Origin of the sequence: Rhizobium sp. SJZ105, assembly GCF_007828365.1 — a bacterium.
GTDB classification, from domain to species: domain Bacteria; phylum Pseudomonadota; class Alphaproteobacteria; order Rhizobiales; family Rhizobiaceae; genus Agrobacterium; species Agrobacterium tumefaciens.
This window is the reverse complement of the sequence record NZ_VIUP01000008.1, coordinates 114,646-172,316: the sequence shown is the minus strand read 5'-3', so window position 1 is coordinate 172,316 and position 57,671 is coordinate 114,646. Positions and strand designations below refer to the sequence as shown.

General features: G+C 55.2%; 46 protein-coding genes (2 of these 46 only partly in view). 24 read left to right on the top strand and 22 right to left on the bottom strand.

Annotation, left to right across the window (positions count from 1 at the left end):
- The 4 genes from FB593_RS21055 to FB593_RS21040 form a co-directional block, all read right to left on the bottom strand.
- Positions 1 to 972, bottom strand: partial view of an ABC transporter substrate-binding protein gene (locus tag FB593_RS21055; RefSeq protein ID WP_145166891.1) — the 5' portion only. The gene continues 300 nt to the left of window position 1, outside the view; only the first 972 of its 1,272 coding nucleotides appear in the window; its start codon is at positions 970 to 972; its stop codon lies beyond the left edge, outside the window.
- Positions 973 to 1,021: 49 nt separating this feature from the next.
- A complete protein-coding gene (locus tag FB593_RS21050) occupies positions 1,022 to 2,623 on the bottom strand; it encodes an FAD-dependent oxidoreductase (protein WP_145166911.1) in 1,602 nt (533 codons plus the stop codon).
- Positions 2,624 to 2,628: 5 nt separating this feature from the next.
- The gene (locus FB593_RS21045) at positions 2,629 to 3,699 is read right to left on the bottom strand and encodes a LacI family DNA-binding transcriptional regulator (protein ID WP_145166890.1); all 1,071 of its coding nucleotides are present in this window, start codon (positions 3,697 to 3,699) and stop codon (positions 2,629 to 2,631) included.
- Positions 3,700 to 3,909: 210 nt separating this feature from the next.
- Positions 3,910 to 4,647, bottom strand: a complete 738-nt coding sequence (locus tag FB593_RS21040) for a prolyl oligopeptidase family serine peptidase (RefSeq protein ID WP_013761149.1) — start codon at positions 4,645 to 4,647, stop codon at positions 3,910 to 3,912.
- A 287-nt stretch (positions 4,648 to 4,934) separates the two neighbouring features.
- Between FB593_RS21040 and FB593_RS21035 the strand changes: the two genes are divergently transcribed.
- Positions 4,935 to 7,001 carry an ATP-dependent helicase gene (locus FB593_RS21035; RefSeq protein WP_145166889.1) on the top strand — a complete coding sequence of 689 codons (2,067 nt, stop codon included), beginning with the start codon at positions 4,935 to 4,937 and terminating at the stop codon, positions 6,999 to 7,001.
- 23 nt (positions 7,002 to 7,024) lie between these two features.
- Positions 7,025 to 8,104, top strand: coding sequence for a DNA polymerase IV (gene dinB, locus FB593_RS21030; protein ID WP_145166910.1), 1,080 nt, complete (start codon positions 7,025 to 7,027; stop codon positions 8,102 to 8,104).
- A gap of 298 nt (positions 8,105 to 8,402) precedes the next feature.
- Here dinB and FB593_RS21025 read toward each other — a convergent pair whose 3' ends face one another.
- Positions 8,403 to 10,574, bottom strand: coding sequence for a TonB-dependent siderophore receptor (locus tag FB593_RS21025; RefSeq protein ID WP_111809816.1), 2,172 nt, complete (start codon positions 10,572 to 10,574; stop codon positions 8,403 to 8,405).
- 272 nt (positions 10,575 to 10,846) lie between these two features.
- Here FB593_RS21025 and FB593_RS21020 point away from each other — a divergent pair, with 272 nt between their 5' ends.
- From FB593_RS21020 to FB593_RS20965, 12 genes are all read left to right on the top strand, one after another.
- Entirely contained in the window at positions 10,847 to 11,671 is an 825-nt protein-coding gene (locus FB593_RS21020) for an ABC transporter ATP-binding protein (RefSeq protein ID WP_111809815.1), read from the top strand.
- Positions 11,668 to 12,711: a FecCD family ABC transporter permease gene (locus tag FB593_RS21015; RefSeq protein WP_112291545.1), complete on the top strand. Its 1,044-nt coding sequence runs from the start codon at positions 11,668 to 11,670 to the stop codon at positions 12,709 to 12,711. The genes FB593_RS21020 and FB593_RS21015 overlap by 4 nt, the downstream gene beginning before the upstream one ends.
- The gene (locus tag FB593_RS21010; RefSeq protein ID WP_004431133.1) at positions 12,708 to 13,748 is read left to right on the top strand and encodes a FecCD family ABC transporter permease; all 1,041 of its coding nucleotides are present in this window, start codon (positions 12,708 to 12,710) and stop codon (positions 13,746 to 13,748) included. Before FB593_RS21015 ends, FB593_RS21010 begins: the two co-directional genes overlap by 4 nt.
- 7 nt (positions 13,749 to 13,755) lie before the next feature.
- Positions 13,756 to 14,715, top strand: a complete 960-nt coding sequence (locus FB593_RS21005) for an ABC transporter substrate-binding protein (protein ID WP_004431130.1) — start codon at positions 13,756 to 13,758, stop codon at positions 14,713 to 14,715.
- A 96-nt stretch (positions 14,716 to 14,811) separates the two neighbouring features.
- Entirely contained in the window at positions 14,812 to 15,708 is an 897-nt protein-coding gene (locus FB593_RS21000) for a MurR/RpiR family transcriptional regulator (RefSeq protein ID WP_004431128.1), read from the top strand.
- Between the two features lie 152 nt (positions 15,709 to 15,860).
- A complete protein-coding gene (gene rfbC, locus FB593_RS20995; RefSeq protein WP_111809813.1) occupies positions 15,861 to 16,430 on the top strand; it encodes a dTDP-4-dehydrorhamnose 3,5-epimerase in 570 nt (189 codons plus the stop codon).
- Between the two features lie 2 nt (positions 16,431 to 16,432).
- Entirely contained in the window at positions 16,433 to 17,488 is a 1,056-nt protein-coding gene (gene rfbB, locus FB593_RS20990; protein WP_004431123.1) for a dTDP-glucose 4,6-dehydratase, read from the top strand.
- Positions 17,489 to 17,493: 5 nt separating this feature from the next.
- Complete coding sequence (gene rfbD, locus FB593_RS20985) at positions 17,494 to 18,387, top strand: dTDP-4-dehydrorhamnose reductase (RefSeq protein WP_145166888.1); 894 nt, start codon at positions 17,494 to 17,496, stop codon at positions 18,385 to 18,387.
- Entirely contained in the window at positions 18,384 to 19,250 is an 867-nt protein-coding gene (gene rfbA, locus FB593_RS20980) for a glucose-1-phosphate thymidylyltransferase RfbA (RefSeq protein WP_004431119.1), read from the top strand. The genes rfbD and rfbA overlap by 4 nt, the downstream gene beginning before the upstream one ends.
- 177 nt (positions 19,251 to 19,427) lie before the next feature.
- Positions 19,428 to 20,693: a rhamnan synthesis F family protein gene (locus FB593_RS20975; protein WP_145166887.1), complete on the top strand. Its 1,266-nt coding sequence runs from the start codon at positions 19,428 to 19,430 to the stop codon at positions 20,691 to 20,693.
- 2 nt (positions 20,694 to 20,695) lie between these two features.
- Positions 20,696 to 21,541 carry a glycosyltransferase family 2 protein gene (locus tag FB593_RS20970; RefSeq protein WP_004431115.1) on the top strand — a complete coding sequence of 282 codons (846 nt, stop codon included), beginning with the start codon at positions 20,696 to 20,698 and terminating at the stop codon, positions 21,539 to 21,541.
- 74 nt (positions 21,542 to 21,615) lie between these two features.
- Positions 21,616 to 23,394 carry a rhamnan synthesis F family protein gene (locus tag FB593_RS20965; RefSeq protein ID WP_145166886.1) on the top strand — a complete coding sequence of 593 codons (1,779 nt, stop codon included), beginning with the start codon at positions 21,616 to 21,618 and terminating at the stop codon, positions 23,392 to 23,394.
- A 104-nt stretch (positions 23,395 to 23,498) separates the two neighbouring features.
- Here the strand turns inward: FB593_RS20965 and FB593_RS20960 are convergent, their stop codons facing one another.
- Positions 23,499 to 24,395, bottom strand: coding sequence for an FkbM family methyltransferase (locus tag FB593_RS20960; RefSeq protein ID WP_112494586.1), 897 nt, complete (start codon positions 24,393 to 24,395; stop codon positions 23,499 to 23,501).
- A gap of 323 nt (positions 24,396 to 24,718) precedes the next feature.
- On the opposite strand from FB593_RS20960, the gene FB593_RS20955 reads away from it, so the two are divergent.
- Complete coding sequence (locus FB593_RS20955; RefSeq protein WP_004431111.1) at positions 24,719 to 25,663, top strand: FkbM family methyltransferase; 945 nt, start codon at positions 24,719 to 24,721, stop codon at positions 25,661 to 25,663.
- A 55-nt stretch (positions 25,664 to 25,718) separates the two neighbouring features.
- Here FB593_RS20955 and FB593_RS20950 read toward each other — a convergent pair whose 3' ends face one another.
- On the bottom strand, positions 25,719 to 26,849 hold the full coding sequence (locus tag FB593_RS20950) for a hypothetical protein (RefSeq protein ID WP_004431110.1): 1,131 nt from the start codon (positions 26,847 to 26,849) through the stop codon (positions 25,719 to 25,721).
- 187 nt (positions 26,850 to 27,036) lie between these two features.
- Between FB593_RS20950 and FB593_RS20945 the strand changes: the two genes are divergently transcribed.
- From FB593_RS20945 to FB593_RS20935, 3 genes are all read left to right on the top strand, one after another.
- A complete protein-coding gene (locus FB593_RS20945) occupies positions 27,037 to 28,473 on the top strand; it encodes a hypothetical protein (RefSeq protein WP_145166885.1) in 1,437 nt (478 codons plus the stop codon).
- 9 nt (positions 28,474 to 28,482) lie between these two features.
- Positions 28,483 to 29,598, top strand: a complete 1,116-nt coding sequence (locus FB593_RS20940; RefSeq protein WP_321186292.1) for a Gfo/Idh/MocA family oxidoreductase — start codon at positions 28,483 to 28,485, stop codon at positions 29,596 to 29,598.
- Positions 29,599 to 29,660: 62 nt separating this feature from the next.
- Complete coding sequence (locus FB593_RS20935; RefSeq protein ID WP_004431105.1) at positions 29,661 to 30,806, top strand: DegT/DnrJ/EryC1/StrS family aminotransferase; 1,146 nt, start codon at positions 29,661 to 29,663, stop codon at positions 30,804 to 30,806.
- 366 nt (positions 30,807 to 31,172) lie between these two features.
- Here the strand turns inward: FB593_RS20935 and FB593_RS20930 are convergent, their stop codons facing one another.
- Entirely contained in the window at positions 31,173 to 32,294 is a 1,122-nt protein-coding gene (locus FB593_RS20930) for an FkbM family methyltransferase (protein ID WP_004431103.1), read from the bottom strand.
- A gap of 502 nt (positions 32,295 to 32,796) precedes the next feature.
- On the opposite strand from FB593_RS20930, the gene FB593_RS20925 reads away from it, so the two are divergent.
- Positions 32,797 to 34,560 (top strand): ABC transporter ATP-binding protein, encoded by a 1,764-nt coding sequence (locus FB593_RS20925; protein WP_004431101.1) that lies wholly within the window; start codon positions 32,797 to 32,799, stop codon positions 34,558 to 34,560.
- Positions 34,561 to 34,634: 74 nt separating this feature from the next.
- Positions 34,635 to 35,414: a 2-keto-4-pentenoate hydratase gene (locus FB593_RS20920; protein ID WP_145166884.1), complete on the top strand. Its 780-nt coding sequence runs from the start codon at positions 34,635 to 34,637 to the stop codon at positions 35,412 to 35,414.
- Between the two features lie 145 nt (positions 35,415 to 35,559).
- Here the strand turns inward: FB593_RS20920 and FB593_RS20915 are convergent, their stop codons facing one another.
- Together FB593_RS20915 and FB593_RS20910 are read right to left on the bottom strand one after the other, a co-directional pair.
- A complete protein-coding gene (locus FB593_RS20915; RefSeq protein ID WP_111799944.1) occupies positions 35,560 to 36,510 on the bottom strand; it encodes a bile acid:sodium symporter family protein in 951 nt (316 codons plus the stop codon).
- 208 nt (positions 36,511 to 36,718) lie between these two features.
- Positions 36,719 to 37,519, bottom strand: a complete 801-nt coding sequence (locus tag FB593_RS20910) for a hypothetical protein (RefSeq protein WP_004431094.1) — start codon at positions 37,517 to 37,519, stop codon at positions 36,719 to 36,721.
- A 138-nt stretch (positions 37,520 to 37,657) separates the two neighbouring features.
- Between FB593_RS20910 and FB593_RS20905 the strand changes: the two genes are divergently transcribed.
- Complete coding sequence (locus FB593_RS20905) at positions 37,658 to 38,725, top strand: linear amide C-N hydrolase (protein ID WP_004431093.1); 1,068 nt, start codon at positions 37,658 to 37,660, stop codon at positions 38,723 to 38,725.
- 32 nt (positions 38,726 to 38,757) lie between these two features.
- Here FB593_RS20905 and FB593_RS20900 read toward each other — a convergent pair whose 3' ends face one another.
- The 4 genes from FB593_RS20900 to FB593_RS20885 form a co-directional block, all read right to left on the bottom strand.
- Positions 38,758 to 39,714: a hypothetical protein gene (locus FB593_RS20900; RefSeq protein WP_145166883.1), complete on the bottom strand. Its 957-nt coding sequence runs from the start codon at positions 39,712 to 39,714 to the stop codon at positions 38,758 to 38,760.
- Positions 39,715 to 39,813: 99 nt separating this feature from the next.
- Positions 39,814 to 41,499 (bottom strand): ABC transporter permease, encoded by a 1,686-nt coding sequence (locus FB593_RS20895; RefSeq protein ID WP_145166882.1) that lies wholly within the window; start codon positions 41,497 to 41,499, stop codon positions 39,814 to 39,816.
- Positions 41,496 to 42,581 carry an ABC transporter ATP-binding protein gene (locus FB593_RS20890; RefSeq protein ID WP_112154292.1) on the bottom strand — a complete coding sequence of 362 codons (1,086 nt, stop codon included), beginning with the start codon at positions 42,579 to 42,581 and terminating at the stop codon, positions 41,496 to 41,498. The genes FB593_RS20895 and FB593_RS20890 overlap by 4 nt, the downstream gene beginning before the upstream one ends.
- Before the next feature lie 117 nt (positions 42,582 to 42,698).
- Positions 42,699 to 43,691, bottom strand: a complete 993-nt coding sequence (locus FB593_RS20885; protein WP_112154184.1) for an ABC transporter substrate-binding protein — start codon at positions 43,689 to 43,691, stop codon at positions 42,699 to 42,701.
- A 294-nt stretch (positions 43,692 to 43,985) separates the two neighbouring features.
- Between FB593_RS20885 and FB593_RS20880 the strand changes: the two genes are divergently transcribed.
- Positions 43,986 to 45,119: an ROK family transcriptional regulator gene (locus FB593_RS20880; RefSeq protein ID WP_004431088.1), complete on the top strand. Its 1,134-nt coding sequence runs from the start codon at positions 43,986 to 43,988 to the stop codon at positions 45,117 to 45,119.
- A 91-nt stretch (positions 45,120 to 45,210) separates the two neighbouring features.
- Here FB593_RS20880 and FB593_RS20875 read toward each other — a convergent pair whose 3' ends face one another.
- From FB593_RS20875 to FB593_RS20850, 6 genes are all read right to left on the bottom strand, one after another.
- Positions 45,211 to 46,005, bottom strand: a complete 795-nt coding sequence (locus FB593_RS20875) for an inositol monophosphatase family protein (protein WP_186447944.1) — start codon at positions 46,003 to 46,005, stop codon at positions 45,211 to 45,213.
- Entirely contained in the window at positions 45,993 to 46,889 is an 897-nt protein-coding gene (locus tag FB593_RS20870) for a glycerophosphodiester phosphodiesterase family protein (RefSeq protein WP_111801957.1), read from the bottom strand. The genes FB593_RS20875 and FB593_RS20870 overlap by 13 nt, the downstream gene beginning before the upstream one ends.
- Positions 46,890 to 46,936: 47 nt before the next feature.
- Positions 46,937 to 47,800 carry an ABC transporter permease gene (locus tag FB593_RS20865; RefSeq protein ID WP_013762394.1) on the bottom strand — a complete coding sequence of 288 codons (864 nt, stop codon included), beginning with the start codon at positions 47,798 to 47,800 and terminating at the stop codon, positions 46,937 to 46,939.
- Entirely contained in the window at positions 47,800 to 48,654 is an 855-nt protein-coding gene (locus FB593_RS20860; RefSeq protein ID WP_060642645.1) for an ABC transporter permease, read from the bottom strand. The genes FB593_RS20865 and FB593_RS20860 overlap by 1 nt, the downstream gene beginning before the upstream one ends.
- On the bottom strand, positions 48,654 to 49,694 hold the full coding sequence (locus tag FB593_RS20855; RefSeq protein WP_111784047.1) for an ABC transporter ATP-binding protein: 1,041 nt from the start codon (positions 49,692 to 49,694) through the stop codon (positions 48,654 to 48,656). Before FB593_RS20855 ends, FB593_RS20860 begins: the two co-directional genes overlap by 1 nt.
- 85 nt (positions 49,695 to 49,779) lie before the next feature.
- Complete coding sequence (locus FB593_RS20850; protein ID WP_145166881.1) at positions 49,780 to 51,009, bottom strand: extracellular solute-binding protein; 1,230 nt, start codon at positions 51,007 to 51,009, stop codon at positions 49,780 to 49,782.
- A 145-nt stretch (positions 51,010 to 51,154) separates the two neighbouring features.
- Here FB593_RS20850 and FB593_RS20845 point away from each other — a divergent pair, with 145 nt between their 5' ends.
- The gene (locus FB593_RS20845; RefSeq protein ID WP_065688625.1) at positions 51,155 to 52,303 is read left to right on the top strand and encodes an ROK family transcriptional regulator; all 1,149 of its coding nucleotides are present in this window, start codon (positions 51,155 to 51,157) and stop codon (positions 52,301 to 52,303) included.
- A gap of 57 nt (positions 52,304 to 52,360) precedes the next feature.
- Here the strand turns inward: FB593_RS20845 and FB593_RS20840 are convergent, their stop codons facing one another.
- Both FB593_RS20840 and FB593_RS20835 read right to left on the bottom strand, forming a co-directional pair.
- Positions 52,361 to 54,343, bottom strand: coding sequence for an acid phosphatase (locus tag FB593_RS20840; RefSeq protein ID WP_145166880.1), 1,983 nt, complete (start codon positions 54,341 to 54,343; stop codon positions 52,361 to 52,363).
- Between the two features lie 231 nt (positions 54,344 to 54,574).
- A complete protein-coding gene (locus tag FB593_RS20835; RefSeq protein WP_004431072.1) occupies positions 54,575 to 55,855 on the bottom strand; it encodes an ABC transporter substrate-binding protein in 1,281 nt (426 codons plus the stop codon).
- Between the two features lie 194 nt (positions 55,856 to 56,049).
- On the opposite strand from FB593_RS20835, the gene FB593_RS20830 reads away from it, so the two are divergent.
- On the top strand, positions 56,050 to 57,671 hold the 5' portion of the coding sequence (locus FB593_RS20830; RefSeq protein ID WP_145166879.1) for a hypothetical protein. 904 nt of this gene lie beyond the right edge of the window; only the first 1,622 of its 2,526 coding nucleotides appear in the window; its start codon is at positions 56,050 to 56,052; its stop codon lies beyond the right edge, outside the window.

Below are 57,671 nucleotides of genomic sequence, written 5' to 3'. Positions count from 1 at the left end.
AACGAATTCGGCCGCCGTCTGCGCATTCTTGCCGGACTGCATGACGCCGATGCCGGCCTGCCCGATCAGCGCGTATTCACCGGCCGGTCCTTTCGGCAGCGGCACGAGGTCCCAGCCGAAAGGCTTGTCCTTCGGCAAAAGCGAGGCCCGGCTGATCTGGGTAATGGTCATCGCGGCATTACCGGCAAAGAAATCGACCGTCTCGCCGGGGCCGGGCATGGCCCTCTTGCTGAAGATGGCGTCATGGATGAACGACACCGCATCCGCCATCGGCTTTTCTGCCATGGTGCACGTTGCGCCATCCGCGCTCCAGGGCGATGCGCCCCAGCCGTTCCACACGGAGGTCAGATATTGCCAGCTCTGGTAATTGAAGTCGCGGACGACAATCCCGCCCTTGCCGGATTTCGAGACCGCCGAGGCGGTCGCGATGGCGTTTTCCCAGGTCCATTCGCCGGCAGCGATCATCTCCGCCGGCGTCTTTGCACCTGCGGCCTTGATGAGATCATTGTTGACGAAGACCGCAAAGGGCGAGGTCGAGAACGGATAGGCGAAGAGCTTTCCGTCCTGCGACCAGCGTTCCGTGGCCCCGGCGCTGACTTCGTCGAGATTGTAACCCTGTGCGGCCTTCAGCGTGTCGGTGAGCGGATAGAGCGCGCCTGATTTGACGAAATCATAGGCCGAGGTCTCGAAAATCCAGGCCATATCAGGCGCATTGCCGCCCGCAATCTGGGTCGTGAGCGCAGTGGTATAGGTGTCGAAAGGCAGGGACTCATAGGTCACGCTGACATTCGGATGGTCCTTTTTGAAGCCGGCTGCGATGTCGTTGAACAGCTTTAGATGCGCCTCGTTGGCACTCCAGATCGTCATGCGCAGCTTGACCGCATCCTGTGCCGCCGCTGCCCCTGCCAGCGCAAACGAGCCGATAAGGGCCAGCGCGCAGGCCGTGGTTTGCATTTTCCAATGACTATTCATTCCCAGTCCTCCTCCAAAGATGGGTTCGATCGAACGACAGTCCGCCGTCCTAATAGGCCGCGATATCCGGCCAGCGTATTTCAATACCTTCGCGGGTTAGCGCCGTCTGGAAGGCATGAAGATGGTCATCGTCTTCCTGCACCTGATGCGGTGTGAGACCTTTTTCCAGGCAATAGGCCGCCAGCATTCCAGCCACTTCGCCGATATTCCATTCGACTGGATGCAGGCGGTAGCAGCCATTGGTGATATGCGTCGTGCCGATGTTCTTGCCCGCCGGAATAATGTTCTTCACGCGCTCGGGTATGAGTGCGCCAAGCGGAATCTCGAACGGGCAGGAAGGCACATCGATATAGTTGTCGCCACCGGTCGATGGGTGCAGATCGATGCGGTACATGCCGATGCCGATGCTGTCGCGATAGCGGACAGCCCCCCTGTCACTGCGAACCGTGTAGGAAAGATCCTGTTCGACGATGCGCGTGACCGGCTTGATGCGGCGGCTTTCCCGGATATAGGGCGCCATGGCAAGGCCGTGTTCGGTGCCGGTAATATCGCCTCTGAGGCGCAGGCCGCGAAAACCCTGTCCGCCATCAAGGCGCGGCGCTTCTGTCTGCAACCAATAAAACACCGAATAGGAAAGATCGGCCGCCGCCTTCAGATGCCGCGCCTTTTCTTCTTCCGACACATCGATGATGGTGCCGTCCATATAGTCGATCATCGGCCAGTTCACGAGGCAGATGTCGGATTTATAAAAACCTGGCGCAAAGTTCTTGCGTGCCGCGATGCGACGGAAAATCCAGAGGTTTTCATCGCCACCGCCCTTGCGCTGGTCGGCATCGACCAGCAGCGGATCGTCGTCCGGATTGGGCGTGAAGGAGCGGGTCGTGTGTTCCAGCGTGCGCGGATGCGGCGCGGTGAAACCGAGCATCGGCCCACCCCAGAAATGCGGCTGGTACTTGCGCCAGTAGTCGTAATTATCAGGCTTGTCGATCGTCTGATCGCCGTCGACATGATCGATTGCAAAGCAGATCGACACGGCCTGCACATTGTCAGGCTGGGCGCTGGCCGGCGCGCTGGGCTCCCCCGTGTCCGATTGCGCCTCGAACCCCTTGGCATATTCCGTGCCCGTCATCGGCAACAGATCGCCAAGCTCGGTGGCATCAAGAATGTAGTCGGCGGAAATGACGATCTCCGCTCCGCTGTCGCGATGGCGCACGGTGACCGCGCGGACCCTATCGCCGTCCACATCGGCAGCAACCGGCCGATAGGGCTTGAGCACCGTCAGCCGGTCGGCGCCGATATAGGGCATAAGCATGCTTTCCATCACCGCAAGGCTGACGCGCGGCTCGGCGCAGATGCGGCTGACCCAGCCGCCACCGGGATTGAGGTCACTCCAGGAGCGGGCGCCTTCCGTCAACGGATAATGGTCGCGGTAATATTGGCGCACGCCGTTGCGCAGCGCGCGATAAGAGCGGGTGATGCCAAACTGCTCGACCCAGCTATGTTCGTCCGATGGAACGGCCTGGCTGGTCAACTGACCGCCGATCCAGTCATATTCCTCGGTCATGATCACGCGCTTTCCGGCGCGTGCGGCACCGAGCGCCGCCGCCACGCCGCCAAGGCCACCACCGACCACAAGAATGTCTGCTTGCATCTCTTTCACGTCGTCTCATCCGTTTTGTTGACTGGGGACTTATCTGGGGAGGCCACTGGAGCCGGCCCCAATGTTTCACCCTTGACGGGTTGGCACTTGAGTAGAATTTGACTTCCCGGGCTGCCGGTCTCGATGCGGTTCACCAGCATTGCAGTCGCCTGCCGGCCCATCTCTTCACGGGGAATTTCATAGGATGTGAAACGCACCGGGCTGCGGCCGGCACGAATATGGCTGCCGATCACGACCATCGAAAACACGTCGGGCACCCCAATTCCGCGCTCCCGTGCCAAAGTCTCGACGCGCACCGCATCCGCCAGTTCTATGAAAAATGCCACCGTCGCGCCGCTTTCGATGATCGCGTCGAGGATCTTTTCGGCAGGCCGGTTTACCGCCTTTATGTGCAAGGCAAGCGTCGCCGCCGTACCGAGCGCATCACTGAAACCTCGCCAGCGGTCGGCAATCGATTCCGCCGGACCCGCAGGGCCGATATAGGCGAGTTTGGAATGCCCGAGCATCATGGCATCTTCAACAAGCTGCCGTGTGCCCGCGCCATAGTCGCCGCCAACATAGGGCACGGGCCCGCCAGCATCGTCGCGTCGGCCGATCGCCACGAATGGATAATCTTCCGAGACCAGCCGGGTAAGCTCCTTGCGGTCGAATTCACGGCCCAGGACCAAGCAGCCATCGGCGATCCGGAGCCTGTTGCCCTCGGAAAAAATCTTGCGGTTGTTGCCGACGCCGGCACTGGTCAGCAGCAGAAGATCGTACGCCTGCTGTTGCGCCTCTTCCTCGATGCCCAACAGGAACGGCGTGAAGAAGTCCGCCTGTGCGCTTGGAAAAGCAGGCTCGTAGGTGAAGACGCCGAGGATGCGGTTAAGCCCCTTGGCCATGCGGCGCGCGATCGGGTCCGCGACATAACCCGTCTTGCGAATGACCGCCTGTACGCGTTCGCGTGTTTCTGCCGGGATACGGGCGATCGCGGTCGGCGCGCCGTTCAGAACAAGCGATACTGTTGCCTGACTGACGCCGGCAAGCTTCGCAATATCGTTCTGAGTAAGGCGTTTATGGCTGGTCACGCAATGCCCTCCCCGACACTCGTTGGCTGCTAATACGTATTAGCAGTTAATGCGTATTAGCACGACTTCCCTACTCTGTGTCAAGAGGCGAAAGACACGCTTGCGGAGAGATGTTTTGACGAAGGCTTATCAGGCGGCCAGCCCGGCCTTATGACGGCCGAGCTGGGTTATGGGCTTCCATACCAGCGGTAAACGGTACCCGCTGCGGGTTCAGGGTGCCGAAGGCGTCTTTGCGTCTGCAAGCTTTTGCTGGAGAAGCCAGGTCCACATCGCCTCATCGCCGAGCACTTTTGCCTCCACCTCTTCATGGTTCGTATCTTCAAAAACCGTCAGCCGCACGTTGCGTTTCAGTTCCTGGAGACGCTGGACGAGGACAACAGTATCGGACAAAGGAATCACCTCGTCCCTTGAGCCGTGAAAGGCCCAGAAGGCTGTCTTTTCATTGGTGCGGTTGAGGTAATGGCGGATGCCGCCACCGGCAATTGGGACGACCGCAGCAAAAGTTTGTGGAAACTGCTCGGCCATTGACCAGGCGCCGAACCCTCCCCGGCTATATCCGATCAGATAGATACGGCTGCGGTCCACCCGATGATCCGCCACAACGGAAGCCAGCACGCTTGCGACACGTTCGATCGGATAAAGTAGTTCCTCGCTCGGATTTTGCGGCGAAAACACCATGAAAGGAAAATCACGGCCCCCTTCGATCAATTTTGGCAGGCCGCTGCGGCGCAGCTTTTCGACGTCGCTCCCGCCCTGATCGCCGCCATGCAGCCATACCACGAGAGGATAGGTTTTGTCCGAACCGGCATAGTCTTTGGGCGTATAAAGCAGATAATTGATATCCGACGCGATCGTGGCGTCAGACCTCATGGCCTTCTGCTCGGCAAAGGCAAATGTCGATGTGGCCAGTGCCGCAACAGCGATCAGGCATAGTTTCAGATGCTTCATGCTTTTGTCCTCCCAACAAACACGTCTTCCAAGACGCGACTGGTGAACTCATCAGCCGCCGGGTTGGTTCAGTGGTTTGAAAAGCATGCCGGTCAACACGCCATGCGGAACCCGATTGAGGCTGCGAATATCGATCAGCCAGGTTTGTCCACCGCAGTCTGGAGGGCAGAGACATGCGTTCATTATTTGTTCTGGCCTGCTGTTTGAGTTTTTGCTAATCATTGCAACAAGAGTGCTTTTGAAAAATGCCGTCGTCGTGCGGATAGGCAAATATCAGGGATGCAGGCATGGCGGTTGCCTATCTGGACAAACTGAACGAGCAGCAACGCAAGGCCGTAGAACATGGCGTTGGGCCTTCAGGCGGACACACGGCTGGACCGTTGCTGATCATCGCCGGTGCCGGTTCCGGCAAGACCAATACGCTGGCGCACCGGGTGGCGCATCTGATCGTCAATGGCGCCGATCCTCGCCGCATCCTGCTGATGACGTTTTCACGGCGTGCCGCTTCCGAAATGTCGCGTCGTGTCGAGCGTATCTGCAAGCAGGTCATCGGCGCTAACGCCGGAGCCCTCACGGATGCGATGGCCTGGTCCGGCACGTTTCACGGGATCGGCGCGCGCCTCTTGCGAATCTATGCGGAACAGATTGGACTGGACGTGGATTTCACGATCCACGACCGTGAAGACAGCGCTGATCTGATGAACCTTGCCCGACACGAGCTGGGTTTCTCCAAGACCGAGAGCCGTTTTCCGACAAAGGGCACCTGCCTTGCGATCTATTCGCGCGCCGTCAATTCACAAACGCCACTGAAAGAAATCCTGCGCCAGCACTATCCATGGGTGTCCAGCTGGGAAGAAGAGCTCAAGCAATTATTCGCCGCCTATGTGGAGGCCAAGCAGGCCCAGAACGTTCTCGATTACGACGATCTTCTGCTCTACTGGGCCCAGATGGTCAGCGATCCCGACCTTGCAGGCGATATCGGCAATCGTTTCGACCACGTGATGGTCGACGAATATCAGGATACCAACCGGCTGCAGGCCGCGGTGCTGATGGCACTGAAACCGGGCGGTCGCGGATTGACCGTCGTGGGTGACGATGCCCAGTCGATCTATTCCTTCCGGGCAGCAACGGTGCGCAATATCCTTGATTTTCCGGCATCTTTCAGCCCGGCCGCCGATATTATCACCCTTGATCGCAACTATCGCTCGACACAGCCGATACTGGCTGCCGCCAATGGTGTCATCGACCTTGCCCGTGAGCGATTCACCAAAAACCTCTGGACCGAACGACAGTCACTCGAGCGGCCGAAGCTCGTGACAGTAAAAAGCGAAACCGAGCAGGCGAACTTCATTATCGACCAGGTGCTGGCCAATCGTGAGACCGGCATGACGCTGAAGCAACAGGCCGTGCTGTTTCGCACCTCCAGTCATAGCGGGCCGCTTGAAGTTGAACTTACACGCCGCAACATTCCCTTCGTCAAATTTGGCGGCCTGAAGTTTCTCGACAGTGCCCATGTAAAGGACATGCTGGCGGTATTGCGTTTCGCGCAAAACCCGCGCGACCGCGTCGCCGGTTTCAGGCTACTTCAGATGCTGCCGGGTATCGGGCCGAAGAAAGCCGGCAATATTCTCGATACGATTGCGGCAGATCCCGAACCTTTGCTCGCCCTTGCCGAAATTCCGCCGCCACCCAAAACCGGTGAGGACTGGGTATCCTTCGTGCAGTTGCTGGCGAACATGCGAAAATCGCACGGCGGCTGGCCATCAGATATCGAGCAGGCGCGGCTCTGGTACGAGCCCCACCTCGAACGCATCCATGAGGATGCCGCGACGCGGAAGGCCGATTTGCTGCAACTCGAGCAGATTGCCGGCGGCTATCCTTCCCGCGAACGCTTCCTCACCGAACTGACGCTCGATCCGCCGGATGCCACCAGCGATCAGGCAGGCGTGCCGCTGCTCGATGAGGATTACCTGACGCTTTCAACCATTCATTCGGCAAAAGGCCAGGAATGGCGCTCCGTCTTTATCCTGAACGTTGTCGATGGCTGCATACCCTCCGATCTGGGCGTCGGCTCCACGCATGAAGTAGAGGAGGAACGCCGGCTGCTCTATGTCGCCATGACTCGCGCCAAGGACAGTCTGTCACTGATAACCCCGCAACGGTTCTTCACCCATGGCCAGAACGCGCAGGGCGACCGGCATGTCTATGCCGCTAGAACCCGCTTCATACCGGCAACTTTGCTGCAGTTCTTTGAAACAGCCACCTGGCCGCTGGTTTCGGCCGCGGCCTCCGAGCGCAGCGCGCAGCAGATCCGCATCGATGTAGGCGCGCGGATGCGGGCGATGTGGAAATAGGGAAGATCGTACAGGCTGGAACGATGGATAACACGGCTGTTCGAAAGATCATCCATATCGACATGGATGCCTTTTATGCATCGGTGGAGCAACGCGACAATCCCGCACTTCGCGGCCTGCCCGTCGCCGTCGGCGGATCGGCTGCACGAGGCGTGGTGGCTGCGGCAAGTTACGAGGCGAGAACCTTCGGCGTCCATTCCGCCATGCCGTCCGTCACTGCCAAACGGAAATGCCCGGATCTGATCTTCGTACCGCCACGCTTCGAGGTATACCGGCAGGTGTCGCAACAGATACGCGAGATATTTGCCGAATATACCCCTCTGATCGAGCCGCTATCGCTCGACGAAGCCTATCTCGATGTGACCGAAAACCTGAAAGGCATGGAGATCGCCACCGAAATTGCGCTGGAGATCCGCGCAAAGATCAAGGCTGTCACCAGCCTCAATGCATCTGCCGGCATCTCCTACAACAAGTTTCTGGCGAAGATGGCAAGCGACCTGAACAAACCGAATGGCCAAGCCGTCATCACGCCGAAGAATGGGCCTGGCTTTGTTGAAGCCCTGGCCGTCAAGAAATTTCATGGCGTAGGACCCGCCACGGCCGAGCGGATGAAACGGCACGGCATCGAAACAGGGCTCGATCTCAAGTCGAAATCACTCGGTTTTCTGCAACAGCATTTCGGGAAGTCTGGCCCTTATTTCTACAACATCGCCCGCGGCATCGATGAACGGCAGGTCAAGCCCGATCGCATCCGCAAATCTGTCGGCGCCGAGGACACATTCGTCGAGGATATCGACGATCTCGACTTAGCGAAGGCGGAGCTTGGCCCTTTGGCTCAGAAAGTCTGGCGTTATTGCGAGGCCCACGACATCGCGGGAAAAACTGTGACCGTGAAAATCAAATATTCGGATTTCAGCCAGGCAACACGCAGCAAAACAGTGTCGGGAGCCGTGTCTGACCTCGCAACGATCCAGGAGATGTCAGAGACCCTGCTTGCCTCCGTCTTTCCATTCAAACGTCCGGTAAGGCTGTTGGGGATTACCCTTTCCTCGCTGAGCACCGAAGAGAGTGAAGAGGAAGCGCAGCTCGCGCTTGGCCTGTGATGACCCTGTCCCGAAAACGAAAAAGCCCGCCGCGGGAGGAGGTGCGGCAGGCTTTCCGAAATTTCGAACAACGGCTGGGAGGAGGAGTGCCATTGTTCACAAGACAACCCTTGGGAGGAGGATAGGGTCATCTCAATCCGAAGCTTTGCGGGAGGAGGTGCATCGCTTCGATGAAAACAAGATACCCGGTTTTGCCGCATATTAAATAGGCTTTAATGCAGCGCAGCCATGCAAGAAACGCACGAGTCTGCTTTCATCAGCAGCGGCAAGACCCAGATGGATTGCGCCGCCTGTACCCTTAGAATTTCACGCTGGCCGTGAGGCTGACGTTGAAGGGCTCGCCGACGGCATTGGCGTAGCTGGTGGAGCCAATGGATGAGGTATAATAGCTTTTGTCGAAGATGTTCTTCAGATTGAGCTGTAGGGTCACCGGTTTCTCCAGCTGAAGCGTATAGGTCGCAAAGGCGTCGAAGACGGCATAACCCGGCAGGTCATAGGAATTGTCGTTGATGCCGGCACGCTGGCCGACGGTCCGCACTCCTCCGCCGATCCGCAGCGTGTTGCCGTTCGGCCCGACCTCACCGACATCATAGGCAAGAAACAGCGAGCCGGTGTGACGCGCGACATTCGGCAAGCGCTTGCCGGCATAGGTGGAATCTTCGAGAACGAGAGCGTCCGTATAGGCATAACTTGCGATTAGATCGAGACTATCGGTAAGGTTGCCGGCAATATCCACCTCCACCCCACGCGAGCGAACGAGACCGGCGGCCTTCACCGTCGACACACCGCCTACATCCTCCGAATAGGCGACATTGCGCTTGCGGGCATTAAACAAGGCAATATTGGCATTCAAGCCGGTGAACAGGTCGAACTTGGCGCCCACCTCATAGGAAATGCCCTCCTCCGGATCGAGCCCGCCATAATAGGCTCCGATCGAGGATTGCGGGCGGAAGGTTTTCGCCACGTTGGCATAAAGGGATGCATCCGGCGTGATCTTGTAGACGAGACCGGCATTGGGGATGAGTTCGCCGCCATTGTTCTGGGTGTTTACGACGAAGGGGCGGCCTTTGCCGGCATAGATGTCGTAATACTGGTAGCGCAAACCGCCGACAGCGATCCATTGATCGCCCAGATGCACGGCGTCCTGCATATAGATCGAAGCAGTGGAAAGCTCCTCCGTCTGGTCGCTGTCGACGTCCCTGACCGTCGTGCACGCCGGCAACCTGCCGTAAACGGGATTGTTAATGTTGAAATTCGAGGAATTTGCGCATCGCAACATGTTGGTGCGCAGCGTGTCGCTGTAATCGTAGGACATGCCGAACAGCAGATCGTTGCGCAGGCCACCAATATCAGCCTCACCGGTCAGGTCAGCGCGGGCCGCGTGGTTGTAGATGGTGGAATATTGCGTGGCGTCAGCGCGCCGCGTCACCTGCCCCGTGCGGGAATTGTAACCCATCACGCGGGCCTGGTTGTCGGAATATTCGTTTTGGCTATAGGCGTAGTTCAGCGACAGTTTCCAGTCTTCGGACAATTGGCGGTCTATCGAGATACTCGCCAGATCGGATTTGCCATCGGTGATGTTATAGGCCTCGTCCAGCCTGAGACGTCGGCTGACATTGATTGCCTTTCCTGTCGCCGGATCGAAGATCGTGCCGCGATCGAAGGGCACGCTGTAATCCTCATGCATATAGGAAACCGTAATGTCGGTATCCTCGCCGCTCCATTTTAGCGAGGGTGCGATCAGCCAGTTCTTTTTCTCACCAAAATTGCGCCAGTAGTCGCTGTTCTCCCCCTGACCGATCAGGCGATAGGAAAAATCCGTTCCCGCAATAGGTCCGGTCACATCGAAACCGCCGGATGTACCATACTTGCCCGCCCCAAAGGCTGAGAAGCGCGAATAGGCTTCGGCGGAGAAAGTATCTTCAGGCCCCTTCGTCACGACATTCACCATGCCGCCCGGATCGAGAATGCCGTAGAGCGTGGAGGCTGGCCCTTTCAGCACTTCCACTCGCTCCGCCGTATCGTTGAAGGAATGCGGCAATGCGGTCTTCAGCCCGTTGATGAGGATCGAGCCGTCGCGATTGTCACCAAAACCACGGCGGATAACGGCATCCTGCGTGCCTCCCAGCGTGTTTGACTGGGTAACACCGCTGACATTGGCGAGCGCATCATCAAGCGAGCGCGCCTGTTGGTCACGCAGCACTTTGTTTGTCACGACGTTGACCGATTGTGGAATATCGAGGATCGGCGTCTCGGTGCGCGTCGCAGTGCCCGTGGTTATCGGCTGATAACCGCGTGCGCCTTTTTTGACGTCGGCATTGACGGTTATCGTCTCAAGCACGGTCGTCCCGTCGGCATTTTTCTTCGGTGCCGTGTTCTCCTGCGCAAAAGCAGGCAGGGCAACTCCGGCCAGAAGCAACGCCAACAGCGCTCGCGAGCCTGCCTGAATGATCATCGAACCGTCATGCATCTGTCTTGTCCCCGGCTGCCCCTTACGTCATCGCGACGATGATGCACCGCTCTTTCAATTGATGAATGTAGTAGTCAACTTTAATTCGGCTTGTCACCGGTGAAACATCTGGCGAATGCGCGCTCCCTCACGCCTCCACAGTTCTGATTCGAGGCCAAGATCGTCGCTTTTTGTGCAAATCACCGCGTAAAAACCGGCTTTTCGAAAGCTGTATACTTGACTACTACAGTCATCAATAATTCTGGTGGCGGCTCATTCAAACGGGGAAGATCTTGGACGACGGTGGCAACAATAGACGCGCGGACATACGTCTTGCGGCAAAGGCAATTGAGTTTGCCTATGGCGACACGCCCGTGCTTGCCGACGTGTCCATAGACGTTGCCCCGAACCGATTCACCGTTCTGCTCGGTCCGAACGGGTCGGGAAAGTCGACGCTTCTCTCCGCACTTGCCCGCCTGCACCGCCCGGCAAGCGGCTATATCCTTCTCGACGGCCGCGACATATTTCATCATCCCACACGGGAGGTGGCAAAGCGGCTGGGCATGCTGGCACAGCAGAACCACACGCCGGAAGGGCTTTCGGTCTTCGATCTCGTCTCCCGTGGCCGCTACCCGCATCAGGGATTTTTGAAGCAGTGGAGCGAGGAAGACGCGGACGCAGTGGACGAGGCACTTTCTGTGACCGGAATGTCAGGCCTTGCTGAAAGAGCAATCGACAGCCTCTCCGGCGGCCAGCGCCAGCGCGCGTGGATCGCCATGGCGCTCGCGCAGCAGACAGATATCATCCTGCTGGACGAACCGACGACATTTCTGGATCTGCATCACCAGATAGAGGTGCTGGATATGCTGGCTGGCCTCGTCACCCACCACAACCGCACGATCGTTGCCGTGTTGCATGATATTAATCTCGCCCTGCAATATGCCGATCACCTAATTTTTCTGAAGGATGGACGGCTGCGGCACCGGCTGGAAACAGCGACGCTGTGCGATGCCCAAATCATCTCGGACGTTTTCGACATGCCTGTCGCCCAGCTCAAGCATCCGGTCACGGCGAGGCCGGTATTTCTTCCACTGCCCGGACGGACTGGCGCGGCATGATGTTCGCCAGGATGAGCTACAGCAAGCCCGCCATGCAGGAAAAGGCCTACGGCCGCGCGCTTGCGGCAACACTGCTTATGCTTCTGGCCATGCTGCTTCTGATTCTGGCACATATTGGCTCTGGCCCGCGCGCCATTGCCCCACATGTTCTGAACGACCTGATATTTTCCTACGACGCCCGCAATTTCGACCAGCAGGTTTTGCTGCGTCTGCGGCTTCCGCGTCTGCTTGCGGCGCTGCAAGCCGGCGCCTGCCTTGGAGTGGCAGGGCTTCTGTTGCAGACCCTGCTTCGAAACCCGCTGGGCGAGCCGCATATTCTGGGGTTAAATGCGGGCGCGAGCCTCGCCGTCGTCGCGGCGACCGTGACGCCGCTGGGGTTAATCGCAACGCCGGCCTTGCGCCCTGTGCTGGCGGCCACCGGCGCAGGCATCAGCTTCTGGCTCGTCTTTCTGCTCGCGTCCGCCGGACGGCAGGGTCTGACGCCAGCAAAACTCGTCTTTTGCGGTATCGCGCTGTCGACGCTTGCCGGAACCCTTACCTCCGCCATCCTCATTCTCAACGAGGAAACATTACAGCAGATGCGCTTCTGGCTGGTTGGCGATACGGCAGGCATTTCGATGGCAGCCGTCGCCGCCGCCCTGCCCGCTGCCATTATCGCACTTCTCCTTGCATTTGTCGTCGCGCCGCGGCTCGATCTGCTCGCTTTGGGTGACACCACCGCCACAACGCTTGGCGTACCTGTCCGCTCGACCCGAATCTTGGCGCTTGCCGCAATATCGCTGTTCTGTGGCGCGGCCATAGCCGTCACCGGGCCTATCGGTTTCGTCGGTCTGGTGGTGCCACCACTCGTGTCGCGGCTAAGAACGGGGCGACTTCTGCTTGCCATTCCCATAGCCGCGCTCGGGGGCGCGGTTTTACTGATCGCCGCCGATCTCGCCGCCCGCCTGATCCTTGCGCCAAAGGAACTGCCGACTGGGGCAATGACCGGCCTTGTCGGGGCGCCGGTCTTTCTCTGGTTGGTGCGCAGGGTGCTTAAATGAACCGTTACAGGGTCATCAGACTGGCGCATTTTTCAATTCGCCTCTTGCCGCAGCGGCTGGTTTTTCTGGTGACGCTTACCCTTTGCCTTACGCTTGTCGCCGTATGGTCGCTCACCGCCGGCAGCCAATATATTGCGGCCTCCTCCTTGTGGTCGTTATTGACCGCTGGAAATAATGATCCCGCCTCGAATGACGCCGTGATGGTTCTCGACTTTCGCTTTTCGCGCATGGCGCTTGCCATGGTCTCCGGCGCCATGCTGGGCGTTGCCGGAGCCATCATGCAAGCGACTACCCGCAACAGCCTTGCCGACCCGGGCCTGCTCGGCGTGCGCGAAGGCGCGTTGCTCGCGGTGCTGGGCTGCCTGTTTTTGGTGCCATCCCTGCCGGCGATATTCCGCCCCCTGGCCGGTATCTCCGGTGGGATGGCGAGTGCTGCAATCGTCTTTTCGCTTTCCGGTGTCACCTCACGGCTGCGCTTCGTTCTGACGGGCATCGGCTTCTCATGGTTTTTATCAGCTTTGCTGCTTATCCTTATGGCATCGCTTGATATCCGCAATTTGCAGACGGCGATGATCTGGATGGTAGGAAACCTGCAAGGCGCGTCCTGGAGCGCCGTCTCCATCCTTTCAGCCATCCTGGCCATCACCCTTTGTCTTGTTCTCCTCACCGCCCGTGCCGCCGATGTTCAGGCGCTCGGCGACAATAATGCAGCGGCACTCGGCGTTCACACCCGCTGGCTATCAGCGCTGCATGTCATCCTTGCGGTCGTTCTCACCGCGTCCTGTATCTCCTTTATCGGCAGCATCGGTTTTGTCGGCCTGATCGGCCCGCATATCGCCCGACTTTTGCTGCCGGGCAGCTCCCATGCCGGGCTTGCTATGGGCGCGGGTCTGGCAGGAGCGACGCTGGTTGCAATTGCCGATACGATTGCCCGAACCGCTTTTTCACCGCTGGAATTGCCGACCGGGCTCGTTCTTTCGGCCGTGGGCGCCCCCACGCTTCTTACCCTTCTTTGGTTTCACCGGCACCGACTATAGGTCTTTCATGCGCAAAACCATTCTCGCTTTCGTTTCAACCGCCGGACTTCTTCTGGGGGTATGCGTTGCTCACGCGGAGGACAGCCGTACCTTCACCGACGACCTCGGCCGCACCGTGTCCGTCCCCTTACAGCCGAAACGTATCGTCGCCCTGCACGACATCGATCTCACCATCCCGCTGATAGAATTGGGTGTGATGCCGGTGGGTAGCCATGGCCGCATGGGTGGAGACGGCAAACCCTACCTCCGCTCCAGCGCCATTCTGACCGGTATCGATTTCGACAATAGCGACATTGCCTATATCGGCTCCATCAACGCCGATCTGGAAGCGATAGTCGCCCTCAAGCCCGATCTCATCCTGACCGAACCGGACCGCCCCACCCCTATCGAAAAACTGGAACAGATTGCCCCGACCGTCGCCATCGACAATACGAAGGACGGCGCGCCGCATATCTACAGGGTGCTGGCTGAACTGACCGGCACGCAGGCGCGACTTGCCGTTCTGGACCGACGCTACCGGGCGCAGATCGAAGCGCTGAAGGCCTCGGTCGATACCGGCGCGAGCACTGTCTCGGTGTTCCAGCCACTAAATGGCAAGATCAGCGTCTACCATACTTATCGTGCGCTCGGCCGGGTGCTGCGAGATGCCGGTTTTCGTTTCCCAGCCATCATCGACGATATTCCAGACGGCGAGCGCATCGAGATCAGCGCCGAGCGCTTGCCGGAACTCGACGCCGACTTTATTTTCGATCCGTATCGTTCCGATACCGGCGCTTCTCCGCAGGCCGAAATCGACATGATGGAAGCTGTAATGCCGGGTTTTTGCAATTTTCTGCAGGCCTGCCGCAACGGTCGCTACATCCTTCTGCCGCGGGAAGAGGCAATCTCCAACTCCTACGCCGCTCTCAGCCTCATGGTCTCCGCCATCCAGTCGCATCTCACGGTAAGGCCCACGGCTGAAGAGTAGGGGGAACGATTGCCGCGACAAAAGCGCTTGCCTGGGAGCTTGGCGCACTGCTAATCCGTGAAGAAGAGTAAGAAACTCACCTTCACGGAAAGTCCCATGACGACTGGCGAAACCCGTACATCAAGGCCTAGACATACAGACCGTTTCGGTGAGCAACTGCGCAAGCGCCGCGACCGTCTTTCGCCAGGGCTGCTTGCCGTTGCCGAATATATTGACGGCCACCGCCATGCCGTTCTCGGTAAATCGGCGCTGGAGATCGGCTTTGAGACCAATACCTCCGATGCGACGGTCATTCGCGCCATTCAGGCACTTGGGTTTCAGGGGCTAGTCGACCTCAAGGAAACTCTGGAGGCCTATCTCGGCGTGACGGATTCGCCGGTTGAAAAATTGGCCGCTACCACGAAATCCATTTCGGGCAACTGCGACGCGGCAATCGACTTCGTTCTCGAGAACCAGAAAAACGCGCTGGAAATGCTGGCCACGGTGGAAAACCGCGACGCCATGGCCGCCGCCGTGCGTCTTCTGGCGGAAGCACGCGGCATCGGCGTCCTCGGCATCGGAGCCTCCGGCATCATCGCCACCTATGCCGCCCGGCTGTTCCAGCGCTCAGGCGTTCGCTCCTATGCGCTGAACGCCACCGGCATTACGCTTGCCGAACAATTGCTCGACCTTGAAAACGGCCACGTCCTCATCATGCTCCTGCACGGCCGCGCCCACCGCGAAGCCCAAACCGCAATCGCTGAGGCTGGTCGCCTCGACATCCCGATTATCATGCTGCTCGGCCAGGAAGACAGCGTGCTCAAAAAACACGCCAACGCTTATCTCCTACTGCCCCGTGCAAAGAACGAAGGGGTAGCGCTACACGCCCCATCCTTCATTGCCATGGAAACCATGGCGCTCGCCCTCTCCGCTGCCCGCCCCGACCGAAGCCTTGAGACACTGGAAAGGCTGGTGGAACTGAGAACGTCGATCAGGCCGCACAAGCGGACATAGTGTCGAGGCGAGGTTCGGACCGGCAAGCTATCCGTTATACTCCCTGTCAGAGACGAGATACTCTTGTGTGGTAGACTGATAAAGCGTTATTGACTGTCCGAAGCGTTGAAGTCATATCACCGTAAGCAGGCAGACCAGACAGGATCCGCGACGTGCAGGTAGAAGCATTCTCGATATCAGGCTTAAAAAAGATAACTCCGGCTCGGTTTGGAGACAACAGGGGTTACTTCAGCGAAGTTTTCAAACGGGAATGGTTTCGCGAGAATGTCTCGGATGTCGAATTCGTGCAGGACAATGAATCTCTGTCCGCACAGGCCGGAACTGTTCGTGGCCTTCACTTCCAGACGCAACCCTTTGCACAGGGCAAACTCGTCCGCTGCCTTCGTGGACGACTATTGGACGTTGCGGTCGATATCAGAACCGGATCACCCACTTTTGGACAATGGGCAGCCGTTGAGCTCTCCGCGGAAAACGGCGAACAGCTGTGGATCCCGGCAGGCTTTGCCCATGGTTTCATGACGCTGGTTGACGACACCGTTATCTCATACAAGGTGACAGCTCCCTACAGCGCCGCGCATGATCGCGGTGTCAAATGGGATGATCCCGCCATCGGCATCAACTGGCCAAAAATGGACAGTTGCGTGCTTTCCGACAAGGATGCCAAGCAGCCGTCTTTGTCTGAATTGCCTGAATATTTCACCTACGAAAAAACTGGAAATTGATGATGCGCGTTCTAGTCACCGGCGGCGCCGGATTTATCGGGTCTGCCCTTGTGCGTTATCTCGTAAGCGAAGTGGGCGCGGATGTTCTCACAGTCGACAAGCTTACCTACGCGGGAAATCTGGCTTCACTTAAGCCAATCGAAAACGCGCCAAACCACCGCTTTCTTCAGGCTGATATATGCGACCGAACCGCAATGAATGACGCTTTCGCGACATTTCAGCCGGACTATGTGATGCATCTGGCGGCCGAAAGCCATGTCGATCGCTCCATCACCGGCGCGGCTGATTTTATTCAGACCAATATCAATGGCACTTTCACGATGCTGGAAGCAGCGCGGCAATATTGGAACGGTCTTGCCGAAGACGCAAAATCAGCCTTCCGCATGCTTCACGTCTCGACCGACGAGGTCTACGGTTCGCTCGGAGAGCATGGCCTCTTCGAAGAAACAACGCCCTACGATCCCTCGTCGCCCTATTCCGCTTCAAAAGCCGCAAGCGACCATCTCGCCACGGCATGGCAGCGGACCTATGGCCTTCCGGTCGTGATTTCCAACTGCTCCAACAATTACGGGCCATTCCACTTCCCGGAAAAACTCATTCCGCTGATCATCCTAAACGCCTTGGAAGGCAAGCCGCTTCCGGTCTATGGAAACGGCGCCAACATCCGCGACTGGCTCTATGTGGAAGACCACGCCCGCGCTCTGTGGCTCATTGTCCAGACGGGGCTCGCCGGCGAAAAGTACAATGTCGGCGGTAGAAACGAGCAGAAGAACATCGATGTTGTGAATTGCATCTGCTCCATTCTGGACGAACTGCGCCCGCAGTCAAAGCCTTATGCCGAGCTTATCAAATACGTCACGGATCGCCCTGGTCACGATGCCCGCTACGCTATCGACGCAACAAAGCTCGAAACGGAACTGGGTTGGAAAGCACAGGAAAATTTTGCGACTGGAATTCGCAAGACCGTTGAATGGTACCTCGACAATGAATGGTGGTGGGAGCCGCTGCGTCAAGGCGTCTACTCAGGTGAGCGCCTCGGCGTTCTGACGAAGGACTGAACCGGATGCGGCTGGCAGTCACCGGGAAAAATGGACAGGTCGTTAGTGCCCTTCAGGCACTGGCCGGACCTGATCTGGAGATTGTTGCTCTCGGCCGGCCGGAGCTTGACCTTGCGCGACCTGACACTGTTTTCAAAGCGCTGCGGGACGCGAAACCCGATGTCGTGGTATCGGCCGCTGCCTACACCGCCGTGGATAAAGCGGAAAGCGAACCAGACATCGCTTTTGCCGTCAATCGGGACGGAGCAAAAGCCGTCGCGCGAGCCGCAAATGAAATCGGCGTTCCCGTCATTCATATTTCCACGGATTATGTGTTCGACGGCACCAAGACCACTGCTTACGTCGAGAATGATCCCACTGGACCGGCCTCCGTTTACGGCCGCTCAAAGCTCGAAGGCGAACAGGCTGTCTCTGAAAGCACCGACAACTACGCTGTTCTGCGAACCGCATGGGTCTATTCGGAATATGGCAGCAATTTCGTAAAAACCATGCTGCGGCTAAGCGAAAGCCGCGACGAGATCAATGTGGTTGCGGACCAGTTTGGTTGCCCCACCTCGGCAAATGACATCGCCATCGCAATTGTGTCGATCGCGAAAAGACTTGCGACGGATCCTTCTGCGCATCTTCGCGGCGTTTTTCACATGTCAGGCACAGGTGAAACGAACTGGGCAGGTTTTGCCAAGCAGATATTCGCATTTTCTGCGGAAAATGGCGGAAAGTCGATTGTTGTCAACGACATCACGACCGCACAATATCCGACGCCGGCCCAACGCCCGACAAACTCCCGGCTCGATTGCTGTAAGCTGGAAGAAGTTTATGGAATAAGATTGCCGGAATGGCAGACATCAACGCGCGCGGTCATGGCCGCCCTAGCGCAGAACAAAAAGGAAATGCCATGAAGGGCATCATTCTTGCCGGAGGCAGCGGAACCCGTCTCCATCCTATGACATTGGCGGTGTCAAAGCAGATCCTGCCCGTCTACGACAAGCCGATGATCTATTATCCGCTGACGACGTTGATGCTGGCTGGCATTCGCGAGATCCTCATCATCTCGACGCCACATGACATGCCGCTTTTCCAGAACCTTCTGAAAGACGGTTCCCAGTGGGGTCTCTCGATCGAATACGCCGTTCAGCCAAGCCCGGACGGGCTTGCCCAAGCCTACATGATAGGCGCCGACTTCATTGGTGGCTCCCCGTCCTGCCTGATCCTCGGCGACAATATCTATTACGGGCACGGACTTCCGGAGCTCTTGCAAAGCGGTACCGGCGTCAATGACGGAGCCACCGTTTTCGCCTACCACGTCAACGATCCTGAACGTTATGGCGTCGTTGAATTCGATAGCGAGATGCGCGCGCTGTCCATTGAAGAAAAGCCGTTAAAGCCCAAATCCAACTGGGCCGTTACCGGTCTGTATTTTTATGATGCCGATGTCGTGGACATCGCCGCCAATCTCAAGCCTTCCGCACGCGGCGAGTATGAGATAACGGATGTGAACCGCATTTATCTCGAACGCGGCAAGCTGAAAGTCTCCATCATGGGCCGCGGTTACGCCTGGCTCGACACGGGAACGCCTGACAGCCTGCTGGAAGCTGGGGAATTTGTGCGCACCCTGGAAAAGCGTCAGGGTTTCAAGATAGCTTGCCCTGAAGAGATTGCTTTGAGTAAGGGATTCATAAGCAAAGCACAATTTTCCGAAATCGCGGAGAGTGCCGGCAAGGGAGATTATGGCATTTACTTGCGTAAACTTGCGAATATGTGATCCATTCGCTTCGTTTGTGCATCGAGCCGCAGGATATGCTGGCGTGATGCGCAGCTATAAGTCAGTCGCGATGAAGGCATAACTGTGTACGGTCAAATGGTCGCGAAAGTGTTCGGGCTTCTTCGGTTTCTTCCGTTTATGCTTGACTAGATGGCACTTTAGAATATGGACTGACAGATGCATCAAGTGAAGACAGTTTCTCTTCAATCTGGATATTACAACCTCTTGCTTCGGAACACTGATCCGAAAGTGAAAGCCATCGAATTCGTAGATATGAATGATGTCGAGCGAGGCTGCAGATTGGATCTGGCGGGCGGACAATTGCGCTACGCTCTACATTTACGAAAGCCGGTAAAGTCCGCCAGTATTCGTTTCTTATCTAGCAGACTTGCCCAAGAAGACAAAATTCTTGACTTAGTACCTGTTTCGAAGAAATTTTTTTTATTGCACAAAGTGCTTTCTGCTGTTCGCCGTCATAGGCTTCAAAACTTCGGCCCTGGCGAGAAGCTCCTTTGTCTCGGCGGTAGCCAAGAGGTAGTGGAAAATGCAGCTTTTGCAAACGTTGAATATCGCGCTTTGCGCTTGTATGGACTGGATGATCTATCAAAAGAAAAAAATGCATGGCATTGGCTTGATCTAGGTTGGCCGACAGCAACCATTTCCAAAAGTCAATCTGTGCCTCTGCCTGTTCGCGCCTGCATTTATCTTCATCTGCATTACCTCGAAACATGGCCTGAGATTAAATCTGTTCTTCTTGATAATTGTAAAGGGATGGACATCATTATCACCGTTACAAAGCGGGATGACGATTTTCGGCGTGAGACTCTAGCAACGTTCCCTAACGCCCGGATTTTCAGCTTCGAGAATCGAGGGCGTGATGTCGGGCCTTTCATGGAACTTTTGAAGCAAGGATTTTTTGAAAATTACGATGCTGTTTGTAAAATTCACGGCAAATTGTCTCGAAAGAATGGCAGCGACACAATCTCGGGTCACAGAATCCGCCGTTACACTCTTGCATGCCTTTTAGTTAATGGTCTCTGTAGTCATGTATTGAAATCGTTTGCCGAAAACCCCAACCTCGGCCTTCTTGGCCCGGGAAACTTGAGCTTGCCTATGGCAGGCAAGCCAATATCTCAGTACATTAAGAATGAGTTGGGGCAGATGAAAGAAGTATTCAAGCGCACCGGAACGACATTCACACCTGAGGAAACGCAATTCTTTGTGGGAACGATGTTCTGGTTTCGTCCGTCAGCATTTAAGCTCCTTCAACGTACAAAGATAGGGCTAGCAGATTTCGCTGTAGAAAACGGAGCCAAAAAGGCCACGCTTCAACACGGCCTCGAACGAGCTTTTTCCACCCTCGTTAGACAAGCAGGCTACCAAATAGCGGCACAGCAGCCAGCCCGTCATAATGAAACGATACCGACGATGGAGTTCATCTAAGATTGCAAAGATTATCTCCGACAGACGTAACTGTTATTTCGGTATGCTACAAAAGCGATGCTGTAATTAATGATATGATTTCTTCAATTCCTGAAGAAACACCTATTGTACTCGTGAATAACGGAGGAACCAATCGGTTTCAAAATATTCCAACCAATCACAACGTACGTGTCATTAATCTCAAAAAAAACGAAGGATTCGGTCGGGGATGTAATGCAGGCGCACGTGCAGCCAAGACGCCTTGGCTACTATTTCTCAACCCAGATGCGAGACTTACTGATGGGGCTATCCAAGCTTTGTTACTCGCAGCGGAACGTTATCCGACAGCCTCAGCTTTCAATCCACGGATCGCAAATACAGACGCCACAGCCTACTTCAAAAGGCGCTCTTGGCTTCTACCACGCAACAAATACATGCCTCGGGGCTGGCCCACGCAAGACACTCCTATTTCCGTATTGAGTGGGGCCGCGATATTCGTTTCAGCAAAACTATTTTTTGCGTCTGAGGGATTTGATCCGAATATATTCCTATACCATGAAGACGACGATATATCTGTTAGGTTAGCGAAATGTGGTCCATTAATGTTTGTTCGAGATGCACTCATAGTACATGCGAGCGGGCATTCATCGGGCCGCTCTCCGGACATAGCTCGCTTTAAAGCCTTCCATATGGCACAATCGCGCATTTATACTGGAAAAAAGCATAACAGGCCCTTTCCGCTATTGTCGGCACTATTTCAGGCCTTATTTCTGTTTGCATCTCCTGGATTGATTTTTTCAGCCAGACGTCGAGCCAAAGCGTTAGGATTCTTGCATGGCATCATAAGCAAATGCCGAGAGACGAAATAAATCAAAACTTACATCCATATCAATGCCCGATAAAGCATCATAAACGGTACGAATATAGCGATCGAGAAGCTTAGATGTTCCAAACTAAAATTTCAGTTTCCACAATAAACAAACACTATGTTGTTGTAAGAACACAGAATCCGGGCCTGTGTTCTGTGGAAATTGACGCAATTGGGAAGAAAGAAAAATATTTACTGAATCTACAAAAAAAAGAATCTTATTTTTTGCTGAGAACCATACAAGGCATCAATACGATTAAATTTTCGTCCAGTACACCTATTGACGCTTCGCTTGTTCACAGAAATGGGAAGCGTCGTCCAGTTTTCGTTAAATTACAGGAAATACTCGACGATGCGAGACGCAAGCGTCGAACGTATTGGCCCGACATCAGAACCTCCACAGGTGTTCAACTAAGAGAAATAACGTTTGGGCGGTTTATGAAAAATGCCGCATCCGACATAGAACGACTAGCGTTTCATAATTTTCGTATACCCGAGACGTTTGAATACGATCTACCCTTAGCTCAAACGGATAGCAATTTTTTTTCGTCCAACGTGCTAAAGACTCTCCTCGATGAACTTAGTAGCGACGACGGCAAAGAGTTTATATTTCTGGCAAACGAGCAAAAATTTTCTGAAGACAGTCGGCCGGCAATTCAGTATTTGCTCCGACAGCGCTTTGGTAAATTCCCTTCCAACTCAGGGCCGGCATGGAGCTTGATGCAGTCCAATCCCGGAATCGGGCTCTTAGGCTGGGACACCTGCTGCAATTGGGAAGAAACAAGAAATAATGATAAAGAATTCAGGCGGCTAACCCAGCTGATGAATGTTGATCCTGTTGAAGTGCAGAGATCACCATCCTTCCCTGCCGTATGCATAATAAGGAAATCCGCGCTTGCTTGGATTTCGGCGATGAATATTGACCCAGCTGAGATCGATCGTATTTACAACGCAAACATCATGCTAGGGCTTATACCTGCTGTTATTCAAAAGGCGGGATTTGCAGTAAGCCCTATGCCCTTTACAGGCGGTGACCAGATCATTGGTCATTCAGTAACAAAGGCTAAATGGGTGGAGTATCGGACACCTCCAGATCCGACCGGAAAAAACTGCTGCCTGTTCGTAGGATTGCTAGGCAGTGATGGGAGCTTTGCTCCTCACGCACTGGCCTACATGCAAGCACTTAAGGAAGAGGGTTTATACGTTTATGGTCTTGGTGTGAGTCTTGCCTCTCCTGAGGACGCTCAAGACCCCGGAAAACAGTTCTGTGATGGTTTCGCTGCACGCGCGAATGATGGCCACGATTTCGGCATCTGGGCGGCCGCCCTGCGGAGGCATCCTGAAATATGGCAAGCAGAAACTCTGCTTTTCGCCAATGACAGCATGATACCCAAAACACCATCGCTTAGCAGTCTATTCAGAAAATTGTCTGAATCACCTTACGATGTAACCGGATTAACTGATAGCACGATAGGTAGACGCCACTTGCAGAGCTATTTTATTCATCTGAATAGAAAAGCGTTGGAGTGCCTTACAGTTCGGAGATTCTGGGATTCTGTTCTAGCTTGGCAAGATAAAAACCGCATCATCAATCTTTATGAGATTGGGATGACCGGTAAATTAATCCAAGCAGGGCTGACCTGCGGCCCCCTTTATGAAACTGACGTAACCCGCGGCAACTGGCACCACAACCCGTCCATTCATTGCTGGAAAGAACTGATCAAAAGAGATTTTCCTTTTGTAAAAACCCAAATCATCAAGGAAGCAACTGCTGAGGGAAGCATCCCGGAGGTAATGGACTTTTTGCTCGAGCAGGGATTTCAGAAAAACCTTATCCCTGCGGTAAAAATCTAGAGATACTATAGCTGGAACAAATTACCCCTGCTATCAGTAATTAACGGTACAATGCGGCGTGAAGCGCAAACGAAATCTACCGACGGCTAGGCTCATTTTCAGATTCAGACGAACAGCAAGTCTGTAAACGAGTCGTGATGCTCTCCAATTCTATCGTAAAGAGAATCAAGCGCTTGAGCATTAAGCGATATGAAACGCTTGTCATTATCGGAAAGAACCGCAAATTCACTATAGATGCCAGAGCATACTACATCCCGAAATATCGTGTAGGTTTCAAGTCGCTTCATTGCATAAGGCCAAAATTCAGCGACTAAAGGCGGAGATTTTGATAGAATTTTCTCAGCGCCCCTAAGAATTAACCCTTCATAACCTTGAACATCCATAAATATGAACGTCGAGTTTTCATCAAAACTCTTTTCGAAATCATCCAGAGGCCTAATTTCCACCGACTGCTTTATTCTAGAGGCTTCACCCATCGCGTCATCCTCTAACAGAAGACCAGCAATGCGGTAATCTCCGGTGTTGCCCTGAGGCATGGTCAAATCTACCGAGCCCCGAGAATTGCCGAGCGCAGTGTTGTGGCATTGAATACGTTCATCAACTCCATTCAAAATAGTATTGGCTCGAAGAAGCTTGAAAAGTTGACTTGCTGGCTCGAATGCTACCGCGCTTTTGACTAGATTACGCGCGACGGCAGGAATGCATATCGACCCGATATTGGCTCCGATATCCCACAAGACATCACAGTTCTTACCTTTCGAATCCCGGAGAAGAGAAACGGCATCTACAAACTTCGAAAAGTCGCTTTCCCCCTGCATGAACAGCGGATAACCGACAGCCATGTCACCCGAAACAACAACATAGGTCTCTTTACCTTGAGCAATCATGAACTCCTGATTTTCAAAATAAAAAAAACCGGCTTTTGTCGCTTCGTTCGATTGCCTTTTATCGAACAGATTTCTTAGATTGAAGCGATCTGCCTTATCTTCTTCGGTTAACATTGCCACTCCCCGAATCTTGAACACTGGAATGCTTGGCCACAACACTGGGCGCACCCAAAAAAAGCTCTATAGCTAAAACTTCGTTGCCTTCGCTCTCTGGCTAAATGACATTCTTCAACAATGAAGGCAAGTTGCGTTCCCAGTGTTTAGCATCACCAACTCTTTTTCGATGACATGATCAGGAGATATCTGATTGATAATTTTCTGTATCGTGGCTCGACGCGTGAGAGTTTTCTAAAATTCTTATTGTATGATAAACGGAGAGTGACGGTCTGGGCCGGCGTTGGGATAAACGTACATTATGAAAAGGATGCTTGAGGAATATGCCAAGGGAATTTAGTGACCTAATCGAAGAGGTCGGGCGCCTTGATCGTCTGGTTTTGGAACTTGGATGTGATGCCGAGACGACATCAACCCTACGCAGCAAATTCGATGAAATACGATCTACAGTTTCGGAGTTTGTATCTAAAACGAGCGTCCAGAATGTCAGCGATGTGGATAAGATTAAAGTTGAACTTGAGGGGCACGCTTTTTCGGTTCGCCAGTTAATAATGCAGCGCAAGAGGTTATTTAAGATTTTTGAACTTGTAGGCCGATCACTCGATTACGCAAGCGCTAGTTTCGTCGCAAATTTGGTATCTTCAGTTGAAAAGACGGAAACCCAATTTTATCAGGATATTTTCTGTCTTGCGCTCAGCGGCGGGAAGAGAGACGGCTACTTTGTCGAATTCGGTGCCTGCGATGGTCTAGCTATAAGCAATACGTTGCTATTGGAGCGGCAATTCGGGTGGAAAGGCATTCTAGCTGAACCTGCTATTACCTGGCATGGAGCGCTGTTTCAAAATCGTAAATCAATAATAGATACGCGTTGTGTCTGGAGCAAAAGTAACGAGATTTTGAGCTTTACAGAAACGGAGGATGCGCTTGAGTCCTCAGCGGTCTTAGAAGAGGGCAACCAGCAAGCGCGCTCGTCGTATGATGTAAAGACTGTTTCTCTTGAAGATTTGCTGCAAGAACACAAGGCGCCGACCACAATTGATTATCTGTCGATGGACGTCGAAGGCTCCGAGGCGCTCATTCTTGAAAATTTTCCGTTCTCAAAATACCGCTTTGAATTCGTTAGCCTTGAGCATCGACGAGACTGGGAAGAGGCCCATTTGGTCGAGTTAATGGGCCGTAATGGCTACCGCCAAATTCTACGGGAATTTTCCGGTGTCGATGGATTTTACGTTCCTGAAGATAAGGCCAACAAGCTGAACCTGCTTTAGGCGGATACTAGTTAGCCTCGCCGTATGCGCAGCGAGGCTAACTTCACTCGACAATTCAGCGATGAATCAGACGCCCTTCATAAGCAGTTTTTAAATCGTTGCTGCTTGGATAGTCCATAAATACTAAAGCCGTGCGTTCTGTCGCAAGAGGATTCATATCCTCTCCAAGTCGGCGAACAGGAACAATTCTAAAAATATTTTCGAGACCTGAGAACTCCAGTCCCTCGAATCTAGAGGCGCCCGCTTGCTTGACTGTGTGGCGCAAAACATGTCGCCTCACTGGCGGACATTTTTCAGCTTTTTCGCCAACGAATGCCGCAGCGTAGTTCGCAGCAAACTGGAAGCCCGTGCTATACTCTATAAGCATCGAATACAGATCGCCCGGGCACCGGCGTGTCGCTTCCACGATAGCTATTTTGGATTCGCCGCGTATATATTGAACATGGAGTAATCCATCGCATAGATCCAAATGACGAGCGAGTTTTTCAACTGATTTTTGAAGTGTTGCTCGTTCAGGAGCATCGCTTTCATCCATGAGATAACTCGTGTCAACAGCGAAAGGATCATGACGAGATCCTTCTCTCACTGAGAAAGCGATATCGACTTCGCCCGCTTTTAAAAATGCACTATAGCTGCGCAACTCTCCTTCTACGAACTCTTCACAAATAATGTTGCCGATAGGACTGTGTTTACGCGCGTTTTCAATTGCTACCGCGCTAGCAGCCACGTCATTTGCCGCAAAAACGCTAACGCCCCTACCGCTAAAACTATCCACAGGTTTGCAAATAATTTTCCCAGACAGCGGTAGTGAATCCTGTGAAAAAACGCGAGGGGCCGGTAGTTCAAGCTGCTCACAGATTTTTCTGAATAATTGCTTATTATTCAGTGTCTGGTCTGCTTCATGCGATAATTTGTAGAAATCGTGAAAATTCAGTCGTACGAATGTGTCCATCGATACGTCTGTGCATCCGGGAACGACAGCTTCGAATGAATTCAACGAGAGAACCGAAGCCACAAAATTTGCGTCCCCATAATTGCCGTCAATCCAACGTTGTGGAGCTGTGAGCACCAGAGGGTCATGCGCCCTGTTTCCCATGGTCCACACTTCCATTCCCTTGGCCACAAGCCAGTTGTGGATTGGGACAGCTGCAAAAGCTGTATCAAGCAACAGAACTTTTTTGCTCACATTTTATCTCCGGAAGAATGTCACACGCACAACGAAGGGATGACATATGTTTATTGACAGGCGGCTAATGCCACAAATATATCAAACACGGAAGAACCAGTGCAGGTTGATATTGAGGAAATGTAATGGTATCTCCCGGTAGAAATACTGAAGTCGGCCGGCACCTGATTGTAAAGGATGGTATATCTTGAAGATTCGTCTAATTAAGCAGCTGTCTAAGCGCTTTCGAATGGCAAGGGATGCCAATTTTATTCGCCGTGCTTTTGATACTGGTTACTATCTAAATGCGAATCAAGATGTACGGAACCGAAGTATCGACCCCGTAATGCACTACATAAAGTATGGGTGGAAAGAGGGGCGCGATCCGACTCCAGACTTCAGCACGAGTGGTTACCTTGTGCAAAATCCTGATGTGCTCAAGTCGGGTATTAACCCTTTCGTGCACTACTTAAAATATGGAAAAAACGAAGGTAGACAACTTAGAGCATCATCTGGCGTCGCAGATTTAACTTATCCTGGGAACAATTTTGTTGCTAGTGCGGCTCATTATGTCCAAGACCAGAACTTTCCTTTGGAGGCAGAGCGGGCAGAAAATATTCTGATCATACTTGTCCCTGAGCACAACGAAATGAGCGGAGGAATATATTCCTTTTTCTCAATCGCAAAATGTGCATATAATCTCCGCCATAAGCATGACTATTTTGTGCTGGTTATGACCAGACCAAATTCCATGGATTTGACCTACAATAGACAGCGCAATTTTCGTAACAGCGAAGACGTTTTTCGTTTTAATCAAATCGTGAGATGCAAGGCTGCGAAAACCGTTTATTTGTTGATTCCTGAATATGCCTCCGTTGATTTCGTAAAAAACCTAGGGCACGAGCAGCTGTCCTATTTGAAGTCGAGACAAAAATTCTTCGTCAATATACTTAACCAAAAAACAGATATAATGCCGGAGAAAGAGGAGTTCGAGGACCTTCGCGCAATCTCTACTGAGATTACGCAATCTGTCGCCCATCATGCATATTTTGGTCAGCAATTTGCCGAACGATATAATTTGCCGACTCTCCTTCTTCCGGCTTATACCGATCTCAGCAACTACGAACCCATTGAATATGCAGAAAAAGAAAAACTTATCATATATTCGCCTGATGATGCCCCGTATAAAGCGGCCGTACTAGAGAAGCTCAAACAGGATCTTCCTGACTACCGCCTGCAGGAAATTCGCGGGATCACGTTTGACCGGTTTATGGACCTTGCGACCCGATGCAGGTTTTCAATAACTTTTGGTGAGGGATTTGACGGCTATCTCGCGCAGCCTATCCACCAAGGTGGCGTAGGGTTTGCCGTTTATAACGATGAGTTTTTCCCTACGAAGGAACTTTTACAGTTCGACAACATTTTTCCTTCTGCCGATGAAATGATAAACGGCATAAGTCAACGTATACGTGCTTTGGAGAGCGATGATAAATTTTATCAACGCACGAACGCACGTATGATCAAGCTGTATGATCAATTGTATTCTCGATCAGACTATATTCGCAGGATAGAAATGTTGATCAACAGAGACTTTGAACTGCGTCCGCTATCGGCGTTCACAGAAAATGCCTCCGTCAGGCTCTAAATCGTAATTTTGATCGCTAACGCAGGATTTTGGGGAATTATATTGAGTGCAGGAAAACGAAACAGGATCCTTCTGTCCGGACCCGGCTTGATCGGCAAACGACATGTGGAACTCTTGGAACAATCGGAACGTAGTGATCTTGTCGCGATTGTGGCCCCAAACCATGATCATAACACAGTATTCTGTAACGATCACCGCGTACCCATGTTCAACAGTATGCAAGAGGCTCTTGATGCAACAGAGATCGATGGCGCAATAATCGCCTCCCCTAACGCAGTTCACACAGAGCAGGCACTATTTTGCATTGAGAGAGGGATTCCGGTTTTTGTTGAAAAACCGCTCGCGGTCACGCTCCAGGAAGGAGCTATGATTTGCGCAGCTGCAAAAAAATATAAGGTACCTGTTTTGGTGGGGCATCACCGGACCTACAGCAGCTACCTCTCTTCTGCTAAAGAGTTCATAGAGTCAGATATTTTCGGCGACCTAGTTGCTGTGAGGGGCTCAGCGCTCTTCAGGAAGCCTGAGCATTATTTTGAGGAAGGCCTATGGCGCTCTCAGCCCGGTGGAGGACCGATTCTTATAAACCTCATTCATGACATCGGAATTTTACGATATCTCTGTGGAGAAATCGCCGCAGTTTCGGCCTATTCCAGCAGCGAACGTCGGAAGTTTGCAGTTGAAGACACTGTAGCTGTTACGATTATTTTTGAAAATGGCGCGCTGGGTACTTTCATATTATCCGATATCGCCGCGAGCAATAGAAGTTGGGAAATGACAAGCGGCGAGAACAAGGCTTATCCTCGTTTTAGCGACGCGGATTGTTATCATTTCGCGGGCACGAGGGGATCCTTGGATTTCCCCACAATGCGGGCTCGATATTATAAGCCGGAAGATGCTCCCTCTTGGTGGACGCCCTTTGATATGGAAGTATTAGAAACTTCTGGCTCCGATCCCCTTGCAAAGCAGCTTGCACATTTTGAAGATGTAATTGCGGGCAAATCCGAGCCCTTGGTGTCGGCAGAAGACGGGCTGGCAAACATGCGGGTTTTGGAAGCGGTTATATTAGCTAGCAAATCCGGTTCAGTCGTAAATATCGACAGCATACCAATCGACATCGAAAATTAGTATCGAGAAGATACTTACGTGGAATAGGCAGCCGTAAATTCTAAATGCGCAGGACAAAAGTCATGAATTCCATCACTTCTATAGACCAACAGAGCACTTTGGAACCGCTCTTCGTCAGCAAACCGCTTTTGCCTGACCTTAAGGATGTCAATGAATACATGGCCCGAATTTGGGACTCTGGACATGTGACGAACCACGGCCCTCTAAGTTTGCAACTCGAGGCACGTTTGGCAGAGTTTCTTGAAGCGCCAACCGCTATGCTCTTCAACAATGGGACGGCCGGCATATTGGTTGCGCTCAAGCATTTCAATTTGCCGGCAGGCAGTGAGGTAATTACGACCCCAATGACCTTTGCCGCCACTGCGCATTCAATCGCCTGGAACAATTTGCGTCCAGTCTTTGCTGATATCAGAGAGTCCGATCTCACCATCGATCCAGACGCTGTTGCGGCCGCTGTGACCCCTAATACGTCAGCAATTCTTGCAGTACATTCGTACGGATGTATCTGTGACAATAAAGCTTTGGACGCTATCGCAAAAAAACACGGCCTTAAACTGATCTACGACGCTGCGCATGCTTTTGGGTCAAGACTTGATGGTAAATCCGTTGCAACTCTGGGCGATGCCTCCATCTTCTCATTCCACGCCACTAAGCTCTACAACACTATTGAAGGTGGTCTGGTAACGACTCCGGATTCAGCGGATAAGGAAAGTATCTATTTGCTGAGAAACTTTGGAATAAAAAGCGAAGAAGATGTCGTCTCCATCGGCCTCAATGGAAAAATGAATGAGATGCAAGCCGCGATAGGTCTTCTCAACCTAGATATTTTTGAACGCGAAAGAATGGCAAGATCAGTTTTGAGAGGCAAGTATAGAAGCCTATTGTCGGGCTTAGACGGCGTAATGGTTCAAGATGTTGGTGCGAACGCAACGCAATCAGAGCAATACTTCCTGGTCAGAATTGATGCGGAGAAATTTGGGCGGCATAGAGACGACATAAAGAGAGAACTCGATTCTTATAAAATACATTGCCGTAAATACTTCTACCCTCTTTGCACAGATTATGTCCCGTACAAAGAAAGCCCGATTATTACGACAAATAGTTCAGCTTATGCTGAGGTCGCAAAGCAACAGGTTCTATGCCTTCCCTTCCATTCCTCAGTAACCGACAATCATCTCAAGATTATTGAACATGTGTTTCACCAATAACGTGCGTGGTGGCCACTATTGAAGTTGCCACGTTAACATTGAATATTTTTTAGAAAGTCCCACCTGCGTTTTTCAACACGACTGGGTTTCTATTGCACTGAAGTCCAGTGATTATAAATCCAACCGCGTCTTCTGAAAAGGTTAAGTCACATTGCTTCGTTTGTGACGACATGTATTGCACGGGGTTCGCACCGGTTGCGCCACCACTTTTGCCGGAATATTGTCAGAAGAACAAATTACACAGGTGGGGCTTAAGGCCGGCCGAAAGTATGACGAAACGAATTATATGATCGCTGTACTCTGATCCCCGCAAAAATCCATTTTCGGCGATCCGATGTAGATCATGGTGTCGTAGGTCGAAGCAGCTTAAACCGCGAATATCACGGACTCATCACCGTGCGTTGTGCTGTGTCCAAAAAATATGCGGTAGTCATCGCGGATACCCTTGAGAAGCCTGGGGACCTCATAAAAATCGGATAGTCCATGATAGACGCAAACCGCCATCTTCGGCTTGAACTTCTCGATCGTTGCGGTCGCTCCTTTTAACGCCTCCATCTCGGCGCCTTCAATATCCATTTTGATAAGATTTACGCGCGGCAAGCCACTGTTGGTGACAAAGTCATCCAACTTGATTGACTGCACTTTCTCGGCACCCTTAATTTCTGCGAAGTGAACTTGTGTGGCAGGGCCGCGCCCTGTGATTGACATGGTTAAATCTGATTGTGAATAAACGGGGCGCTCAATAAGGCAGATTCGATTCACGAGGTTGACGTTCTCATGCACATTTGACCGATACACAGCGGCATTCTCAGGCATAAACTCAAAACTATATACCCGCCCCTCCGGTCCCACATCGTTAGCAAAATTCAATGTCGTTCCGCCGTAGCAAGCGCCGCAATCGAGAACGTAATCTCCTGGCTCTGCCGTAAAAACTCTGTGATATCCTCTATAGGAATATTGTGGATAAACAAATTCATTAAAGATACCGAAGGCTTCACTGAAAACATTGAGATCTTTTCCGAGCGTACGAAGCTGGAAACGCTTCATGCCTTTCTGCTTGACGTGATCTGGGATATCGAGGTCCGAGGCGAGATTTTCGAGTTCATCTAGAGCTCTTGAGAATTCTGGATTATCTAGCGGGAGCTTCACGTAATTCCATCCTATAGCTCGATAGGCTACTACGGATAGAAGCAAGTCACGAGAATCCCAATCCTCTAGTGTTTCATAGAGCCATTCCCACTTGTCAATTTGCGGCTCAATCATGCCAAGCGCATATTTTTTTAGAACGAGGGTGTTTAACTTAATATCGTTATCGTGTCTGTAAGGTTCAGGAGACATTCCGGCGACCTTACGAGGATCAATGTCACCTTTAGGGTTTGCTAACGCATCCTCGACAAACGTCGTGAAGTCATGGATGAACGCATTGCGCCCCGCTCTCCGCGGGAAGTTATGAAAATTAGTCTCGTAAACCCGATGTGGATTGCGCATTCAATTCCCCCCTAAAAAAGATTTATATTAGTACATCAGGAAATTCAGATACGCCAACCATCTGTCACCTCGATGGAGAAAAGGGGTTTTGACCGCAGATTCTCCGACCACGAGAACCAAGGCGGTGACTCCAACGTCGCTGTTTCGTGCCGTTAAATCACCAACGGGGCACCTTTTACTCACCCGTAAAAAATCTCATCACAAATCGACATTCATGAGACAAGGCGAAATAAGACATCTATTACGAAAAACTATTCCAAAACACCGAAGCGATTCGAGACTCAAGCAAAATGTTGACAGTCTGTCCCCGCCGCACTATTTGCTAGCGCAACGAGACAGCACGCTATCGCGGATTAGAACTCGATATGAAAGCCAGTACGATGGCGTAATAAGAGGTATGTATATTAACTAGCAGAAAGAGGATCGCGAAAATCGCCCCTCAAGACCGCGGTATATGCATTTTCGAGCTATCTCAGTGTCGACACCAAATAAGGATTTTTCTGTGATCGGATCGTTTTTGTCGCCGAACGACAAGAAGTTGCTGGCGCGACTATTCAAAGAGAACTTTAAAAAACATGTCGGCTGGTATTCTGTCGCGATCGCCGCAATGTTGGTGGTCGCCCTAACCACATCGCTTAGCGCCTGGATCATGCGCGATATCGTCAACAGCGTCTATCTCAAACGCGGCTTCGACGTGGTGCTCGAGATTGCGTTTGCGGTTGCATTAATTTTTATCGTCAAAGGTTTGTCAACCTTCGTGCAGAGCTATTACCTGAGTAAGGCAGGAAACAGCATTGTTGCGGAACAACAGCGCAAGATATATGATCGACTTCTGAAGCAAGGCGTGTCTTTCTTCCAGAATATGCCGTCATCCGAGTTGCTTGTGCGTGTAACATACAATGCGCAGGCAGCTCGCAGTGTAATTGATACGGTCGTCACGTCCTTCGTACGAGATCTATTTTCTCTATTGGGCCTGATCATTGTTATGTTCGCCCAAAATTTTCTTTTAAGCGCGATCTCTATGATCATTGGTCCACTTGCCATTTTCAGTGTCCGATTAGTTTTAAGACGCGTACGATCAATTATGGAGGCGGAACTGGCTTCCATTGGCGAGATCGTCAATGTCGTTCAAGAGACCAGTATCGGCGTTCGCGTCATAAAGGCGTTTTCACTCGAAAATCTCATGCGTCAGCGCATGAACAAAGCTGTTACTGACGTTGAACATCGGTCAAACGGCATCGCGAAGCTCGAGGCCGCTACTAGCCCAATAATGGAGACGCTTTCAGGCCTCGCTATTGCGGTCGTTATAGCCGTGTCCGGGTACACCGTACTCGAAAAAGGCGGTTCACCTGGCGATCTGATGGCCTTCATTACAGCGCTGCTTCTTGCTTATGAACCTGCAAAACGCTTGGCGCGTATGCGTGTTCAGATTGAAAGCGGCATGATCGGCGTGCGGATGATGTTCGAGGTTCTTGACGCCCCCCTGACGCTCACCGAAAAGAAAGATGCCCAGCCTCTTCCCAAGGCGAGCGGCAACGTGGAACTGAAGAATGTCAGCTTCGAGTATGTTTCTAACCAACCGGTTCTGAAGGACGTCAGCGTGCTGTTCGAGGGTGGCAAGATGACCGCGTTGGTCGGGCCTTCCGGTAGTGGAAAGTCGACCATCATCAATCTTATGATGCGCCTTTACGATCCGCAAAACGGTTCCGTTGAAATCAACGGAATGGATTTGCGCGACGTTTCCTTCGCCAGCCTGCGCGAGCATGTTTCTTACGTCGGCCAGGAAACCTTCCTGTTTTCAGGAACTGTGAAGCACAACATCTCAGTTGGGCGTGACGATGCGACCGAGGAAGAAATCATTGCCGCCGCAAAGGCTGCAAATGCTCATGATTTCATCATGAAGATGCCGAACGGTTACGATTCCAAACTGGGCGAAAACGGTTCTGGCCTGTCGGGTGGTCAGCGGCAGCGCGTCGCAATTGCCCGTGCGATGCTGAGGGACGCCGACATATTGATCCTCGACGAGGCAACAAGTGCGCTTGATTCCGAATCCGAGGCTCTCGTCCGCGATGCGTTGGAACGACTGACGCTTAACAAGACGTCGATCGTGATCGCTCACCGGCTTTCGACCATCAACCGCGCCGACAAGATCGTCGTTATGGATAATGGCGAGGTCGTGGAACAGGGAAGCCGGCGTGAATTGCTAGAAACCGACGGTCTTTACAAGCGCCTGCACACCATACAGTTCGACGCCGACGTTGCATAATTCAACGCAGATCGGGCAGGCTGCTCTCCGCCTGATCGTCTGCTGGGCAAATAGCAGCAGGGATGATGACGGGAATGACGGCGATCGAAAAACTGGCCCAGGACCTTGTGAAAGCAGGCCTGGACAGCACTAAAATTCCGCTGGCGACGATTGAGGCGGATGGTCTCGTTCCCGGTAGTCTTGAAGATGCCATGGCCGTTCAACGCGCTTTCGTTGAAGCTTCAGGCAAAACGGTGGGGGGCTGGAAGCTGGCGATCCGGCCGGACGGGAACGCGGTTGCTGCGCCGATGGTCGATTGTTATGGCGTCGATGAGGATAACGTCGCGTCTTTTACGGGAAGAGACGTTGAAGGCATCGAGGTGGAAATCTGCTTCACCCTCGCCTCCGATATTCCTGCCCCAACGACGTCCCCGTTCAGCAGAGCCGATATATTAAAGCATATCGACGCCGTTCACCTCGGTGTCGAGCTTCTCGGCTACCGGTTGGTGGAAAAGAACCAGGTCCCCTTCCCGCTTTTTCTGGCGGATCGCCTTGCCAATCGCGGATTTGTTCTCGGGCCGGAAATCAACGCGGCAATCGTTGCTACCTTTGCCGACAATACCGGCGATCTGCCGCATCTGACGGTGACCGAAGGCACAGATATCCGTTTCGATGCGGTGGTGAAACACCCAAATACCGACCCACTCGCCCCGCTCGTCGCCTTCGCCAATTCGCCCCTCAACAGGGATGGAACGCTGAAGCGCGGACAGATCGTCACCACCGGCAGCCTTTGTGGTGCGATAACAAGCAACCTTGCCGCCGACACCTATATCGATATGAAACCGGTCGGGGCTTTCACACTTTCATGCTCTTGATCGTCGCCTTCGGCCATCGACGCGGATAGTGCTTCCGCGTCGATGGCGATTTTGGTCGAGGCGTTGCGGACCTGCAGCGTCATATCCCGAAGAACCTCTTCGGGCTGCTTCACATCCCCCGTCGGCCAATCTTCGTCCGGCGATCCTATCCGGCTTTCGTCGTCGCCGTCGTGTCCACCCGGCCCGAAAACCAGTTGGCCAGCAACGCGCCGGAGATATTGTGCCAGACGCTGAAGATGGCACTGGGCACAGCTGCGAGAGGCGAGAAATATGCCGTCGCGAGAGCGGCACCGAGACCGGAGTTCTGCATTCCCACCTCGATGGCGATTGCCTTGCGCTTGGCGAGGGAGAGACCGGTCGCCTTCGCCGCAAAATAGCCAAGCAGATATCCAAGACCGTTATGGAGAACCACGACGGCAAATATCATCAGTCCAGACTGGGCTATCGCACCTTTCGATGCGCCGACAACCGCCGAAACAATCAGAACGATGCCGATCACGCTGACAAGCGGCAGCGCAGGCACAGCCGCCTTGACGACGTTCGGCAACAGCTTCTGCAAGGCGGCTCCAAGCGCCAGCGGGACCAGCACGACCTTGACGATGCTCAGGAACATTGCCCAGCCATCGACAGGCAGGAACTGGCTGGCGAACAACCACACGAGGAAGGGCGTCACCAAGGGAGCAGCAAGCGTCGTCACTGACGTGCAGGCGACGGAAAGGGCGACATCGCCCTTCGAAAGATACGTCATGACATTGGACGATGTGCCGCCCGGGCAGCAGCCAACCAGGATGACACCTGCTGCCACTTCCGGTGGCATCGGGATTAGCAGGGTCAGCAGCACCGCAAGTAACGGCATGATGAGGAACTGGCCGAGCACCCCTATGGTGACATCAACAGGGCGCTTCACGACTTCACGAAAATCGTCGACCGAAAGCGTGAGCCCCATGCCGAACATGATGATCGACAGAAGCGTAACGATCCACGGCGCAATCTGCTTGAAGGTTTCTGGAAAATAAAAGCCGAGCACGGCAAACAAGATGACCCAGACCGCAAAGGTTCTTCCCACGAAAGCCGAAACGGCTGCCAGCGATTTCATGTCTATACTCCCACAATGAACATGAGACCCCGTCTAGTCGGCATGGTCGCTGTGTCAAGGTCACGCGAGACGGTCAGTGGTCCATGCGCGGATGAGATCAGGACGAGCCCCAACAAACATCAGTGCAAAGCGCGGACGCAGCGGGCGAAGTGCATCTTCACAACCACAGGCGGGTAGACCGCACAGGGTGTGCGTCGGGCGTAAACCGTCAAAACCTGTAGGTCAGCCCGACAACAGGGCCACTCAGCCGCGAATCGAAGACGTAGCCGTCATGCGAATAATCGACATCAAGCACCTTGTAGCCGGCCGAGACAGAGAGTGTATCGGTAAAGATGTAGTTCACCGTCGCCAGGGCCGACCATGTCAGATCCGATCCTGCGCCAAATCCGCCGATGTCTACCTGACCCTGAAGTGAAAGCCGGTCCGTCACGCCAAAAAATACCCTTGCGCCGATGACTGGATCCACCCAGCCGAAGTTTTCCTTATGGGTTGCCGACACGCTGCCGATCAATGGGTGACTGGCCGTAACCGCGACCTCGTTGGAAATATGCCAGAAGCGTGCACCCGCCAGCGCATCGAGCGTGAACCCTTCCGTATCCACCATCCGATACCCGGCCTGCAGCGTTGCCATGAATTCCTGGGTGTCGACATCAGCGTTGATGGCCGCCCCCGGGGGCAGCGTCGGCAAGCCGGGAATTTGCAGGGCCGGCAAAGGGCCGGTGGCCTTGCTGTCGGTCGTGTCGACATACATCAAGTCGCCGGACAGAACGAAGCGGTCGTACCGCCCCCAGATATTAACAAATCCCCCGAAGTTGAGATCATCCATGACGTCGGAAAATGATTTCTCGACGTGAAGCGTCGGCGCACGCCGGAACGGTGAAATGTTGCCGTTCAACCCGGTTGCCCACAAATAGCCCGTGACCTGAAGCGCCCAATCGGGTTGATCAACTCCCGCGGGAGTGAAACTCTGCGCATCCGCACCTAAGGCCAAGCTTGCGGAAAAAACCATAACGGTCGAAAAAATAGATAATTTTAGCAAAGGCTTACCCCCCGTCCGGCACCGAAGGTAAACCGATTTGACATCCGGCAACAAGTCCGATTTTCTATCATACGCTGCAATCGCGCCGCGAGCACCGGAGGATGCACCATGCGACTGAAGACCATTCCTTTTTTGTCTGCCTGCACCGCTACCGTTTTTTCCATTGCCACGCTTGCGACATCGGTGGCTGAAGCCTGCACACGGTTCGTCTATCTGGGTGAAAACGACCAGGTCATGACTGCCCGCTCCATGGACTGGAAAACAGATGTTGGCACGAACATCTGGGTCTTTCCGCGCGGAATGGAGCGATCTGGCGAGGCCGGGCCGAACTCGGTCAAATGGACCTCGAAATACGGCAGCGTCATTGCCTCGGGCTACGATATCTCCACCACGGATGGCATGAACGAAGCTGGCCTTGCCGCCAACGTGCTCTGGCTGGTCGAGTCGAGTTACCCAGCCTATGATGGCAAGTCTCCGGGACTGTCCATTGCGGCATGGGCGCAATATGTACTCGACAATTTCGCCACGGTCGGCGAGGCCGTCAACGCACTCGAGAAGAACCCCTTCACGGTGGTGACGGACAGTGTGCCGGGGGAAGAACGTCTCGCAACGCTGCATCTATCGCTGTCGGATGCCAGCGGCGACAGCGCAATCGTTGAATATATCGATGGCAAACAGGTCATTCACCACAGCCGCAAATACCAGGTGATGACCAATTCCCCGACTTTCGACAAACAGCTGGCCCTCAACGAATACTGGACGCAGATCGGGGGCACGGTGATGCTTCCCGGCACGAACCGGGCATCGGACCGATTTGCCCGCGCAGCATTTTACGCCAATGCAATCCCCAAAAGCGAAGACCCGGTCGAGGCAATCGCCAGCGTGTTCAGCGTCATCCGCAACGTCTCGGTGCCCTATGGCATAACCACCCCCGACCAGCCGAACATTTCTTCAACGCGCTGGCGCACGGTGATAGACCACAAGCGAAAGCTCTATTTCTTCGAATCCGCTTTGACGCCGAACATCTTCTGGATAGACATGACAAAGCTCGACGTCTCGAAAGAAACAGGCTCCGTGAAGAAACTCGACCTGGGGCCAAATCAGATCCACATTTACTCCGGCATGGCGAACGACAGGCTGAAGGACAGCAAGCCTTTCAAATTCCTCGGACTTTGAGAGTGCCGCGGCGACGGCGCCGCACCCTGCCCTTACCAGCCATTCAGGCAGACGACCGTCCTGTCATCGCTAAATTCGGTGCTTGTCGAGCCTTTTACCGAAGGATAGTCGGCGAGTTTGTGAAAATCTGCCGCCTCGACGCGGTCAAATTCCGCTTCCCAGTCAGCGACATCGGTTCCAGCCGGCAGAGACAGATAACCGTCGGAAAAGATTTCAAGGCTTACAAGCTTGTCCTTGGCGATGCTAAGATCGACCGTCCCATCTTCTATGACCGTTCCGCCATTGACCGAGGCGTATCCCAGTACGTGTCCCTGCCTGTTTGCGAATTGCGGCTGGACGCGAATTCCTCCCATCAGGAATTCCTCGACCGCTTCGATATCGCTCTCAAGGCCGCTCATGCGGGCTGCGGCAATGACAACATTCTCCGCCTCCTGCGCAGTCATGATGCCGTTTTCGACAGCGGAACGCAGGCCGGAAAAGATGGTCGCACGCGTGCGTGCCTCGGCTGCATCACCATCCCCCATAACGGCAAAAAGCTGTTTGAAGACAAGGATGCGCGCCGATGTACTTACCTTGTCTATAAGCTTGGCATGCTGCAGCAACCGGGAGCCGTTGATACGCACACCGGAATCGCCTGCCAGAAGCAGGCGGAAACTGTCTCCCAGGTCGGCAACAATTGCCAGGGTTGTCGACGGTGGATGGCTGGCATTGATGCGCTCGGCCTCCTGCTTCAAGATATCGCTGATGTTCTGAAAAAGCTTGGGCGCGGCAATTGTTTCCAGTGTGCCATCGAGGCCCATTTTCGCCACGGCATTTGCCGCAGCAAGTGCTGCGATACGGCCCGAGCTCAACCCGCCGTAACTTGCACCGGTCGGGTCGGTCGCACCGTCAAAAACGGCCAGAACCCGTCCCGGTATGATCAGCGCCACATCGTCCCCGGGCGTTGCGGCGTTTTTGTATTTCGATTGCGAAAAGCTCGCGATATTCATCGTCGTGTATTCCTTGCAGAGGGAGGCTGGGCAGAGGGAGGCTGGCGGCGACACGTATGTCGCCGCTCCTGCAGGCTTTTGGTGAGGGCTGGTATGGTTTCAGACGAAAGAGGCTTCTTTGTCTTCCGAGAGGCGGAACACGATGAAGACGCAAAGTCCGGTGCTGACCAGAAGAACGGTTGAAAGTGCCGCAGCCGTGCCAAACTCGCCGTCAATCACCTGAACATAGATGAGAACCGGCATGGTGATCGTTCGTGCCGTGTAGAGGATCAGCGTCGAGGACAGCTCGTTGATAGCCGTTATGAAGCTCATCAGCGAACCGATGATGAGACCGGGCAGCATCAGCGGCACCGTCACCGACACGAAGGTCTTTGCCGGCGAAGCCCCGAGATTGACCGCAGCCTCCTCGATGGACGGCTTGATCTGCCTGAGGATCGATGTCGTGGAGCGGACGCCGTAGGGCAGCCGGCGGATAAACACCAGGACGATGATGATGAGCGCCGTCCCCGTGATGTCAAACGGTGGATAGCGGAACGTCGTAACGTAGCCGATAGCCATGACAACGCCGGGAATGAGGTAAGGCACCATCAGCAGGAGATCGAGCGAGCCGGAGACCGCATTGTCGCGTCGCACCACGATGAAGGACAGCAGGCCGGAAACAATCGCAATCAGTACCACGGCAGCCAGTGCAAACGTGAAACTGTTGGCAATCGCCTGCGGTGAATCACGAAGGATACGGGCATAGCTGTCTAACCCGAAGCCGCCGGTAAAGACGGGACCGCTGGTTGCGAGGAAGGAGGTGTAGATGACCGTGAGCGACGGCAGCATGGCGAGGAAGACGACCAGATAGCAGAAGCCGTGCACGATGAACGACTTCAACGGGCGCATGGACTGCTTTACCGGCCTGTTGGTCAGTGAACTGGCGTAACGGCGCTTGGCGAGAATGTGCCGCTGCAACAGAAGTGCCGCCATCGAAATTGCAATCATCACCATGGAAATCGTCACCGCCATGGTTGGCGTACCGGCCATTTCGGAGGTGTATTGCGCATAGGCGATGGTCGAAAGTGTTCTGATGCCCTTGCCGAGGATTGCAGGCGTTCCGAAGTCGGCGATGGAGAGCACGAAGCAGATGATCGCGCCGGTGCTGACTGCCGGAAAGACCAGCGGCAAGGTGATCTTGCGGAAACGCTCGAACGCCGTGCAGCCGAGATTTTCCGCCGCGTCCTCATAGGACTTGTTGATGGTGTTCAGCGCGTTCTCTGTCATCAGGAAGATGTAAGGAAAGAACTTCAGGCTGAAGACCATCACGATGCCCGGGATACCGTAGATCGTCGGCAATGAAATGCCGGCGAAGGACAAGAGATTGGTGACCGCGCCGTTGGCACCGAACAGCATAATCCAGGCATAAGCACCAATGAACGGCGGTGCGCACAGAACCAGAACCGCGAAGGTGGCAATGAAAGTGCGCCCCTTTATGCGATAACGGGAGGTGCAAAAAGCAAGCGGAATACCGAGAAGGCAGGCGCCCAGCATGCCCAGCACGCCGATCAGAAGCGTATTCCAGAGTGCGACGGTGTAAAAACGTCGCGTGAACACTTCCGCATAGTTGCTGAGACCGAACGCACCGGTTTTGGCATCAAAGAAACTGATGAAGAAGACGCTGAAAATTGGCAGGATCAGGAATATCGCCAGCAGGATGACGGCAAATACCGTCACGCTTGTCCAAAAACCTGGCAGTCGCAGGCGGAAACCGCCGGGAGTTGCAGTCGCAATCATATCCGTCATGACAGGCGCTCCCCGGTTACGCCCTCGCCGAACAGCTTCGCATCGGCCGCGCGCCAGGAGAAAGTGGTCTTCTGGTTGGGCTGCAGTGCAATGATCTCAGGCGATGGCTTGGTGATCGCCTCGATTTCCTCGCCCGACGAGAGAACGGCTGCAACGTTCATCTCACGCCCCGTGAAGCTGACCAGTCTTATGGTCACGGGCAGTTCGATGCGCTCGTCACCATCGATCGCGGCAGGACCGACAGAAATCGCCTCCGGGCGGATGGCGGCGACGATCTTCCGCTGCGGGGAAATCGCATCCGCCTGCGGCAATGCGACCTTGTGGCCGGAAATGAATGTATGCCCGCCCTCACGGTCAAGCGTCAGGAAGTTGTTTGCGCCCACGAACGACGCGACGAAGCGGTTGGCGGGATTGTTATAGACTTCCCAGGGTGGTGCAGCCTGCTGAATGACGCCGCCATACATGACGCAAACCAGATCGGACATGGCAAGCGCCTCTTCCTGATCATGCGTGACATAGACGGTGGTGATGTTCATGGCCTGCTGGATTTCACGGAGTTCCCGGCGCAGGTCCACGCGAAGTTTGGCGTCGAGGTTGGACAGCGGCTCGTCCATCAACAGCACTTTCGGGTTGATGACGAGTGCGCGCGCAAGACCCACACGCTGCTGCTGGCCGCCGGAGAGTTCGTGAGGCATACGCTTGGCATAGGGAGCGAGCTGCACGACATCGAGAATCTTGCCGACCCGTTCGCGGATCTCGGCTGAAGACGCCTTGCGCTGTTTCAGACCGAAGGCAATGTTGTCAAATACCGAAATATGCGGAAACACCGCATAATCCTGAAAGACCATGCCGACATCGCGCTTGTGGGCGGGCACATGTTCGATCGCCTGTCTTTCGATACTGATGCTGCCGCTATCCTGCTGGTGAAAACCGGCAATCGTGCGCAAAAGGGTCGTCTTGCCACAACCGCTGGGTCCAAGAAGCGTAAAAAACGATCCGGAGGGAATGGAGATGTTGATGTCGGAGAGGGCAACGACATCCCGGTAACTTTTCTTGATGCTGGTAATTTCTACGGCGGCCATGTGCTGCTCCATGACATATCCTGCGCGGCACGCGACCACGGTGGACGGAACGAAAATGCTGTTGTGAAAGAGGTAAGCAGGGGACGGCTGCCTGACGCACCGCCCCCGGCAATGTTCTTACTGGACGTCGAGCAGGATCTCGTTCCACTTTTCCATCAGACGCGAGCGGTTGTCCGCAGCCCACTTGAAGTCGTACTTTGCATCCGGAACATCGGACAGCGGAACGAGCGCCGAATTTGCAGGAACATCGGTTCTGACAGAGCGACGACCGGCTTTCACCACGACTTCCTGCGCTTCCTTGGAGACGATGAAATCGATGAAGGCCTTGCCGTTTTCGGCGTTCGGCGCACCCTTGACGAGCGCCATGCCGTCAGGCGCGATTGCCGTGCCTTCTTTCGGATAAACGATCTCTACCGGGGCGCTGCCAAGCTTGTAGCGCAGGGCGGCGTCTTCGAGCGTGATACCTACCGCCTGCTCGCCATCATTGACGAAACGCGGAACAGCGCCTGAAGAGGTAGAAAGAACGGAGTTGCCGAGAATGCCGGTATAGACCTCCCAGCCCTTCTCTTCACTATCGAAATCCTGCAAAACCGTCGCCATCTGGATATAGGCGGAGCCGGACTGATCGGCACGGGCCGAGGAAATCAGACCCTTATATTCAGGCTTGGCAAGATCGGCCCAGGATGTCGGAACCGGCGCGCCTTTCAGCGCTTCCTTGTTGACGATGAAGGCCGTAACGACTGCGGTAAAAGGAACCCAGTTGGTGCTCGGCGAAAAGACAGGGTTGATCGATGCTGCCTCGACAGGCTTGTAAGGTTCGAAGAGGTCGGCGGAAAAGTCGATGACGGTGCCATCAACACTCCAGATCACGTCGCCAGCCGCCTTGCCGCTTTCCGCCTTGATGCGGTTCATCAGCTCGCCGGAACCGGCTTTGACAAGCTCGACCTTGGTGCCGGTCTTCTTTTCAAACATGGGCAGCAACTCATCCATGAGCTGCTGCGGCGCTGCCGAATAGACCACGACGGTACCTTCGGCATGGGCGAAAGCCGCACTGGCAAGGAAAGTTGCGCCAGCAACAAGGCGCGCGAAAATAGTGCATGATTGACGCATAAAGGGTGCTCCGTTTTTTTGTTCCCTGACTGGCAAGGCAGTACGACATAATTTCTTATTGATTTTGCGTGTCGCTACCCGCCGTCTGTTATTTATTTTCTTTACGTAAATTAATTAGTCAAGCTGCAATTTATCGTGAATACAAAAATCCAATATCCGTCTGAAATAACTCAACATTTGAAGACAGCCGCGCTTAATCTTCGAACCTGAAAAGTCAGGACGTTCCGGAAAACAAGGTGCACAGCCCCTGAAATTGCGCTAATCATCCGACTTAACTTCTCGTGGGAGACCTGGTTGATCGACCTCGGCTACAATGAACGGCGTCTGCTCGAAATCCTGCGCGGCAAGGGAGGCATGTCGCGCATCGAACTGGCGCGCGAAATGGATGTCTCCGCACCGACCCTCACCCGCCTGACGGCCAATCTTCTGGAATCCGGCCTGATCCTGGAAGCCGAGGAAGCGCGCAGCGACGGCAAACGGGGGAAGCCATCCACTGCCATCGAGATCAATCCGAACGGACTTTTCACGCTCGGGGTCTATTTCAACCCGGACGATCTGCGTGTCTGCCTGGCCGATCTCAACGGCACGATCAGGCAGGAAATCAGGTCCGAGCTTGAGGGACACAGTTTCGAGCATATCATGGAGATGGCCGAGACGGCCGCCCGACAGGTGGTTGAAAAGGCCAAGATCAAAAAGAAGGATGTGCTAGGCTGCGGCATCAGCTTTCCAGGCCACTTCAAACGTGATCGAGGCCATGTCTTTCGCATCAAGCAGTTCGAGAGCTGGCGCGACATCGACGTGGACAAGGACTTCCAGCCCTATTTCGATTTCCCGGTCTTTCACGAAAATGACGGCAATACCGTCATCCTCTCGGAGCTGTATTACGGAGCGGGTCGAAGCATCCGCAATTTTGCGATGATCTGGCTGACATACGGCATAGGCGGCGCCGTTGTGGTTCAGCGCCATCTCTATCGCGGCACGAACGGCAATGCCGGCGAGTTTGGCGGCCTGTTTCCCAAATCCCATCCACGTCCCTCTGGACAGGACCTTTGCGACACGCTGGCCGCCCACGGAGTGGGCATCCGGCGTTTGAAGGATATTGATGAAAGCTATTGCGACCACCCCGCCGTGGTTGCCTGGCTGGAAAGGGCGACCGACCAGCTTCGTCTGCTGGCGCTGACGGTTGCCCGGACGATGGATCCCGGCGCCATCATTTTTGGCGGATCGCTACCTGACTGGGTTCTTGAACACATCGTGCAGCGCATCGGCTCGCTGGAAATGCTCGGCGAAGACTTTTTCGTCGAGCCACCTGAAATACGCAAATCGATGATGAGCGACCTGCCCCATCTCGGTGCCGCCAGCATACCGATCTACCGCGCCACAACGCCCAGCTATTATTCCGGCCGGGCGCTGAAGGGTTGGGCATAACCACCAGTCGTCAGAGTTTTTTCGGTCCAGTTGCCGGTGGAAGGCGCCGGGTGTCTGGATCTCTCACCCGGCACCGGTTTTTATGGAAATTTCAGGCAAGTTCGGCCGGGACCAATTCCGCGATCTCAGGCCAGAGCGTCTCCGTCACGGCCATCAATTCAGGCGTTGCGGCGGCAACCCAGGGAATGCCGGTTTCGCCGCGCGTTCCAATCCGCACGTCAAGACCCGCCTCCCTTGCCAGAACAACGCCACCGGCGATGTCCCACATGGTCGTCAGTTTTTGCAGATGGCCATCGAAGATACCGCGCGCTGCAAAAACCAGTGAAATCGAGGTCGAACGGATGGATTCCACCACCCAGCCCGCATGCCTCAAGCCGACATTGAGCGCCGCCACCTCCGCGGCATCGGCAGACGCGCTGTCACCGAGCGACATCACCTGCACTTCCTTAAATGGAACATCGCGCGCAAGCGGCTTGCCGTTCAGCAACAACCCTGTTCCTTCGGCAGCCGAATAGATCTCCTGGAAGACTGGCATGGCGACGACCCCGATTTCCGGGACGCCGTTGCGCACGAAGCCCAGCGAGATGCCCCAGAGTGGTGAGCCGCGAAGGAAGTTTGCGGTGCCGTCGATGGGATCGATGGTCCAATAGGCGTCATCTGCGATCCCGCCCATCTCCTCGCCGAGAACGGTTTCACCCGGAAATGCCGCCGCCAGCCGGTCGCGCACCAGCCTTTCAACCGCGGTATCCGCTTCCGAGACGAAGTCCTGAAAACCCTTGGTGCGGGTGGCGATGCTGCCGCGCGCTTCGAAAAAGCGAAGGGCAAGCCCCATCGCCTCCTCTATGATGCCGGCTGCACGCTCGAGGCGCTGGTTCATCGTGTCCATGACCTGCCCGTCTCGCCTGCATCAGCCTTCAGCCAGCCCGTGAAGGCCTCGACTTCATCCGTCTGGATTGCACCGACGCCGACCTGCGCCAGTGCGCCCCACACACCTTCTGCATCGGAAAGTGCGCGCGTGTCGTTGAGATCGAGGCAATGGGAAACGTCGAGCGTGTTGATCCAGAGGCGGATATTCTGACGCTCCATTTCGGCGCGGCCTTCGACCAGATCAGCGATATCGGTAAATTTTACCTCGATCATCGGCGCGCGCAACGCTTCGATGCGGCGCAGATCCTCGGCAAACTTGCCCTTTCTCACCGGAAACATCGGCATATGCGGGATTTTGCCGAACCAGTCGGTATCCAGCACATCGAAATGCTCGGCTTCAGGATCGATATCGGTTTTCACCAGAACCTGATCCTCGACACCGAGGCGCAGTACGGTTTCCATGACCTGAGGCAGGTCACGGGTGAACTTGGTATCGATATTGACGGTGATTTTGCCACGCGCCTCTTCCAGCAATTCTTCCAGCGTCGGTACGCATTCCTCCGTCACATCGGCTGCATCGCCGCCAGCACCTGCCTTCAGCCGTGCGGAACGGACGACATCAAAGGCCAGTTCGCTCACTGTCCCCCGCCCCGTCGTCGTGCGGTCGAGCGTCTCGTCGTGAATGACGACCAGCCGGCCATCGGCTGTCGCCTGCGTGTCGATCTCGATCATCTCCACACCGGCAGCGACCGCTGCGCGAACCGAAGCCAGCGAATTTTCAGCGGTCGCGGTCCAGAACCCACGATGGGCGATGGTGAGGATCGCGGGATTGTCGCGCGAGCAGAGGGCGAGAACATTACACGGATTGGAGACTTTTCGTTGGGCTGCAAGGGTTTGAGGCATTTTTTTCACTTTCGGATGTTGCGTTTACCGGAGTTGGGTTGCCCGGATCAGATTTTCCCCATGCCCGCCGCCATCAGGTCGTCACGCAGAATGCGGCCGGCGATGATGAAAACGACGAGTGCGGGAAGAAGCAGGATGAAGGAGACGATGGAGGCGAGCGGGATCTGCATCGAATAGGGGTCGAGATACATGTAGAGCTTGATCGGCAGCGTCTGCACGACAGGCGCACCGACGATGAAGGACTTGTCGAATTCCTCGAAGCTGCCGATGAAAGACATCAGGCCACCGGCCAGAAGGCCGGGCACCGCAAGCGGCAGGATGATGTGGATGACGATGCCGACCGTTCCCGCGCCGAGCGAACGGGCGGCATGGATCAGGTCGTCGGGAATGGTTTCGAGCGTCGCCGTCATCAGCCGTATCATCAGCGGCAGCGTGCCGACGATCTGCACAAGGATGACCCCGGTCACCGAATAAGCGAGACCGAAAAGAAGAAACACCTGGCCGATGCCGACAGCGACGACCAGCCCCGGAATGATGATGGGGGCCAGAATGAAGATCTCCACCAGCCGTTTCAGCCGGAAGGGAAAACGGGCCATGGCCCACGCGGTCGGCAGTGCGATCGCGGCCGTCGAGAAAGTCACGACGATGGCGATGAGGATGCTGTTGACGGCGGCCTGGATGAGGCTTGCATCGCCAAGAATGCTCGCCCAGCGCGTGGTGGTGTAATCCTTCGGCACCACCAGAGGCGGCGTCCATCCATCGGCAATGCTCCACAGGAACATCAGCACCAGAGGCACGGCGATAGCGAGCGCCAGCGCGGTAAAGAGCCCGATGGAGACAAAAATCCGGTCGTCCGGCGTGAAGGTGCGGCGGCGGGTCATGGTGACAGGTTCGAGGGCAATGGCGCTCATTATGCGTCTCCTCGGGTTTGGCCGGGGCCGATGCGGGATGTCAGGGAGTAATACAGAAGCAGGACGGAGACCGCGAAGAGGCTCAGCACCATGCCCATGGCATAGACCTGATTGAACCGCCCCTGATTGAACTCCGTGACCATGAGAACCGAAAGCGGCCGGGCAGTGGGCGGACCGACAATATCGGGAATGGCGTAGGAACCCATGGAGCCGATGAAGGTAAGAAGGATGGCGGCGGTGATGCCTGGCATCGCGAGCGGAACTTCGACGAACAGAAAGGTCTTCAGCCGCGAAGCCCCAAGCGTGCGCGACGCGTAACGGATGTCCTCCGGAATGGCGGCAAAGGCACTGGTGATGATCAGCGTCATGAAGGGTATCTGCTTCCAGACACTGGCGAGAATGACGCCAATGCCCCAGTCGTCACGCACGAGTTTGGGCAACTCAAGCCCGAGCGGCGCGACCAGCCGGTCGAGAAAACCGCCCCTTTCGAAAACGACGATCACCATCAGGCCAACGATAATGCCGGGCACCGCCATCGGCAGCTTGTAAAGGCCGCTGAACAGCTTGCGGCCAAGAAAGCTTTTGCGGATCAGAAGCGCCAGCGGCACCGAAGCCGCAAGCGACACCATCACCGGCATGACACCGTAATAGATGGACGTCGTCAGGCCGCGGATCATCGACGGACGTGTGAAGATCCGCTCGTAGAACATCAGCGTGAAGCTGCCATCGTCCTGCCTGAAGCTGCCGATTAGCGCCGAAAGCAGCGGACCGCCGAAGAAGATCAGCAAATAACCCACCCCCGGCGCAAGCAGGACCAGAAGCTGGGCGCGCCTGTCGCGAAGCACCCCGCGCATCACGCCGCCTCCCCTGCCAGCCCGTCATCGAGCAAATGCACCGATCCGGGAAAACGCAAGGCGACCCTGCGTCCCGCATCGATAAGATTTTCCGCACCGGACTGGCTGATCTTGATCTGGTGGCCGCCGATTTCGACCGTATAAAGCGCATTGGCGCCCATGAAGGAAACGGCAGAGACCGTGCCGGCACCCGCCTCGTCGGCGCTGATGTGGATGTTTTCCGGACGAACCGAAATCTGTGCGGAGCCGGCAGCAGTCGCATCCAGCGTTACGGACTGCTCCCAGGGCAATTGCGCCTGCCTACCCTCAGCCAAAACCGGCAAAAGGTTGGTCTGCCCCAGAAAACCGGCAGTAAAGGCGTGTTTGGGCGCACGGTAAAGTTCGAGCGGCGTTCCCACTTCGACGACGCGGCCGGCATTCATCACCACGATCCGGTCCGACATCGCCATGGCCTCGGCCTGATCATGCGTCACATAAAGGCTGGTCGCGCCGATCCGGCGGTGAAGTTCAGTCAGTTCATGACGCAGCGTGTCGCGGAGCTTGGCGTCGAGGTTCGAGAGCGGCTCATCGAACAGCAAGAGGCTTGGCTGCATGACAATGGCGCGCGCCAGCGCAACGCGCTGCTGCTGCCCGCCGGACAATTGCCGCGGCATGCGGTCCACCAGGCCGGCAAGATTACAGATTTCAAGCGCATGGGCGATGCGGCGCGCGCGCTCATCCTTCGGGACCTTCTTCATCTTCAGGCCGAAGCCAAGGTTTTTGGCAACCGACATATGTGGGAAAAGCGCATAGGACTGGAATACCATGGCGATGTCGCGCGCTTCCGGCGGCGCCTGATCGATACGCTTGCCGCCCAGCCGGATTTCGCCTCCCGAAGGCTGGCTGATGCCGGTGAGGATGCGCAAAAGCGTGGACTTGCCGCAGCCCGAGGGGCCGAGAATGGTGACGAATTCGCCCCGCTCGACAGTGATCGACACGGGATGAAGCGCCCGGCTCAAACCGTAATCCTTGCTGATATTGCTGATCTCGAGTTCACTCATGGCGAGGCTCCCTCATGGTTTCGACCAAGGCTCCCGGACCGTTTGGCGGTTTCCAGCCCCACGGTCCGGTCGATCCGGGAAGGTGTTACTGGTTGAGCACTTTTTCATCGAGCGCTTCGGCAAGGGCCGTCGACATGTCCCAGAACGCGGGAACCGACAGGCGCGGATAAACGCTTTGCGGCAGAACATGCTCCTGTACGGCTTTGGGCATCAGGTCGTTGGTGACATCCGCCCGCGGAGACCGCGAAGCCTTGTTCTCCAGCTTCCAGAGCTGGAACTCCTTGCTCATCGCCATATCGATGAGAAGCAGGGCGGACGCGACGTTCTTGGCATTTGCCGGCACGAAAATGGCATCGCCCGAGCCGACCTGGCCTTTTTCCAGCAGCGTGACGCGGAAGCTTTCCGGCAGCTGCTTGGTGCCGAGGAAGCTCATGACCTGGTCTTCCCAGACGGTGCCCATGTAGAGCTGCTGGTTGTTGATCAGGTTGAGCGTGTCGGCGTTGCCGTTTGTCAGTTCAGCCACGGCAAGAAGACGATGGTAATAATCCCAGACCGGCGTAAGGCACTCGGACGTCATTGCCCAGTCTTCGGCCTGCTGCAGCGTCTGATTATAGTCGGTAAGCTGCTTGCGGCAGTCGCCGGTGAGATAATTGAGCGCCACCGAATAGATGAAGCCGCCGCCGGAGCCGCCCTTGGCTGGCAGGGTGACTCCAAGGCGCTTCGGGTTCTTTTCAGCCCAGACGAGAAGATCGTCGAAGCTGTTCGGCACGTCTTCGGCTTTCACGAAGGCGGAATCGTAACCGAGGGCGGTCTGGTTGAGATGCACCAGAGGGAAACTGCCGCCATGCGCCTTGCCGAAAACGGTCTCGGCCAGTTCCGGATTGTAATTGGCCATGTTGGGCAAGATCTTCGTCAGCGGAATATTGCCGACGACGCCCTTGGAAGACAAAAGCGGATAACCGCCACCGCCAGCGAAATAGGCGTCGACGGGTGAATCCTGCCCAGCCGCCTGCACGGCGATGAGCTGCTGGTTCGCCTGATCACCCTTTACGTCGCTATAGGTAACCTTGATGCCATATTTGGCCTCGAACCGGGTGATCAGTTCTTTCCACGTATCCGCGAAACTGCCGGCAAAATTGTACATCGTCACCGTGCCTTCCGCTTTGGCAGCGGGAACGACGATGTCATAGAAATTTTCGCGCGTGACCTTCGACAGATCGAAGTCGAGGTTCTTCATGTTGGTGTCCGCCGCAAGGCAAGGCGCTACCGTCGTCGCCAGCGCAAGCGCGGCGATCGCAATAAATTTCATGCTCATTGAATGGTTCCTCCTGGGGATCCGTTATTGACCGGCTTCTTATTACTACACTCTAAGTGTATTATTTGTGACAGTCCAGTGAAAAATGCCGTCCCCGGTGCGCGGCCCGAGTTGCGAAGGCCTTGTGCAGCCGCTATCCAAGGCCATGACAACAGATAAGACACCGCGCCAGACCTTCGACCGCCAGCCGCTTGCCAGCGAGAATGAGCGCCTCATTCTCGATATCGTGCGCCGCCACGGCCCCATTGCCCGTGCAACAATCACCGGTCACACGAACCTGACGCAGCAATCCGTGCATCGGTTGATCGAAGGTCTGCTGGAACGCGGCCTTTTGCGTACCGGCGCACCGCTTAAAGGAACGCGTGGCCAGCCGAGCCCGACCATTGAACTGGTGCCTGAGGCGGCCTATTCGCTCGGAATTTCCATCAACACTGACTCCGTGGTGATCTGCATCGCCGATTTCCGCTGCATGGTGGTTGTCGAAGAAAAATTGCGGATGCTTCCCAGCGATCGCGAAATGACGCTTGCCGCACTGTCGCTCGCTCTGGACCGGTTGCTGGCGGACCACGGCATCCCGCGCGAACGCCTGCTCGGCCTCGGCTTTTCCATGTCGGGATTTTTTGTGTCGGAAGATCGGGCGTTCAACGCGCCGGAACCATTGCGCGACTGGTCGCTGATGGACCTGAAACCGATCCTTGAAGAGAAATTCCGTCTGCCGGTCTGGCTGGAAAACAACGCAACCACCGGCGCGATCGGCGAAAGCCTTCGCGGTGTGGGACTGTGGTGCCAGACCTTCGCCTATCTATCCTTCAACTATGGTTTCGGCGGCGGTCTCATTCTGGGAGGTCAGCCATTCTACGGTTTTCACGGCAATGCCGGTGAATTCAGCGGCATCTTCAACCCGGATGAAGCCGACAGGCGGCCGGCGCTGCAATATCTGATCGCGACGCTGCAGAAACACGGGAGCGAGATAGATTCGATCGAAGCGCTCTATCAGCATTTTGACCCTGCCTGGCCGGGCGTCGAGGAATGGCTTGAGCGGACCATGCCGCAGGTGGACCGGCTGGTGGCGAGCCTGATTGCGGTACTCGATCCACAGGCGATCGTCTTTGGTGGACAATTGCCGCGCGCACTCGGCCGGATGATGATCGAACGTGTACACATGCCCTCGCAACGCGAACACCGTTACGGCATCGGCCCGCAGGAAGCAAAACTGGTGCTCAGCGAGACAGAAGGCGATTCCTCGGCACTCGGCGCCACATTGCTGCCGCTCAGGATCCGTTATTTCCTGTAACCAGGGTCGGCCGGGCGCGGCGATTAAACCGCGCCCGCAAAACCTCGGCCTCGCAGCCTATTCGACCACCACGGACAGCGCCGAGCCGGTATAGACCGGCCGCACCTTCACATTGCCCGCGTCGATCGCAGCGAAGGTGCCAGTCAGGCCGTCTGCGGCGATGACGTTGAAGCGCTTGCCGGCAGCGGGTGCGGCGCCATCGAAGACGAGCCGCAGGGTTGCACCATCAAGCGTCGCGTTGCCCTTGACCCGCAGCGGAGCCTTTTGCGGATCAAGCGCCAGCGTGCCGCCCGTCTGGGCATAATCGCCGCCAATGACGATGTCACTGTCGCCGTTCAGCAAAAGCGTTCCGCCGGAGACAAGCACGCCGCCTGTACCAAGCGCATTGGCGGAGGATGCCACAAGCGTTCCGTCCTGCAAGACGGTGCCGCCGCTATAGCTGTTGGCGCCGGTGAGCGTGAGCGCGCCACTGCCGGATTTGACGAGACGCCCTGCCCCGACAATATCGTTCGTCCAGCGGTCAGCCGCATTGAACCCGCCGGCTGCAGCATCCATCGTCACGTCGACATCGCCGTTAAAGGCACCATAACCGGCAGCGGCGGCCACCAGATTGATCCGGCCCCAGCCATTGCTGTCGTCAAGCAGCGGATAACCGGCCTCGATACCAGTGGAGAACAAGACGGCGCGGCGTTGCGCGGCATCGAGATAAGGCAGGCGTGTCTCCAGCAGAACCTCGGCACCCTTCGGCACCACCATGGGCGCATCGCCAACGGTTTTGTCGCGGCTGAAGGACATGGTCATACGCCGGCGATAATCAGCCTCGTTGGTCGCGGCATCCGCAAAAGGGTCTACATCCGGTTTCGCGCTATGGGCAAAGTCGATCAGGGACTGTCCCGCTGGTAAGCGTTTGGCAAAATAGGCCTGCAATTCATCATGCGCGACCTTCTTGAGATCGGCGTTTTTCGGATCCTGCAGAATAGCCGCGGCTATCGCGGTGGCCGTAATGCGGCCGCCGATCACGTCGACTGGCGAATGCATCCCCGCAACGATACGGCTTTCGCCGAGCTCGGAAGCGGCCGTCAGCAATTCGGAAAACCGCTCCGGCACAAGGTAAGCATAAGTGATGGCGGCGAGATAGGCGGCATTGGTGTGACCGCTCGGAAAGCCGCCATCCTTGCCGCGTCCACGGTTCTCGCGCGCATATTTGAGCGCGGGCACAATGACGCCGGGATCGGTTTCGTAAGTTTCAAACTTGCGGTCGCCGATAGTCTCGGTGCCTGTCTCTATCACCTCGCCCTTGGCATTCATGCGCCATGGGCGCGGCGTGGAATAGAAATATTTCGCTGGCGACGTCGTGCCTTCCGGGCCACGCATTACCTTCATGAGGGCCACGACGTCCTTCAGCTCGGAATCGGCCGCTCCAGCCTCGGTGCCCTTGTCCTCTTCCTTGCGCGTGATGACCTCGTTCGGATCGAAATCCGCCAGGGTGTGGTTGATGGTCGTCGTCGCGCCCGCGCCTTCGCGATACCACGGAGCAAGCGGCCCCATCCCGTCGATCATGCTGTAACCCTGCGAGCGGCGGTCTTTCATATAGGCGTTCAAGGCCGCGGCGGGGGTGCGGTTCTCACCGGTTACGGAAAGCACGTAACGCATGTTTTCCTGCCACACAGCGGGATTGACGGCCTTCACATGGCTGAAATCGGCAGGACCGTCGCCATTGGCGCCGCCATCCGCCCATTTTTCATCGCCCAGCGTCCAGATGCGATTAAAACCCGAGAGGATTTCGATGACGGGATTGTCGCGGTCGTCATAGGCACGGACGTCTTCGCCCTTGGCATTCTTGCCAGTCTGGTTGCGATAGGTATCGGAAAGCGGCAGCGGATATCTTGCTGCGGGTTCGGGTACCGTGATGGCATAACCCTGACCTGCGGGTTGAGTGCGCTCGAATGCCTGTGCGTTCGGGACAAGAACCAGCAATGCGACGGAGGCAAGCAAGGCCGACCGCACGAACGGAAAAGACGACATCTTCAGTTTAGCCATGACGAATCCTATGATTTCAGCGGATGACGCGTGACGAAGCGCGCACGCAGCTTCCGGCGCGCCTCGCCGTCAGCTTTTATGCCGGGCGTATTGCAGTTTTTTTTCGACTTGCTGATTAAGTCAGATCGCATATGCCACGACAGCCGGCGAACAAGCGGCGAAGTATGCCCGGAGCATAACTCCGGGCAGATCGAGAGCATCGTTATTTCGTGATGAAAGAACGGGCGCTCATCATTTCTTGACCGCAACGGCCTCATTGATCTTGGCGACATCGTCTTCCAGAACCTTGTAGGTCTGGTCGAGCGTCAGTTCGCCGACGATGAGCTGGCTCATGCGCTGGACGATCTGCTGATACATGGCAGTGCCACCCTTGGCGTGCTCGAATTCGCGGGCGGCCTGCGGCACATTCTTCTTGTTGTCCAGAAAGACCTTCATCGCCGCCTTGGCGTTTTCGCTCTTCAGCTTGTATTGCGGATCGACGATTTCGGCACCCGTCAGGATCACGTAATTTTCGGCGATTTCCCGCTGCACCTTTTCAGAGCCGAGAAATTCGACGAAATGGGCGACATCTTCGGGATATTTGGTGCGCTTGAAGCCGACAATCGCCGTGCCGCCAGGCATCGCATAGCAACCGGCATCGCCGCAGGGGGCGTTGATCGCAGTCCATTCGAAGCTGTCACCGATCTTGTTCTGGAATGGATTGACCATCCAGTTGCCGGCCAGATAGGTCACGACATTGCCGTTGACGAATTCATCACCCATGTTCTTGTATTGCGAGCCACCCGCAGCACCCCACATTTCCTTCGGGAAGCTGCCGTTCTGCGTCCATGAATAGATGTCAGAGATGTATTTTTTCGCCGCGTCGTCGGGGAAGCTGAACTTGCCGTCCTTCACATAGGTCGCACCATAAGCGAAGGCGCCGCCGGAGAAGCGGTGGCCGGAGCGGTCCATGGTGAAGGGAATCTGCACGCCGGTCGACTTGGCAACACGGGCGGACGCCTCGACAATCTCGCTCAATTTCGCGGTCGGGCCGGGCAAGGGTTCACCCGCCTGCTCGAACAGCGTCTTGTTGACGAAGGGCAGGTTCAGCGTCTGCGAGGCCATGTAACCGTTGATCGACTGCGGATCGTTGACACCAGGCAGACGAAGCTGGGCAAGGCTCGAACCGTGCAGTTTGGCAAAGCCATCCGCATCCTTCATGTAGGGGCGCATGTCGAGATAGTAGGAAGCGAGCTGCCAGTCGGTGATCTTGGCAACATCCGGCCCCTCGCCCACCGCTAGCTGTACCGGCAGCTGCTTGGAAACGGCATCATAACCGGAAGACACGAAGTTGATCTTCACGCCCGGATTGGCCGCCTCGAACTCCTTGCTGAGTTCAGACATGCGCTGCACATAACCCTGGTCGTCATCCGTAAAAAGGAACGTGATCGTTCTTGTCTCGGCCTCTGCGACCGAAAGGCCGGCGATAGAGGCCAATACGAGGGCGCTAACGCCCGAAAACAGTTTCAGCATGCTCATCCTCCCAATGAAAAAATTTTCACAAATCGAATTGAAGCTCCTCGTCTTAATTCGATTTCGCTTGTTTTGCGACTTGACAGAATAAACGTCAAGCTGTTTGTTTCGGCTAAATCGCACAAATCGACGCAACAAAGCGAAAATAGATTTGTGAAAATAATTTCATAAAGGTCGACGGGAGGCGATCCATTATGACGGATGGACCATTGGCGACGGGCACGTCGCAGCCCACATATATCGTGCCGCCAGGCGAAACGGTTACCGCCTGGATCGTCTCGGATCTGGTGGAAACCTCATTTCCGGGAATTGCGGCACCGGCGGAAGACCGGGTCGATTATCGCTTCATCAACGGCTTTGTGGATGTTGGCGACCTGCCCTGCCGCAAGGCCTTTCAAGAGACGATGATCGGCCGCGACATCGCGCCCGACTCCAGCTTTACGGTTTCGCACCTCAACCTGCCGGGTTCCAATCGACGAGTTGAATTCACCGGTTTCTGGCATGTTCCGACCCATGTGCAGCGCTGGCTGAAGGGCACGTTCCGCAGCGACACCACAAGACAGGCGCATTTCCGGCTGCGCACCTGCGGCGGCGTGCGCATCTGGGTGGGCGGCGTGGAGCAGGTCCGCTTTGAGCCCTTTATCCGCAATGTCGAAAGCAGCCGCGATATCACGCTCGAACTTGCGGCCGGCGATAACGAAGTGCTGCTGCTTTGCGAAGATCTGGCGGAACGTGACATCATCTGGTTCCTCGAGCTTGAGGTTACGGACGCCACGCCGCTCACCGTCGTGCTGCCGGTGCCGCTCGACCGGGAAGAAACGAAACGTCTTGCCGCACTGGTGCGCGATGCTCGCCCCGCACGCGACGTTTTTTCCGGCGCGGCCCTCGAGCTGGTTTTCGGGGCAGCACCTGCCAGCGACCTTCCCGTCCACATCGCGGTGAAAAGCCACGGCCACGAGCGCGCCGCCCTTGCCGAGGTCGATACCGTGCTGAAAGCCGGGCAATCGACCCTGACGATCCCCGAGACGGTAGGCATTTCGGACGGATATCATGGCGTCAGGATCACCATCGGTTCAGGTGCCGGAACGGTAACGCGCGTCATCGACGCAGCCTTCATGGGCGATATGGCGCCACAACCGGCCGCCACCGATATTGCCGAGCGAAAGAAAGCGGCATTGTCCTTCAGCGCCCGCTTTGGTGCATGGCGCATCGGCCGCGCGCTGGCAATGGTCGCTACCGGCAGCGGTGACATGAAGACGATTTCCGGCATCGTCGATGCAACGCTGCGGTCCATCGACCGGCGTGAGGATTGTTCAGATTTCGTGCTGGTGCCACTTCTCTGGCTGGTGCGCGCCTATGGTGACCGGCTTCCCCCTCAGATGCTTGAGCGGATCAACTCTTCTATTCTCTCCTATCGCTACTGGGTGGACGAACCCGGCAACGACGTCATGTGGTTCTGGAGCGAAAACCACGTTCTGTGCTTCCATACCAGCCAGCTGCTCGCGGGAGACTATCTGCCGGACGCCATCTTCAGCGCCTCCGGGCGCACCGGCAGAGAACAGGCGGCACTCGCCACTGAGCGGCTGCAGCGCTGGTTCGGCAGCGTCGAGGCGCACGGTCTCGCCGAATGGAATTCGGCCGCCTATTACCCGGTGGATTTCATCGGCCTTCTCGCCATCGAACATTGGGCCGAACCGGGACTTGCCGCCCGCGCCCGCCACCAGCTCGATCTCATTTTCGAAATGATCGCTTTGCACACGCTTGGTGGCGTTCCCTCCGGTTCCCAGGGCAGAGCCTATGACAAGGAGCTGCGCGC

Coding starts and splice junctions, on each gene's coding strand:
- FB593_RS21050 (WP_145166911.1), bottom strand. CDS start 2,623: ATGCAAGCAGACATTCTTGTGGTCGGTGGTGGCCTTGGCGGCGTGGCG.
- FB593_RS21040 (WP_013761149.1), bottom strand. CDS start 4,647: ATGAAGCATCTGAAACTATGCCTGATCGCTGTTGCGGCACTGGCCACA.
- FB593_RS21035 (WP_145166889.1), top strand. CDS start 4,935: ATGGCGGTTGCCTATCTGGACAAACTGAACGAGCAGCAACGCAAGGCC.
- dinB (WP_145166910.1), top strand. CDS start 7,025: ATGGATAACACGGCTGTTCGAAAGATCATCCATATCGACATGGATGCC.
- FB593_RS21025 (WP_111809816.1), bottom strand. CDS start 10,574: ATGCATGACGGTTCGATGATCATTCAGGCAGGCTCGCGAGCGCTGTTG.
- FB593_RS21015 (WP_112291545.1), top strand. CDS start 11,668: ATGATGTTCGCCAGGATGAGCTACAGCAAGCCCGCCATGCAGGAAAAG.
- FB593_RS21010 (WP_004431133.1), top strand. CDS start 12,708: ATGAACCGTTACAGGGTCATCAGACTGGCGCATTTTTCAATTCGCCTC.
- FB593_RS21005 (WP_004431130.1), top strand. CDS start 13,756: ATGCGCAAAACCATTCTCGCTTTCGTTTCAACCGCCGGACTTCTTCTG.
- FB593_RS21000 (WP_004431128.1), top strand. CDS start 14,812: ATGACGACTGGCGAAACCCGTACATCAAGGCCTAGACATACAGACCGT.
- rfbB (WP_004431123.1), top strand. CDS start 16,433: ATGCGCGTTCTAGTCACCGGCGGCGCCGGATTTATCGGGTCTGCCCTT.
- rfbD (WP_145166888.1), top strand. CDS start 17,494: ATGCGGCTGGCAGTCACCGGGAAAAATGGACAGGTCGTTAGTGCCCTT.
- rfbA (WP_004431119.1), top strand. CDS start 18,384: ATGAAGGGCATCATTCTTGCCGGAGGCAGCGGAACCCGTCTCCATCCT.
- FB593_RS20975 (WP_145166887.1), top strand. CDS start 19,428: ATGCATCAAGTGAAGACAGTTTCTCTTCAATCTGGATATTACAACCTC.
- FB593_RS20965 (WP_145166886.1), top strand. CDS start 21,616: ATGTTCCAAACTAAAATTTCAGTTTCCACAATAAACAAACACTATGTT.
- FB593_RS20960 (WP_112494586.1), bottom strand. CDS start 24,395: ATGTTAACCGAAGAAGATAAGGCAGATCGCTTCAATCTAAGAAATCTG.
- FB593_RS20955 (WP_004431111.1), top strand. CDS start 24,719: ATGCCAAGGGAATTTAGTGACCTAATCGAAGAGGTCGGGCGCCTTGAT.
- FB593_RS20935 (WP_004431105.1), top strand. CDS start 29,661: ATGAATTCCATCACTTCTATAGACCAACAGAGCACTTTGGAACCGCTC.
- FB593_RS20930 (WP_004431103.1), bottom strand. CDS start 32,294: ATGCGCAATCCACATCGGGTTTACGAGACTAATTTTCATAACTTCCCG.
- FB593_RS20920 (WP_145166884.1), top strand. CDS start 34,635: ATGACGGCGATCGAAAAACTGGCCCAGGACCTTGTGAAAGCAGGCCTG.
- FB593_RS20915 (WP_111799944.1), bottom strand. CDS start 36,510: ATGAAATCGCTGGCAGCCGTTTCGGCTTTCGTGGGAAGAACCTTTGCG.
- FB593_RS20910 (WP_004431094.1), bottom strand. CDS start 37,519: ATGGTTTTTTCCGCAAGCTTGGCCTTAGGTGCGGATGCGCAGAGTTTC.
- FB593_RS20905 (WP_004431093.1), top strand. CDS start 37,658: ATGCGACTGAAGACCATTCCTTTTTTGTCTGCCTGCACCGCTACCGTT.
- FB593_RS20900 (WP_145166883.1), bottom strand. CDS start 39,714: ATGAATATCGCGAGCTTTTCGCAATCGAAATACAAAAACGCCGCAACG.
- FB593_RS20895 (WP_145166882.1), bottom strand. CDS start 41,499: ATGACGGATATGATTGCGACTGCAACTCCCGGCGGTTTCCGCCTGCGA.
- FB593_RS20890 (WP_112154292.1), bottom strand. CDS start 42,581: ATGGCCGCCGTAGAAATTACCAGCATCAAGAAAAGTTACCGGGATGTC.
- FB593_RS20885 (WP_112154184.1), bottom strand. CDS start 43,691: ATGCGTCAATCATGCACTATTTTCGCGCGCCTTGTTGCTGGCGCAACT.
- FB593_RS20875 (WP_186447944.1), bottom strand. CDS start 46,005: ATGGACACGATGAACCAGCGCCTCGAGCGTGCAGCCGGCATCATAGAG.
- FB593_RS20870 (WP_111801957.1), bottom strand. CDS start 46,889: ATGCCTCAAACCCTTGCAGCCCAACGAAAAGTCTCCAATCCGTGTAAT.
- FB593_RS20865 (WP_013762394.1), bottom strand. CDS start 47,800: ATGAGCGCCATTGCCCTCGAACCTGTCACCATGACCCGCCGCCGCACC.
- FB593_RS20860 (WP_060642645.1), bottom strand. CDS start 48,654: ATGCGCGGGGTGCTTCGCGACAGGCGCGCCCAGCTTCTGGTCCTGCTT.
- FB593_RS20855 (WP_111784047.1), bottom strand. CDS start 49,694: ATGAGTGAACTCGAGATCAGCAATATCAGCAAGGATTACGGTTTGAGC.
- FB593_RS20850 (WP_145166881.1), bottom strand. CDS start 51,009: ATGAGCATGAAATTTATTGCGATCGCCGCGCTTGCGCTGGCGACGACG.
- FB593_RS20845 (WP_065688625.1), top strand. CDS start 51,155: ATGACAACAGATAAGACACCGCGCCAGACCTTCGACCGCCAGCCGCTT.
- FB593_RS20840 (WP_145166880.1), bottom strand. CDS start 54,343: ATGGCTAAACTGAAGATGTCGTCTTTTCCGTTCGTGCGGTCGGCCTTG.
- FB593_RS20835 (WP_004431072.1), bottom strand. CDS start 55,855: ATGCTGAAACTGTTTTCGGGCGTTAGCGCCCTCGTATTGGCCTCTATC.